Raw genomic sequence first — 56,352 nt, forward strand, 5'->3', positions numbered from 1 at the left:
CCCCGGGGGCAGACACGGGAGTTCGACATGGCCCAGGCCGACCCGCCGCTAAGGCGCACGATCAAGAAGCCCCAGTTGCGCCAGATGGTGCCGCTGGCCGACAGCACCATCTGGGAGATGGAGCAGCGCGGCCAATTTCCCAGGCGGTTCCTGTTGACGCCGCGTTGCGTCGTCTGGGACCTCGCCGAGGTGGAGGCTTGGCTGGCCCTTCGCCGGGCCAAGCCCATCCGTCGGGCGCCGCCGCCCGATGTCCGCAAACGGATCAGCCGGCCGGTCAGAGCCGCGGATCGAAGCGAGGACCGGCCGTTTCCGGGATGACCAGTACGGGCGTGAAAGCTCGTCCGGCCTCCCAGGCGTCCACGGCGTTCGACCACTCTTGGGCCATGTGCCGGCGCTGGGCCTCGAACTCGGCCTTGTTATAGACGCCGCGGGACGACCGCTCTTCGTGGGCGAGACATTTCTCGATCCAGTCCGAGTTGAAGCCCATCTCGTGCAACAGCGTCGAGGCCGTCCGCCGCAGGTCGTGGACCGTGAACGGCTCCAGCGGCAGGTCCCGCTCCCGCGCCCGCTCGGCGATCGCCGTGGTCACCCGGTTGAAGGTCGCCCGCGACATCGGCGCGTCGGCGTCATAGCGGGAGGGCAGGATGTAGCGGGAGTTTCCGGCGCAGGTCTTCAGCGCAATCAGGATGTCGAGCATCTGGGTCGAGAGGTAGACGTTGTGCGGCCGCGACCGCTTCATCCGCTCCTTGGGGATGGACCAGACCGCGTTGGCGAAATCAACCTCGTCCCAGACCCCGTCCTGGAGCTCGCTCTTCCGGACCATGCTCAGCAGGATGAACTTCAGGCCGAGGCGGATTGTCGGAAGGGTCGCCACCTCCCCCAACAGGTTCAGCGCGATCCGGATCTCCGTCGGCGAAAGCGACCGGTCACGCGGCCGGAAGGTGGCGATGGAGGCCGGCCCCACCCCGTCTGCGGGATTGTCGATCTTCTCGCCGTGCAGGATGGCGTAGGCGTAGATTTGTTTGACGATGTCCCGAACGTGGACGGCCGTCGCCGGCGCGCCCCGCTCGACAATGGTCTTGCAGTGGGCGCGAAGGTCATTGGGCGTGATCTCGTTCAGCAACCGGTTGCGCCATTGCGGCAGGATTTCCCGGTTGAAGATGGACCGCCGCATGTTGCGAGTGCTGTCCGCCATGGGCGCATGATCCATCCAGCGCTGGGCCACATGCTCGAAACTGCGGGCCTGCTGCAGGCGCCGTTTGGCCCGCTGCTTCTCCAGAGCAGGCGAGACGCCTTCGGCGATCATCCGCTTGGCGTCGATGACCTTCTCGCGGGCCTTGGCGAGCGACAGGCCCGCCGGGCCGTAGGCGCCCAGCGTCACGGATTCCCGCCGCCCGTTGAAGCGATAATCGTACTTGAAGGCGATGCCGCCCTTGGGCGAGATCAGGAGGTAAAGACCGTCCCTGTCGGTCATTTTGTAAGACTTTGATTTCGGGCGAATATTTCGCAATGCGGCGTCGGTAAGCATGCCGTTTTGACTCCAAAAGACCGTCAGGCGCTTTCGAGGCCTTTCGGGATCATTTTCTTGATACGAGTCATCAGCTTGCTTCAAAAAAAGACCGTCAGGACGCTCTCGGCCCTCTGACGGTATGGAGCGGAGTCCGGACGGGCAATGGCTGCGGGACCGTCAGAGGGACCGACGCAGACGAAAGCAGCCCCTCGAATGGTACCGAGAGGCTGCGAAAGCATTTATCTTATAAGTCAGTGATTTAGAGCGGTAATCCAAAGCGCTCTGGAAAGATTCAGAAGGCTGTGAATCATTCCCACTCGATCGTGCCCGGGGGCTTCGACGTCACGTCGTACACCACCCGGTTCACCCCCCGGACTTCGTTGACGATCCGGGTGGCGCACTTGCCCAGCACATCCCAGGGGAACTCGAAGAAGTCGGCGGTCATGCCGTCGGTGGAGGACACGGCGCGCAGGGCCAGCACCTTTTCATAGGTCCGCGCGTCGCCCATGACGCCGACGGTCTTGACCGGCAGCAGGACCGCGAAGGCCTGCCAGATCTTGTCGTAGAGGCCGGCCTTGCGGATCTCGTCGAGATAGATGGCGTCGGCCTGTTGCAGGGTCTCGACGGCCTCGGGCGTGATTTCGCCGGGGATGCGGATGGCCAGGCCCGGTCCGGGGAAAGGATGGCGGCCCACGAAGGCGTCGGTCAGGCCCAGTTCGCGGCCGAGGGCCCGGACCTCGTCCTTGAACAGCTCGCGCAGGGGCTCGACCAGTTTCAGCTTCATGTAGTCGGGCAGGCCGCCGACGTTATGGTGGCTCTTGATGACGTGGGCCTTGCCTGACGACGAGGACACGCTCTCGATCACGTCGGGATAGAGTGTGCCCTGGGCCAGGAATTCGGCGCCTTCGATCTTGTTGGCCTCGCGGTCGAAGATCTCGATGAAGACGCGGCCGATGGTCTTGCGCTTGGTCTCCGGGTCCGACTGACCGGCCAGCGCGCCGAGGAAATCGCCTGACGCATCCACGTGGATCAGGGGGATGTTGTAGTGCTCGCGGAACAGGGTGGTGACCTGTGTCGCCTCGTCCTTGCGCAGCAGTCCGGTGTCGACGAAGACGCAGGTCAACTGGTCACCGATGGCCTCGTGGATCAGCACGGCCGCGACCGAGGAATCGACGCCGCCGGACAGGCCGCAGATGACCTTGGCCGAGCCGACCTGTTCGCGGATCTGGGCGATCTTCTCGTCGCGATAGGCGGCCATGGTCCAGTCGCCCTTCAGCCCGGCAATGCCGTGGGTGAAGTTCTTCAGCATGGTCGCGCCGCGCGGTGTGTGCATCACCTCGGGGTGGAACTGCACCCCATAGAAGCGGCGGGTCTCGTCGGCGATGACGGCATAGGGCGAACCGGCCGAGGTCGCGACGACGTCGAAGCCGTCGGGAATGGCGACGATCTTGTCGCCGTGGCTCATCCAGACGGTCTCGTCCTCGCCGACGCGCGCCAGGTCGGCCAGCAGGGGCGAGGTCTTGGCGACGGTGATCTCGGCGCGGCCGAACTCGCGGGTGTGGCCGCCCTCGACCTTGCCGCCCAGCTGTTCGCACATGGTCATCTCGCCGTAGCAGATGCCCAGCACCGGCACCCCGGCCTCGAATACGGCCTGGGGCGCGCGGGGGCTGCCCTCTTCGTGGACGCTCTCAGGCCCGCCCGACAGGATGATCGCCGCCGGGCTCATCGCGGCCAGCGCCGCCTCGGCCTTCTGGAACGGATGGATCTCGCAATAGACGCTGGCCTCGCGGAGGCGGCGCGCGATCAGCTGGGTCACCTGACTGCCGAAATCGACGATCAGAACCTTCTGGTGATCGGTCGAGGTCATTGGCGGTTCTCCTGATTTTCGAGCCAGATGCGTCGCTCGACGGTCTCGGTCAGATAGCAGTCGGCAAAGGCCAGAGAGGCGCGGATGCCGCCCCCGGCCGTGCGGCGCGCGGTGGCGCAGTAGTCGTCGCGCACCCGGATCCACGACCGCTGGGTGTCGCGCATATTGGTCCAGCGATCGGCCGGCGTCTGCGTCCGCATCCGTTGATAGGTGGCGTTGAGCTGGTCATCCTGACGCCAGGTCTCGTCCATCAGACAGGCCAGCCGACGTTCCTGATTGGCGGCCGTCGCCATGCACTGGATATGGGTCCGCGACATCCGAGCCTGGATCTCTGGATCCGCCTGGAGGGGCGTCAGGGCGGCGAGCAACAGGGCGATCATGCGGTCTCCGGGACCACTTCGGCGGTCAGGCGTTCGAACTCGGCCTTCAGCAGGTCCAGCGCCTCGGCCAACCCTTCGTCGATCACCGCGAGCGTGTCGGTCCAGTCGGACAGGCCGGTCAGATCGGCCTTCCCGTCACTGATGCCGCGCAGGCCCATGACGGGAACGCCGAACTTCGCGGCGGCGCGGACGACGGCATAGGTCTCCATGTCGACCATGTCGGCGTCGATGTCGTCATAGGCCTCGCCCGAGACGACGCTGGCGCCGGTGGCCAGACGCCCATAGGGCTGACCCGCCGGACCGCTGGCGAGGGTCAGAACGGCCTCTTCGTCCAGGAAGGGGGTCACCCCCTTGGCGAAGCCGATCGCCGAGGCGTCCATGTCGCGATAGCTGACTTCGTCGACCCAGTAGACGCGGCCGTGATCCAGTGTCTGTGATCCCGCCGAACCGAGCGACAGGATCAGGTCGGGCAAGCCCCCTTCCCGCTCGAGCATCGCCAAGGCCTCGGTCGTCCCGACCGCCGCCTCGACCGGGCCGACGCCCGTGATCAGGGGTTTGATCCGCGCCTTCAGGGCCGGGCCATATTCCGCCTCGGCGGCCATGACGCACAGGGCCGTCAGAGGCCCGAACTGAGAGAGTTCGAACGTCCGGGTCACGCCCGCCGCTCATACACGGCGGCGAAGAAGCCGTCGGTGCCGGACGTGGCCGGGGACAGGCGCAGGCGGTGACCGCCCTCGGCCAGTTCGACCAGTTTGTTGCGACCCGCGTCGGCGAAGGCCGACGACGACAGGGCGTCCTGGATGGCGACAGGCTGGAACTCGCCGTGATCTTCTTCGAAGGCGTCCAGGGTGGCCTCGTTTTCCACCCGCAGCATCGAGCAGGTGACATACACAAGACGCCCGCCCGGCTTCACTAGCTTGGCGGCGCGGGCCATGATCGCCTTCTGCAGCGTATGCATCCGGTCCACGTCCTCGACGCTCAGGCGCCAGGCGTCTTCGGGCTTCCTCCGCCAGGTGCCGGAGCCGGTGCACGGGGCGTCGACGAAGACGACATCGGCCGTGCCGACGATGTCCTCGATACCCCCGCCGTTCGGACCGAGGTGGATCAGCTCCGCCTCGACGCCCGCGCGCGCCAACCGGGGCCGGATGTTGTCGAGCCGCTTCTGGACCACGTCGCAGGCGATCAGCCGGCCCTCGGCCTTGGCGACCGACCTGGGTTTGGCCTTGGCCTTCGGTGCCTCGACCCAGCCGGTCGGGGTCCAGACTTTTTCGGGCTCGACGGGCGCGGCCTCGACGCGCGAGGCCCCGGCAGCCAGCCCCTGCATCGCTAGGCCAAGAGTCTTGCCCCCGCCCCCGGCGCAATAGTCGACGACGGTCATGCCGGGCTTCACGCCCGCCAGCCAGCAGGTGATCTGGCTGCCCTCGTCCTGGATTTCGAAATGACCGTCCTTGAAGGCTTCGAGCGCCTGGACGTTCGGCGGAGGCTCTGATTGCAGGCGAAGGCCGGTGGCGGACCACGGCGTGCGTTTAGGCGACAAACCGGCCTCGCGCAGCTCGGCCTCGACTTCGGCGACGGTGGCCTTGGCCAGGTTGACGCGCAGGTCGATCGGGGCGCGCGGCAGCATCAGGCCGGCGGCTTCCTCGGCCCAGCGGTCGCCGAAGGTCGCCTTGAAATCATCCATCACGAACTCGGGCAGGCCGGCGGCCACCCAGCCCGGCACCTCCTCGTCGGTCAGGCTGATGCGCGCGCGCTCCTGTTTCGACAGGGGCTTGGGACCATATCCGTCGCCCGTGTGCAGCGCCTCGATCTCTTCGATCGACAGGCCGTCGATCAGGCTCAGCGAGCCGATCACCAGCGCCCGCCCATCCTCACGCCCGCCCATGGCCCAGACCAGACGGCCGCGCGCGCGCAGGATCTTGTAGACCTGATCGGCGATGGCGCGGCGGTCCTTGGACCCGGCGTAGCGGTTGGCGGTTCCCCAGGCCTTGAGGACGGTCTCGGCCGGCTGGCGTCCCTGGGCGATCGAGTCGAGGACGGAGGCGGCGGCGGCGAGGCGTGCGGAAGGGGTCACTTAAGCTTTCAGATGAAAAGCGCCGCGACGATCATCAACAGACCGGCGAGCGATGCGAGGAAGGCCAGGCTGCGAACGCCCGTCACGCCGAATGCGTAAAGCGGGACATAGACGACCCTAGCCCAGAAATAGAGCGTAGCGCCCCAGTAGGTCAGAAATCCGCCCTCGCCCGCGACATGGGCGATCAACACGGCGCCGAGGAACAGCGGCAGGGTCTCGTAGAGATTGGCCTGCGCTCGCTCCAGACGGCCGGTGACGGCGCCCGGCGGGTCCATCGGCGTGTCGCGGGGCCCGGCGTTCCACTTGGTGCCGTACTGAAGCGTCCGGCCGGTGGCGGGCAGAAAGATCTGCACCACCGCCAGCAGGATGGTCAGGGCCGCATAGGTCAGCTCGGGCGTCATGTTGAACATCCCCTACCCCTGCCGATAGTTCGGCGCCTCGCGCGTGATCATCACGTCGTGGACATGGCTTTCGCGCAGGCCAGCGCCCGTGATCCGGACGAAACGGGCGCGTTCCTGAAGCTCGGCGATCGTGCCCGCGCCCACATAGCCCATGGCGGCGCGCAGCCCCCCGACCATCTGGTGCAGAACCGGAGCGATCGGACCCTTGTACGGCGTCTGGCCCTCGATGCCCTCGGGCACCAGCTTCTGGGTCTCGACTTCCTTCTGGAAGTATCGGTCGGCCGAACCGGCCCCCATCGCCCCGACCGAGCCCATGCCGCGGTACGACTTGTAGCTGCGGCCCTGGTACAGGAAGACCTCGCCGGGGCTCTCGTCCGTGCCTGCGAACATCGAGCCCATCATGGCGACCGAGGCGCCGGCGGCGATGGCCTTGGCCAGATCGCCCGAATATTTGATGCCGCCGTCGGCGATGACCGGGGCGCCGCTGTCGCGGGCCGCGCGGCCCGCTTCCATGACGGCGGTCAGCTGAGGCACGCCCACGCCCGCGACGATGCGGGTGGTGCAGATCGAACCCGGGCCGATGCCGACCTTCACCGCATCGGCGCCCGCGTCGATCAGGGCGCGTGCGGCGTCATAGGTGGCGATGTTGCCGGCGATGATCTGAAGCCGGTTGTTCTCGCGCTTGATGCGCTCGACGACCCGGGCGACCTGGGCCGAGTGACCGTGGGCGGTGTCGATGACGACCACGTCGCAGCCTGCATCGGCCAGGGCCATCGCACGCTCGTAACCGGAATCGCCGACGGTCGAGGCAGCCCCGACCAGCAGGCGACCCTGTTCGTCCTTGGCGGCGTGGGGATGGGCCTGGGCCTTCTCGATGTCCTTCATCGTGATCAGGCCGGTGGCGCGGTAGTCCTCGTCGACGACGATGACGCGCTCGATCTTGCGGGTGCGCAGAAGTTCGCGCGCCTCCTCCTTGCCAGCGCCTTCACGGACGGTGACCAGGTCGGCTGCCGTCATCAGATCGGCGGCCTTGCGGTTCGGATCGGTGTCGAACCGCATGTCGCGGTTTGTCAGGATGCCGAGCAGCTTGCCGCTCGCGTCCACCACGGGGAAGCCGCTGATCTTGCGGGCCGCCACGATCGCACGGACCTCACCGAGCGTCGTCTCGGGGCGGATCGTCACCGGATTGATGACCATGCCGCTCTCGAACCGCTTCACCTCGCGGACCTGATCGGCCTGTTCCTGCACCGTCATGTTGCGGTGAAGCACGCCCAGACCGCCGGCCTGGGCCATGGCGATGGCCAGGCGGCTTTCCGTCACCGTGTCCATGGCGGACGACAGCAGCGGGATGTTCAGCTTGATTTCGCGCGTCAGGCGGGTCGAGACGTCCGCGTCGGCGGGCATGATCTCGGACGGGCCGGGTTCGAGCAAAACATCGTCGAAGGTAAGGCCTTCGCGAATCTCCATGGGAGTCTCCGTTTTGCGGGCCGCCTATCCGCTTTCGCGGATGCGAAGTCAACCGCTGTGCCGCGCATCCGACCGCCGGCCCCATTCGTAACTTTTTTCAGCAGAGCTTGAAACTTTCAGCCCGAGCTAACATTTAAGGACCTGATATGGTCGTCGAACTCGCCCGATCCGTGCGGAGCCTCGCGCTCAAGATCGCCTCCTACGGCGTGATGCACCTGATCGTCGCCATGCTGGTGGCCTTCGCCATCACCCGAGACTGGCGCATGGCCCTAGCCATCGGGGCGGTCGAACCCTTCTTCCAGACCATCGCCTATTCGTTCCATGACCGGATCTGGCACCGGATCGAGCGTCGCCGCCGCGGCACCGGCATCGAGGAGACGGCCGAGGCCGTCACGGCCCGTCTGAACGTCATGGACGCCGAGGAACAGGCCCGCACCCGCGCCCATCACGGCCACAGCCACAGTCTTCCGTCGCTCAAGAAGATCGCGCTGAAGACCCTGACCTACGGTCTCATGCACTTCACGGTGGCGGTCACGGTCGCCTTCGCCATCACCCAGGACATCCGCACGGCCTTGGCCGTCGGCGTGATCGAACCCCTGGTCCAGATGGTGTTCTTCGCCCTGCACGACCGCATCTGGACCGCCCGCGAGGCAAAGCGGGCCGCACAGCCGGCCTGAGCCGGTCCCTACCGCTTGTTCAACGCCACCAGATAGACCTCCGACGAGCCCTTCCGGCTGGCGGCCGGCTTGACGTATTTCACGTCCTGGAAGTTGGCCCGCAGGTCGGCCAGCACATGGCCGGCATCCCCGCCCTGGAAGTTCTTCGTCACGAAATGCCCGCCGGGCCGCAGGGTCTTGATCGCGAAGTCCGCCGCGATCTCGATCAGGGCGATGATCTTCAGGTGGTCCGTCTGGCGATGGCCGACCGTGTTGTGGGCCATGTCCGACAGCACCAGGTCCGGGGCCCCGCCCAGGGCCTCGAGCAACTGCTGGTCCACGCCGGCCTCGGTGAAATCGGCCTGGATCAGGATCGATCCCGGAATCGGTTCGATCGGCAGCAGGTCCACGCCCACCACCGCCGCCGCGCCGCGATTGACGCAGACCTGAACCCACCCGCCCGGCGCCGCGCCCAGGTCGATGACCCGCGAGCCCTTCTTCACCAGGTGAAAGCGGTCGTCGATCTCGGAGAATTTGAACGCCGCACGGCTGCGCCATCCTTCGGCGCGCGCTTTTTCCGACCAGGGATCGGCCAGCTGGCGCTTGATCCACTGGATGGACGACATCGACTTCTTGTCGGCCGTCTTGATCTGGGTCCCCATGCCCCGGCCTGCGGCGGTGCCGCCGGTCGGGGGGCGGACCATCTTGCGGCGCGCCGGTTCGGAAGGGGCGGGTTCGGGCTTGTCGTCGTCACTCATCGCTCTCACATAGCGCCGACGGCCCTCAGCGGCTATGACCCCCGCCAATCATCCGAAAATGGAGCGCCAAATGGCCGACCAGACCCTGACCCTGACCCTCGACACCGGTGACGTCGTCATCAAGCTGCGCCCCGATCTGGCGCCCGGCCACGTTGCGCGCATCACCGAACTGGCATCGGAAGGCTTCTACGACGGCGTCGTCTTCCACCGCGTGATCCCCGGCTTCATGGCCCAGGGCGGCGACCCGACCGGCACCGGCACCTCGGGCTCCAAGAAGCCCAACCTGAAGGCCGAGTTCTCGAAGGAGCCGCATGTCCGCGGCGTCTGCTCGATGGCTCGCACCAACCAGCCCGACACCGCCAACTCGCAGTTCTTCATCGTCTTCGACGACGCCACCTTCCTGGACGGCCAGTACACCGTCTGGGGTCAGGTGACCGAAGGCATGGAACATGTCGACGCCCTGCCCAAGGGCGAGCCGCCGCGCGCGCCGGGCAAGATCGTCAAGGCGACGGTCAACTAGAACGGAACAGGGCGGCCTTCGCGGGCCGCCCTTTTTCTTGGGCGATCAGTCGCCGCCGTACCAGTTCAGCTTCACGCCGGACCAGGTCTGGTCCCCGACCCGCAGCGTGGCCGTGATCGCCGGCTCCTCGACCCCGCCCAGATTGCGCCGCGCGGTGGCCAGGGTCCCGGCGTTCAACTGACCGTCGAAGGTCACGCGGTCGCCGTTCGCGCTGACGCCCGTCATCCGCACCCGCCCGTCGCTGACGGAATAGCTGTCGGGCAGCACCCGCTCGGTGGTCTCGCCTGGAACCAGGAACTCAAGCATCACGGGCGCGAAGGTCGTCATGCGCTTGCCCGCCTCCCAGTCGGCGAACTCCTGCGCCTGCCCGACGAACAGATACGTCAGCGAGAAATCGCTCGGCCCGATCTGGGCCTCGCCCGCCTGATAGTAGCCGGACAGGTCCTCGCTCTGGCTGTGAGCGAAGGCCCCGCCACCGTCAGGAGCGGTCGCAGACGGACCACCGCCCGGCTCAGCCGGCTTCGACGGGGCGCTGACGAGGTCGCAACCGGCCAGCGCCAGCGCCGCCGCGGTCAGCAATAGGATCGTGCGCATCGACATCTCGTGATTCAGGGCAGACGCAGAAGAACAGGCAGCCAGCCCACAGCCTGAGCCATGTCGACGCTTTCGAAGATCGGGATGGCCAGCAGGAAGACCAGCCCGTCCCGGATCGTGGTCAGGAAGAAACGCGGCCGGATGTTGAGGGTCTCTTCGTCGCGCCATTTCGAAAAATCGGGACCGCAACGCGGCGTGCGCGCCATGTACTCACGGTAGGCCGCTCCGAACTCCGCCGACAGCCAGGCCTCTTCCTTGGCGATCGTGAAATGGAAGACCACCACGGCGATCAGAACGAACAGGCAGGCGATCGCCATGCTTCCGGTCTGGGCGCCGATGCCGAACGCCCCGGCATAGCTGAACAGATAAAGCGGGTTGCGGCTGATCGAATAGGGGCCGGTCGAGACCACCTCGGCCTTCTTGCGACCGCCGATGTAGAGCGAGCACCAGGCGCGACCGACGATGCTCAGGACGATGGCGCCCAGGCCGAAGGACTCGACGGCTTCATGTGTCGGGCCCTGCCCCCACCAGGTCGCGCTGAACATCGCCAGGATGACGACCGCCAGCAGCGACACCCCGATGGCCCATTTGCGAATCTTCTGGATGCGTTGAAGGTCGAACGCGTCCGTCCCTGCCGTCGTCATCGTTGTTCCAAGCCCCCTCGGTGATCCGCGACGAAGCGCCGATATCCCGGTCAGTGCAAGGACTATCTTTGCGACTGAAAGTCGGCTGCTATCAACGGTCCAGGCCTCGATCCAACGCCTGGAACGACGACCAGGACAGCTCGACCGCGCTCTGGAATACCGACGGTGTGATCCGCTCGAAGTCGTCCGTCGCCCGGTGATAGTCGGGGTGGTAGTTCACCCCCAGATACAGGAACGGAACGTTCGCGCGGAAGAACGGCCCCTGGTCCGAGGCCTCGACCCAGTTGTCCGCGCCCGTGTCCTGGGGCGTATCCTTGCCGAAGGCCAGGGACACCGCGCCGTTGGCCGGAATGGGCTCCAGCAGCGGACGGAAGGTCGGGTTCTGATAGGTGCCGGTGACCCACAGCTTCCCGTCCGTCTCGGCCCGCGCGATCATGTCGAAGTTCAGGTTCATGGCGATGGACGCCAGCGGCACGGGCGGCGCCTGCACGAAATGCTTGGCGCCCAGCAGTCCCCTCTCCTCGCCGTCGAAGGCGACGAAGATCACACTGTGCTCGGGCTTGGCGGCCATCAGGCGGGCCGCGATCTCCAGCATGGTCGCCACGCCCGAGGCGTTGTCGTCGGCCCCGTTGAAGACCTGTCCGCCGTTGACGCCGACGTGGTCGTAGTGGGCGGTCACGACAATGTAGCGGTCAGGCACGCGCGTGCCCTCGATCAGACCCAGCACATTGACGCCGTTGAAAGTCTTGGCGCCCTCGCGCGTGCGGCCCTGGGCCTCGAACGGCTGCAGCCGCCCGACCGGCGGCGCGCCGACGCCGATGGCCTCCAGCCGCGACACGATATAGGCCCGTGCCCGCTCGCCGCCCGGCGCGCCGGTGTCGCGCCCTTCCATGTCGTCCGCCGACAAGATGCGGACATCGGCCATCAGTTGGTCGTAGCTGACCGCGGCGGCGACCTCAGCGGGTGCCTCGGCTGTCGGCGGTGTCTCATTCATGCCCGCGCAGCCGGCGAGGACCAGAAGGGCGACTGAAGCCAGGGACGCGGCGCGAAGGGTGCGGGACATGAAGACTCTCGAATTGGGTTAGTTCGGCATAACTGTCCGCGCCCCGCGCGTCCGCTTAAATTCGTGTCATGCAAACCTCCGTGCACCCCGGCGAAGGCCGGGGTCCAGATCACGGACTCGATCGCTGGGACCCCGCCTCGGATCCGAACGTTCTCGACGGTGATTCCCATCTGGACCCCGGCCTGCGCCGGGGTGCACGGTGAGGGTTGAAGTCTCCACGCGGATCGTCACACAGACCCCATGGCCGAACCCTCCGTCGAATCCCTGAGCGAAACCGAAGCCGAGGCCGAACTGTCCCGACTGGCCGCCCAAATGGCCCGCCACGACGCCCTCTACGCCGAGGCCGCGCCCGAGATCAGCGACGCCGACTACGACGCCCTGCATGTCCGCAACCTCGCCATCGAGACCCGCTTCCCCGCCCTGGTCCGCGCGGATTCGCCGTCGCGGAAGGTCGGTGCCCCGATCTCCAGTCAGTTCGCCGAGGTGCGCCACGGCGTGCCCATGCTGTCGCTCGACAACGCCTTCGACGACGGCGACGTCACAGACTTCGTCGCCCGCATCCGCCGCTTCCTGAACCTGCCCGCCGACGAGGTCATCGCCTTCGTCGCCGAGCCCAAGATCGACGGCCTCAGCGCCAATCTCCGCTACGAGAACGGCGTCCTGGTCCAGGGGGCGACACGCGGCGACGGCCGCGCGGGCGAAGACATCACCGCCAATCTGAAGACCCTGGCCGACATCCCGCAAAGACTGAAAGGCTCGGGCTGGCCCGCCCGGATCGAGGTGCGCGGCGAGGTCTATGCCCCCAACGACGCCTTCGCCGCCTTCAATGCCGAGGCCGAGGCCGCCGGTCGCCGCACCTACGCCAACCCCCGCAACTTCGCCGCCGGCTCACTGCGCCAGATCGACCCGACGGTGACCGCCCAGCGGCCGCTGCGCTTCTTCGCCTACGCCTGGGGCGAGACCTCGGAGCCGTTCGCGGAGACGCAGGCCGAAGCGCTTGAAAAGTTCGAAAGCTGGGGCTTCCCGGTCAATCCGCGCTCCACACGCGTCGAGGGCGCCGAGGGGCTGATCGGCATCTACCACGGCCTCGAAACCGATCGCGCCGGCCTCGGCTACGACATCGACGGCGTGGTCTACAAGGTCGATCGCCTGGACTGGCAGAACCGCCTCGGCTTCGTCTCACGCAGCCCTCGCTGGGCCATCGCCCACAAATTCCCGGCGCAACAGGCGACGACGGTGCTCGAAGGCATCGACATCCAGGTCGGCCGCACCGGCTCCCTGACCCCCGTCGCCCGTCTCGCCCCCGTCACCGTCGGCGGCGTCGTGGTGCGAAACGCCACCCTGCACAACGAGGACGAGATCGCGAGGAAGGACGTCCGCATCGGCGACACCGTCGTCCTGCAACGCGCCGGCGACGTCATCCCCCAGATCGTCTCGGTGGTCCCCGAAAAGCGTCCCGCCGACGCCGTCCCCTACGTCTTCCCGACCCACTGCCCCGTCTGCGGCTCCGAGGCCGTGAGGCCCGAGGGCGAGGTCCGACGGCGCTGCACCGGCGGCCTGATCTGCGCCGCCCAGCTGGTCGAACGGCTCAAGCATTTCGTCAGTCGCCGCGCCTTCGACATCGAGGGTCTGGGCGAGAAACAGCTGATCGCCTTCCACGAACGCGGCTGGATCCACGAGCCCGCCGACATCTTCCGCCTCGCCCGCGACGCCGGGAAGCTCGATGCCCTGCGCGCCGAGGACGGCTACGGCGAGACCAGCGTCAAGAACTTGGTCGCCGGCATCGACGCGCGGCGCACCATCACCCTGGAGCGACTGCTGTTCGGTCTCGGCATCCGCGACATCGGCGACCAGACCTCCCTGCTGCTGGCCCGCCATTTCGGCGACTGGAAGAGCTTCCACGCCGCCGCTCTCGAGGCCGCCTCCGGCATTCCCTCGCCCGAATGGACCCAGTTGGCCGAGGGTCATGGCGTCTCCGCCCGCACTCTGTCGGTCATGGCTTCAGCCCAGCTGTCGCCCGTCGATCCCTGGCCCGAGGCCCCGCTGGACCAGAAGCTGGCCCTTGCCTTCCCCGGCGTCGCCACGCCCGCGCGCCGCGCCCTCGCCGAACTGACCACGGACTGGTCCAGCATCGTCGCGCTGGCCCGCATCGCGCGCGAGGACGGCCCGTCGATGACGCTGGGCGAAATCGCTGGCATCGCCGGCGTCGGCCCCGTGGCCGCCCGCGCGGTCGCAGAGTTCTTCCACGAACCGCACAATCGCGAGGTCGTCGACGCCCTGGTCGCCGAACTCACCACCATCGAGGATGCCGAACGTCCCAAGGCCGACACCCCCGTCGCCGGCAAGACCGTCGTCTTCACCGGCTCGCTGGAACGCTTCACCCGCGACGAGGCCAAGGCGCGGGCCGAAAGCCTCGGCGCCAAGGTCTCCGGCTCGGTGTCGAAGAAGACCGACTACCTCGTCGCCGGCCCCGGCGCCGGTTCCAAGCTGGCCGACGCCCAGAAGCACGGCGTCGCCGTCCTGACCGAAGACGAATGGCTGGCCCTCATCGGCGGCTGACCGGCGCCACGAAAAGCGCCTGATCCGCGTTCACCAAGCCAGACCCTCACGGAGTAAGCATCCCATGATCCGCACCCTCGCCCTCGCCGTCCTCGCTGTCACGGCGCTGGCCGCCCCCGCCTCGGCCCAGACCGCCGACCCGACCGGCCTGTGGCAGACCCCGACCAATGGCGGACAGGTCCGCATCGCCCGCTGTGGTCAGGCCCTGTGCGGGACCCTGGTGTCCTCCAGCCACATCCGGTCCAATCCGAACGCCCTGGACGAGAACAACTCCAACCGGGCCCTGCGCACCCGCACCCTGCGCAACCTGCCCATGCTGACCGGCTTCACCGGCGGCCCGAGCGAGTGGCGCGGCGGGTCGGTCTACAATCCCGCAGACGGCCGCACCTATCGCGGCACGATCACGATGACGAACGCCAACACCCTGAACCTGCGCGGCTGCGTCGTCGCGCCCCTGTGCCGCAACCAGACCTGGACCCGCGTGCGCTGAGGCAGGCTCGGCGCACGGGACCTGGGTCCGGCGTCATCAGCGGTTGAGCGCGCTCCGGGCCGCCTCGGCATAGCGGTGGCCCGAGGCGGCGTTCTTCGGGAACACGGCCTCGATGTCTTCCAGGTCCTCGGGGGTCAGGACGATCTGGGCCGCCGCCGCATTGTCCTCCAGCGTCGCGATCCGGCGCGTGCCCGGGATCGGGACCATGTGGTCGCCCTGCGCCAGCACCCAGGCCAGAGCCAGCTGCGCCGCCGTCACGCCCCGGTCGTGGGCGATGGCCTTCACCGCCTCGACCAGGTTCAGATTCTTCTGAAAATTCTCGCCCATGAAGCGCGGATTGCTCCGGCGGAAGTCGCCCTCGTCCAGATCCTCGATCGTCTTGATGTCACCCGACAGGAAGCCGCGTCCGAGGGGGCTATAGGGCACGAACCCGATCCCCAGCTCGCGCACGGTCGCCAGGATCTCGTCCTCCGGCTCGCGCGACCACAGCGAATATTCGGTCTGCAGGGCCGTGATCGGATGGGTCGCATGGGCCTTGCGGATCGTCTCCGGGGCCGCCTCTGACAGGCCCAGGAACCGGACCTTGCCCTCGGTCACCAGCTCGGCCATCGCACCCACCGTCTCCTCGATCGGCGTGTCCGGATCGACCCGGTGCAGGTAGTAGAGATCGACATGGTCCATGCCGAGCCGCGTCAGGCTGCCCTCGATGGCGCGGCGCACATTGGCCGGTGACCCATCGACCTTCAGGGCCGTGCGGTCCGCATTGTAGCCGATGCCGAACTTGGTCGCGACGAAGGCCCTGTCGCGCCGATCCGCCAGCGCCTTGCCGACCTGGATCTCGTTGGTGTGCGGGCCATACATCTCGGCCGTGTCGAAGAAGGTGACGCCCAGTTCCAGCGCACGGTGGATTACCGCCGTCGCCTGGCCTTCGTCCGACGGCGTGCCGTAGAAGGCCGCCATTCCCATGCACCCCAGGCCGATGGCCGAAACTTCAGGACCGTTCGGTCCGAGACGACGGGTCTTCATGGGGCAATCTCCTGCGGGTGTCTGAGATCGGAACGTCGGCGCCGCCCGACCGATCCGCAAGGTCAGACTGCCGAAACGATATCCGTTTGGGAGAAGTCATCGCCCTTGAACAGGAGCGGCTCGCCGGTCTGCTTGGCCAGGGCGTAGGCGAAGCAGTCGCCGAAGTTCAGTCGGGCGGGGTGGAAACGCCTGCCAAAGCTGCGGTTGGCCGCCCGGGCCCGCGCCGCCAGGTCGGCGTCCACCGCGACAACGACCAGATTGAGGGCCGAGAGAAGGGCGTCGACAGCGGCAGACAACTGGTCGTCCTTCCGACCGTCGATGACGAGCATGAGCTCAAACAGATTGGCCGCGGTGATGGACGCCCTCTCCCCCACCCGGCTCGCATGACGAAACCGCTCGAGATACGCGCCCGCCTCGGGCTCATCCACCAGGATGGCGACCAAGGCCGAAGTGTCGACGATCAAATCGGCTCCCCGGTTTCCTCGTCATACAGATCGGCCGTCGGGTCCGGGTCACTGAGAAACGAGTCCGGCAGCCGGGCTCTGATGTCAGCCAGCAGGGCTTGAATACGGTCCATGTCGAGTTCCTTCGGACGCGGCTTCAGCCGATCGCGCCGTTCCTCCAGCGAATGGATCACCGCATCGGTCAGCGTCTCGCCGGCGGCCTCGGCCACTTCGACGGCGAGTTGATGCGCGCGAGGGTTCTTGATGTTCAGCATGGTAGAAAGCCTTCTACTACACGCCGTCACCCCCTCAAAGCGGCGCGCACTGGGCTTCGAGCCAGATCTTGGCCTCGCCATCCAGCAACGGCCCGATCTTGGCCAGCGTCTCGGCATGGTACGCATCGACATAGCCCCGCTCATCGGCTGTCAGCAGGGCGACGTCGATCAGTTTCCGATCCAGCGGGGCGAAGGTCAGTTGCTCGAACCCGTGCATCGGCCGCTCGCCGCCGGGGATTGGCTCGGGCGCTGTCACGACCTGAAGCGTCTCGATACGGATGCCCCAGTGACCCTCGCGGTAATAGCCCGGCTCGTTCGACAGGATCATGCCGGTCAGAAGCGGCTGTGTGTTCACCGCCTTGGCGATCCGCTGCGGCCCTTCGTGGACGCCGAGATAAGACCCCACGCCGTGGCCGGTGCCGTGATCATAGTCATGGCCCGCCATCCACATCGGCGCACGGGCCAGGGCGTCCAGCTGATGCCCGCTGGTCCCGACCGGGAAGCGGATCACGGCCATGGCGATATGGGCCTTCAGGACCAGGGTGAACATGCGGCGCTGGTCGCCCGAAGGCTCGCCGATGGCCATCGTCCGAGTCACGTCGGTCGTGCCGTCCAGATACTGGCCTCCGCCATCGACCAACAGCAGCGAGCCCGGCTCCATCCTGCGGATCGTGCGGGTCACCGGCTTGTAGTGGGGAAGCGCGGCGTTTGGCCCGACCCCGGCGATGGTGTCGAAGCTCAGGTCCTTGAGCGCGCCGGTCTCCTCGCGGAACCGCTCCAGCGCCTCGACCACGCCGCGCTCGTCGGGCAGTTCGACCTGGGCCACCGTATCGACCCAGTGCAGGAACCGCGACAGCGCCGCGCCGTCGCGGATATGCGCCTGACGCGAGCCTTCGATCTCGACCGGGTTCTTGGCCGCGCGCGGCAGGGCGCACGGGTCCATGCCGCGAACCACCGTCGCGCCGACCAGGTCCAGCCGATCGAAGTACCAGGCCGAGGACTGGGCCGGATCGATCAGGACCCTGAAGCCCTTCATCCCCTCCAGCGCCTGACCCAGCTCACCGGGGGCCATCAGGGTCACGTCGTCGCCGAGCCAACCCGGTAGTTCGTTCGTCACCTTGGCCGGGTCCAGGAACAGCATCGCCGTCCCGTTCGCCGCCAGGATGGCCTGGGCCAGCGGCAGGGGCGTGCGGATCACGTCGCCGCCGCGGATGTTGAACAGCCAGGCGATCGACGAAGGCGCGGTGAGGACGACGGCATCGGCTCCGGCGGCGGACACGGCCTCGCCGATCCGCTTGCGTTTGGCGGCGCTGCTCTCGCCCGCATAGCGATCCTCGTGCGGCACGACCGGGGCGCTCGGCTGGGCCGGGCGTTCGGCCCAGGCGGCGTCCACGGGGTTGGCCTCTACGGCCCTCAGACTGGCCCCCGCCTTGCCGGCTGCGCGCTTCAGTGTCGCCAGCGCATCGGGGCTGTGCAGGCGCGGATCGTAGCCGATCACCGCGCCGCTCGGGGCCTTCTCCAGATAGGCCGGGACCCCGCCTTCAACCAGGTCGAGGATCTCGAACTGTTCCGCATCGACCTGGGCCCGCACCTGCACCGTATATCGGCCGTCTGCGAAGACGGCGGCCTTGTCGTTCATCACCACGCCCGCGCCCGCCGAACCGGTGAAGCCGGTCAGCCAGGCCAGCCGGTCGTTGGCGGCGGGCAGATATTCGTTCTGATGCTCGTCCTCGTGCGGGACGAGAAAGCCATCCAGACCCTGCTTGGCCATGGCGGCGCGCACGAGCGGAAGGTGTTTGGCCCCGAAGGCCGGCGAGGTGGTTTCGTCGAAGGACTGGCGCATGCCGCACGCATAGCGCCCCCTCCCGCTTTTGGGGAAGGGGCGAACGCGCGGATCAGGCGGTTCAGTTCTGGGGCGTGGTGCTCGTGATCGTCGCCGAACCGGTCGATGGCGCCGGCTCAGGCGCTGCGGGCACGGTGATCACCACCGGCGGGGGAGTGTTGGCCGCCGCACGGGCGACCTCCGCACGGGCCTCGCTGGTGGCCCGGGCCGCATCGGCCTGGGCGCGAGCCGCATCCATCCGAGCCATGTCGACGCTCTGCTGGGCGCCGGCGATCTGACCTTGCAGCACAGCCTGATCGGCTTGAGCCTGAGCCGCGATGACGTCCGCCTGAGCCTGAGCAAGCTGCGCCTCGGTCTCGTCGTCGTGTCCGCCGGAGGCCAGTATCCACAGCACGGCCACCAGGACCGCAGCGGCCAGCCCGCCCGCGATCCACCAGCCGGTGCTGGATTCACGTCGCACGATCACGGTCTCGGTATAGACGGGCTCGGTCACGACCACCCGTTCGACGGTGGCGTTGGGGTCGTTCGGATCGTAGCTCACTGGAAATGCCTCCACTTGAGCTTGAGCAACGGCCCCGCTTGCCCCCGGTTCCGCTTACGCCATCCGCCGCAGGACCAGCGCACTCCAGGCATCACGGTGGATGCGCCGCTCCAGACGGAAGCCACGCGACAGATAGGCCGCCGACACCCGCCGCTCCTGCGTCCGCAACAGGCCCGACAGGATCGCCACCCCGCCGATCCTCAAGGACATCTTGATGTCCTGCGACAGGGCGACCAGCGGCGGGGCCAGGATGTTGGCGAACACCAGATCATAGGGAGCCCCTGCCCGCACCTTCATGTCGTTCAGGCCCGACGCATGCACGAACCGCGCATTGGCCTGGTTCAGCTTGGCGTTCTCGTTGGCGATCCGCACCGAGGGCGCATCGATGTCGGTGCCGACGGCCAGCGCCGCCCCGGTCCGCGCCGCCGCAATGGCCAGCACCCCCGTGCCGCAACCGACGTCCAGCACCTTCTCGAACCGCTCGCGCTTCAGCAGCTCGTCATAGGCCACCAGGCAGCCGACGGTCGTGCCGTGGTGGCCGGTGCCGAAGGCGGCGCCCGCGTCGATCTTCAGGTTGACCGCGTTTGGCGGCACCCGTCCCTGATCGTGGGCACCGTAGACGAAGAACCGCCCCGCGCGCACCGGCGGCAGGCCCGACAGTGACATGGCCAGCCAGTCCGCGTCCGCCAGCGGTTCGACCTTCACCGTCACGCCGGGATGCTCGGCCAGCCGCGCGGTCAGGGCCTCGACCTCCTCCTCCGACGTCGGGAAGGCGTCGATGCGCCAGATGTCGCGATCCTCGTCTTCTTCCAGAATGGAGTAGGTCGCGCCCTCGAGCAGGACATCGGAATCGATGGCCTCTGCGGCCGCTTCGGCGGCGGCGCGAGAGCCTCGAGCGATTATCTGGACGGGATTATGGGACATTTATTCAAACACCGGTATCATTGCGAATCGATACTATTGAGTTTGCGCCCGTGCTCTCCCGCATCGGTCGCGATCGTTCCAACCGAGGGGTCGGGGAATACATGGCCAAGTCACCGTCTACTGCGTCGCCTAAAGCGCCTAAATCGCCTGCGCCCGCTTCCAAGCCTAAAGCAGCCGTGAAGTCGACTGCGAAAACGGCGAAGCCCGCCGAGGCCAAGCCGGCCGTCGCTGCCAAGCCCGCTGCCGTAAAGGCTGCTCCGGCCGCCAAGGCGCCGGTCAAGGCCGCTGCGAAGCCCGCTGCGAAACCCGCCGCAAAGGCTGCACCGAAGGCTCCGGCCGCGAAGGCTCCCGCCGCCAAGGCCGCTGCGCCCAAGACCACGGTGAAGGCCCCCACGCCGAAGACCGAGGCGAAAGCTCCGGCCAAACCCGCCGCCAAGCCCGCTGCCGTCAAGGCTCCGGTCAAGGCCGCTGCCAAGCCCGCCGCCAAGGTTGCACCGAAGGCTCCGGCCGCCAAGCCCGCCGTGGCTCCGACCCCGGCTCCCAAGCCCGTCGCCGCCGCTCCGGCCCCGGCTCCCAAGCCCGCCGTGGCTCCCGCCGCCGCTGCTCCGGCCCCGAAGCCTGCCGCGCCTGCGGCCAAGAAGGGCTTCTTCGACAAGCTGGCCGACGCGATCTTCGGCAAGCGCTAGGCTGAGACCTGAAACGACAAACGCCGGGCGGTTCGCACCGCCCGGCGTTTTCATGTCTGGTGTTCGTCGCCGAAGTCAGTCGGCCGGCAGGTCTTCCGCCAGGATCGCCATTTCGAACATGAAGCTGCCGTCCTCGTCCTCGTCATCGAAGACGACGCCGATGAACTCGTCGCCGACATAAACCTCGGCCGAGTCCGTGACCTTGGGACGCGGTTTGACCACGATGCCGCCGGTGTTGAAGGTGCGCTTCAGGTGCGCTTCGATGCGCTTCATATCTGCGGTGTTCACGGCGGGGCCTCGGTGGTCTGGATTGAAGGCGCGGACCCTAGAGAAGCCGGATCGGCATGGAAACCCTCAGATCACGAAGTCATAGACGATGTCGGCCAGCGTATGGTCCATCGTCCGAGCCGGCGTGGCGTCCGTCGGACAGTTGACCACGCGCGCCGGAACCCCCGCCACGGTGCAGCCGGCCGGCACCGGCTTCAGCACCACGGAGCCCGACGCCACCTTGGCGTAGTCGCCGACCACGATATTCCCCAGCACCTTGGCGCCCGCACCCAGCAGCACGCCCTTGCCGATCTTCGGATGACGATCGCCGCGCTCGGCGCCCGTCCCGCCCAGGGTCACGCCGTGCAACATCGACACCTCGTCGCCGACCACCGCCGTCTCGCCGATGACGATGCCCGTGCCGTGGTCGAGAAACAGACCCGAGCCCAGCTTCGCGCCCGGATGGATGTCGATCTGGAACAGCTCCGAGATGCGGCTCTGGAAGTGGAAGGCCAGGGTCTCGCGCCCCTGCGTCCACAGCCAGTGGGCCACCCGCGACGCCTGCAGCGCCTGGAAGCCCTTGAAGTAGAGGAACGGCTGCAACAGCGTCTTGATCGCCGGATCGCGCTCGGCCACGGCCTGCAGGTCCGCTTCCGCCGCCGCCACGATGGTCGGGTCCGACCAGTAGGCGAAGGCGCAGACCTCCCGCACGCTCATCGGGGCCAGTTCGGCGTCGCCGATCTTCCTCGCGATCTGGAAGCTCAGCGCATTGGCCAGGTCGAGGTGGGACAGGATGGTCGCGTTCATCAGCGACCCCAGATGCGGCTCGCTCCGCGCCGCGTCCTCGGCGGACGCTCTCAGCTGGCTCCACACACCGTCTTTCGACGCGACGACTTCAAGCTTGGGCATGACCGGCTCCATGACGCATCATACCCGCGTCAGCATGGCATGCGCCAGCCAGCCCGGGATCAGCGACTCCCTGGCCATATGATAGGCGCGCAGGGCCGTCGCCACCGTCATGGCGTCGCGGATCGCGCCCCTGTCGATCTCGCGGATCAGGGTCATGAAGGGCACGCGGGCCAGGGCGATGACCTCGGTCGGATCCGGGTCCTTGTCGACCTCCGATAACTCCCACGCCAGCCAGCAGATCGCCCGCTCGTCGGTGACCGAGTTGGACAGCTCCATCCGCAGCACCTCGCGCCAGGTCTTGGCCGCCAGCCCGGCCTCCTCGGCCAGCTCGCGCTTGGCGCCCTCCAGCGGGTCCTCGTCAAAGGGCGCTCCGCCCTCCGGCATCTCCCAGGAATAGTTGTCGAGCGCGAACCGCGCCTGTCCGACCAGGGTCACCGTCCCGTCGGCGTGGATCGGCAGCACGCCCGCCGCCAGGTTCTTCGGCCGCATGACCACATAGTTCGCCGCCGCTCCCGTCGGCGCGGTGGCCGGATGCGAGCTGATCCGCATCCAGGGGTTCTCGAACACCGTCTCGTCCCCGTCGCTCTTCCACGCCGGTCTCGCGGGCGGATCCTGATCCCAGAGTGGGACCGGGCGGTTGGTGTCGAAGGCGTCGCGTGAATCAGTCATCGGCGGCATATGGCGCCGCACGGGTCGAACGCCTAGCTAGCGCGTATGACCCTGCCCTCGCCCGTCCCCCTCGGCGCCCCCCTGCCCGCGCCCACGCCGTCCCAGGAACTGCTGACGCGGCTGGCCGTCCGCCGCTCCGCCCCGGCCCAGGCCTTGTCCGCACCAGGCCCCGACGCGGACCAGATCACCGACATCCTGACGCTCGCCGCCCGCAGCCCGGACCACGGAAAACTGACTCCCTGGCGCTTCATCGTCCTCGGCCCCGTCAGCCGTGCCGGGATCGCCGAAAGGCTCGCCGTCATGGCCGTGGCGAAAGGCCTGCCGTCCAAGGCCACCGCCGTCCTCGCCAAGCTGACGGCCGCCCCGACCACCGTCCTTGTGATCTCCACGGCGGCCCCCGCCTCCAAGCCGGTCTGGGAACAGGAGCTTTCCGCCGGCGCCGTCTGCATGAACCTGGAGCACGCCGCCTCCGCCTTCGGCTTCGCCTCCAGCTGGATCACCGACTGGTACAGCTACGACGCCGAGGCGGTGGCCCTGTTCGGCGTGCGCGACGGCGAAAAGGTCGCCGGCTTCATCCACCTCGGCACGGCGACCGAGCCGCTGCTGGAACGCGATCGTCCCGATGTCGCGGCGATCACGACGACCCTTCCCTAGGCTCATCCTCCGGTCGGTGGACCAGCGACACCATCACCACCGAGATGATCATCAGCAGATACCAGCTGCCCAGCTTGGCCAGCGACACCATCACCCACCCCGCCTCCTGCCCCGGATAGGCCCAGGCCCGGCCGAGGGTGCCGAGGTTCTCCGCGAACCAGATGAACAGGGCGACCAGGAAGTATCCGAGCAACAACGGCATCTTCAATCGCATCCGGTCCGCCGTGAACCAGAACCACCCGCGCCAGAACAGCAGCGCCGTCGCCGCGAACAGGGCCAGCCGCACATCAGGCAGCCAGTGATGGGCGAAGAAGTTGACGTAGATCGCCGCCGCCAGCACCCAGGTCGTCCACACCGGCGGATAGCCCCGCACCCGGATGTGGAAGATCCGCTGCACCCGCGCGATGTAGGACCCCACCGCCGCGTACATGAAGCCTGAGAACAGCGGCACGGCACCGATCCTCAGCACCGAGTCCTCCGGATAGACCCACGATCCGTGCGCCGTCTTGAACAGCTCCATGATCGTCCCGGCGATATGGAACAGCAGGATCACCCGCGCCTCGGCCCAGGTCTCCAGCTTCAGCCCCAGCATGGCCGCCTGGATCAGCACCGCCCCGACCACCAGGAAGTCGTACCGCGACAACGGACTGTCCTCGGGCCAGAACAGGAAGGTCACCAGGATCAGCCCCAGCATTGCCCCGCCGAACAGGCAGGCGTAGGCCTGCTTCAGCCCGAACCACAGAAACTCGAGCAAGCCCCGCCGCCAGGCCGACGGCGCGGCCCAGGCCTCCGCCGCCGCCAGCGCGCGACGCCCCCAAGCTTCGAGTGGAAGACGTGACGACCGGACCATGATCCCAGCCTAGGACGTGCCGCCGCGCCGCGCATGCGTGAAATCCGAGGGTTCTGCGAAATCGCCGCGCGTGCGTCCATTCGCCTGCCCAGTCCCGCATGGACCGTGCCGCAAACCATGGTAGTGCGCAGCGATGCTTCGCTTCCTGCGCAAGATGATGGGCCGCATGGGTCTGGCCGGTGCCGTGGTGCTGTCCCTGGCCTTCGCCGCTCCGGCGTTCGCGTCGCATTCCTGCACCGACCCGAGCTGCGCCCCCGCGAGCGAGACGGCCTTCGCGACGGCGTCGGACGCGGGCGACGGCTGCCCCGACTGCGGCCCGGCCTGCGCGAACGGTTGCTGTCATGCCCCGCATCCGGCCGCGGCGTCGGAGCTCGGCCAGCCGTCCGCCCCCATCGGCATCGCCGCCCCCGCCGTCTGGACGCAGGCGGCTCAGCCGCCGCGCGTTCGACCCGCCGGACCCGAGCGCCCCCCGCGCAACTGATCCTCGCCGGGCCTGTCGCCCGGTTCCCGCCGCACAGCCCGCCGGACTTCACGCCGGCGGGTCCCGACGTTTGGACCGGCCGCGCGCCGGACGAGGATCACCATGCAAACCGCCCTACGCCGCCTGCTGGCCGGCGCCGCCTTCTCCCTTCTCACTCCGTGCGTCGTCATGGCGCAGGAGGTTCCCGACGACCACCCCGAAGAGATCGGCCATGAGGAAACCGATCAGGTCGAGGACATCATCGTCCAGGCCACACGCAGTCGCCGCCGCGTCCAGGACGAACCCGTCCGCGTCGAGATCATCGGCCAGGAGGAGATCGAGGAGAAACTCCTCATGCGCCCCGGCAATATCTCGATGATCCTGGCCGAGACCGGCGGGATGCGGGTCCAGGTCACCTCCCCCAGCCTCGGCGCCGCCAACATCCGGGTCCAGGGCATGCGGGGACGCTACACACAGTTGCTGGCCGACGGCCTGCCGCTTTACGGCGGCCAGTCCTCCTCGCTCGGCCTGCTGCAGATTCCGCCCAGCGACCTCGGCCGCGTCGAGGTCATCAAGGGGGCCGCGTCCGCCCTCTATGGCGGCCAGGCGCTCGGCGGGGTGATCAATCTCGTCTCGCGCCGTCCCGGCGATGCGCCGACCGGCGAACTGATCCTGAACGCGACGACGCGCAACGGTCAGGACCTCTCGGCCTATGGCGCGACGCCCCTGTCCGGCGGCTGGAGCGCCTCGCTCCTGACCACCGCGAACCGCCAGAGCACCCACGACCTCGACGACGACGGTTGGATCGACATGCCCGGCTATGAGCGATGGTCGGCGCGCCCGCGCCTGTTCTGGGCCGGACAGGACGGCTCGACCGCCTTCGTCACCATCGGCGGCATGATCGAGGATCGGCGCGGCGGCACGCTGGACGGTCGCCTCGCCCCCGAGGGCCGCCCTTTCCCGGTCAATCAGGACACGCGTCGCCTGGACGGCGGCCTGGTCTACGACAAGCCGCTCGGCGACTGGGGCTTCGCCCAGTTCCGAGCCTCGGGCGTGGACCTCGACCACCGCCATGTCTTCGGCACCCTGGTCGAGAAGGACAGCCACCACACCTGGTCGGCGGAGGCCTCGATCTCGGCCGACGCCTGGGGCGCGTCCTGGCTCGGCGGCGTCGCCATCCAGACGGACGAATACGACTCCGACGCCTTCGCGGCCTTCGACTACCGCTACGAGGCTCCGGCGATCTTCGCCCAGGTCGAACGCGATTTCGGCCCGGATATCACCCTGGCCGCCAGCGCGCGCTACGACGATCACAGCCGCTACGGCGGACAATTCAGCCCGCGCGTTTCCCTGCTCTACAAACCCGGTCCCTGGACCGTCCGCGCCTCGGTGGGTCAGGGCTTCTACGCCCCCACCCCCTTCGTGGAAGAGACCGAGGCCGCCGGCCTGTCGCGGCTTGAGCCGCTGGGCGACCTCGAAGCCGAGACCGCCTCGACCGCCTCGCTCGATTTCGGCTACGCCTCGGGTCCGTGGGAGACCAACCTGACCCTGTTCGGCTCGGACATTCAGGATGCGGTCGGCCTGATCACCGTGGCCCCCGAGCGCGTGCGGCTGGACAATATCCCCGGCGTCACGCGCACTCGCGGCCTCGAAGCGCTCGCACGCTGGCGGATGGCGCCCTTCGTCGTCACGGGCAGCTATCTCTACGTCGACGCCAGCGAGCCAGAGGCGACCGGCGCGGGCCGCCGTGACGTGCCGCTGACGCCCCGGCACTCGGCCGGCGTCGTCGCCATGTGGGAGGAACACGATCGGGGCCGCATCGGCTTCGAGGCCTACTACACGGGGTCCCAGCCGCTTGAGGACGACCCGTATCGCACCACGGGCGGTCCCTATTGGGAACTGGGCCTGCTCGGCGAGGTCGTGATCGCGGAACGCTACCGCGTCTTCCTCAACCTGGAGAACCTGCTGGACGTGCGCCAGACGCGCGAAAGCCCGCTTGTCCGCCCGTCACGCGCGCCCGACGGCCGCTGGACCGTCGACGCCTGGCGACCGCTGGAAGGGTTCGTCGCCAACGCCGGCATCCGTATCCGCTTCGGCGGATGAGGCCTCAGCCCCGCCCGCGATAGGTCGGCACGCCCTGGTCGGGCAGCCACAGGCCCTCGGGCGGGGTTCCGGTCTGCCAGAAGACATCGATCGGGATGCCGCCGCGCGGATACCAGTAGCCGCCGATCCTCAGCCATTTCGGGGCCAGCAGGTCGGCGATCCGCTTGCCGATGGCCACGGTGCAGTCCTCGTGGAAGGCGCCGTGGTTGCGGAAGGCGGTCAGATACATCTTCAGCGACTTCGACTCGACCAGCCAGTCGCCCGGCGCATAGTCGATGACGATGTGGGCGAAGTCCGGCTGGCCCGTCACGGGGCACAGCGACGTGAACTCCGGCGCGGTGAACCGGGCCAGGTACAGGGTGTCGGAATGCGGATTGGGCACACGCTCCAGCACCGCCTCTTCGGGCGACGTGGGCTGGACGATATGCTGGCCGAGCTGGCTCAGGCCGGAGGTGTCGGTGGTCATGCGGCGGGATTTAACGCGGCGCCGCCCTCCTGTCTCCTCCCCGCGATCCGCATGGGCAGGGTGACGCGGCTGGAACATCCGGCGGCGGCGACATCCGATTCTTCCTCCCCGCGCCTTCAGTCCCGCGCCTGACCGGACTCTAGGCATCGCGCTGCACTCGGAGTGCAAAACTTAATCTCAAACATAACGTTTTTTATTCCGTCACTTATGTGAACTTCCTCCCCGATTTGGACTCTTGCACCCGATACTCTCCGAGTCCAAATTCCCGACGGATCGCCCCGGTCGCCGCCGGGATTTGCCTTCCCCCGCGACAGCCCGCTAAGCGTAGCGAAACAGGACGCACAGGAAACGCCATGGCCATCCCCGCCTCCCTCCAGAAGGGTCTGAAACTGCCGGTCATCGAGGCGCCGATGTTCCTCGTCTCCGGCCCCGACCTGGTCGTCGAGTGCTGCAACAACGGGGTGATCGGCACCTTCCCCTCGCTGAACGCCCGCACCACCGAGGGCTATCGGAACTGGCTGGTCGAGATCAAATCCCGCCTCAACCCCGACGCGGCGGCCTTCGGCGTCAACCACATCGTCCATCCGACCAACCCGCGCCTGATGGCCGACATGATGGTCTCGGTCGAGCATCAGGTGCCCCTGATCATCACCTCGCTGGGCGCCGTGCGCGACGTCGTCGACGCGGTCCACGGCTATGGCGGTCAGGTCTTCCACGACATCGCCAACGTCCGCCACGCCCGCAAGGCGGCCGAGAGCGGCGTCGACGGCCTGATCCTGGTCGCCAACGGCGCCGGCGGCCACGCGGGCATCATCAACCCCTTCGCCCTGGTCAATGAGGTGCGCGAGTTCTTCGACGGCACCATCATCCTGTCGGGCTGTCTCTCGACCGGCCAGGACGTCGCCGCCGCCCTGATGATGGGGGCCGATTTCGCCTATATGGGCACCCGATTCATCAACACGACCGAGGCCATGGCCCCCGACGCCTACAAGGCGATGATCATCGATTCGGGCGCGACCGACATCGTGCATACGCCCGCCGTCTCGGGCATCCCGGCCAACTTCATGACCAAGTCGCTGCAGGACAACGGCATCGACCCCAAGACCCTGCCCGAGCACAAGCTGGACATGGGCGACGAGGCCAAGGCCTGGAAGACCGTCTGGTCCGCCGGCCAGGGGGCGGGGGCGGTCCATGACGTCATCCCGGCCGCCGAGCTAGTCCAGCGTCTCCGCGACGAATATGCGCAGGCCACGGATCAGTTCGCCAAGAAGATCGGCGTCGCCTAATAGACTGCGGATGATCCGCGAAATCTTTCTGAAGGGCGCCCTGCCCGCCCTCGCCCTCCTTGTTCTGCCGACCGTCGCCTCCGCCCAGGACCGCGACAACGCCCGCTACAGCGGCGACACCCCGGGCCATTTCTCGTTCGAGCTGGGGGGCGGGACCGACAACCGTTCCAAGGGCGCGTCCAAGAGTGGAAACGACGCCTACGTCTTCGGCGAGGTTCAGTGGAACGCCTCCAACGGCTTCTACGCCGACCTCGAGTTCGAGACGATCGACTCTTCCGGCTCCACGGTGGAGACCGAGGCGGAGGCGGGCTGGCAGTATTCGGCCTTCGGTTTAGACTTCGACACCTCCGCCTCGCACAAGTGGCGGCTGGACGCCAACCCGGGCCAGGACGACGCGGCCTGGGAATACCAGTTCGACGTCATCAAGGATTTCGGCGACGTCGACACCCGATTCCGTGTCGAACACTCCCCCGACGGCCTCGGATCGACCGAGGCCTGGACCTGGGTCGAGGGCCGCGTCCGTTTCCCCCTGACCGACAGCCTGAAGGCCAGCGCCACCCTGGGCCGCCGTGAACAGGACAACTCGCCGGACTACACGGGCTGGAACGCGGGCGTCGCCTGGGCCGTCACCGACACGACCAGCCTCGACCTGCGCTGGCACGGCACCGACATCGAGGAAGAGGGCGAGCAGTACGAAGACGCCCTGGTCGCGAGCGTCCTGATCGCCTTCTAGACACACAGTGAGCGCCCGATCCGGTGCCTGTGGCGCCTTGCCGCGCGACCGTTCGTCAAGCATCCGGCGCGCACGGTAGGCCGTTCCTGATTGCGTCGCCTCGATGCGATGCTCTCAGGAAGACAACCGATGAAGCTCACCCTCCTCGCCGGCGCCGTATCGGCCGCCGCCCTTCTCGCCGCTCCTGCCGCCTTCGCCGATCACCACGGCGGCGGTCACGCCAAGCCCGCCCAGACCCAGCAGACCGTCGTCCAGGCCGCCGTCGCATCGCCGGCCCACACCACCCTGGTCGCCGCCGTCACAGCCGCCGGTCTGGTCGAGACCCTCTCGGGCCCAGGCCCCTTCACCGTCTTCGCCCCGACGGATGAAGCCTTCGCCGCCTTACCCGCCGGCACGGTGGACACCTTGGTCCTGCCCGAGAACAAGGCCACCCTGACCAAGATCCTCACCTACCACGTCGTCGCCGGTCGCGTGGCCGCGGCCGACGTCATCGCCCTGATCGAAGCCGGCGGCGGCTCGGCAGCCATCACCACCGTCTCCGGCGATACCCTGACCGCCTCGTTGCGAGACGGCTCCGTCATTCTGACGGACGAAAAGGGTGGCGTCGCCACTGTGACCCAGGCGGACCTGATGCAATCGAACGGCATCATCCACGTCACGGACGCAGTCTCCATGCCGCAGTAAATGGAATCGGCGGAGGGTTCTCCCCTCCGCCGTTTTCGTCTCAGCCCAGGGCCTGTTCCAGATCGGCGATCAGGTCGTCCAGGTCCTCGACCCCGACCGACAGGCGGATCAGGTTCTCGGTCACACCGCCCGCCTCGCGCACCTCTTTCGGCACCGAGGCGTGGGTCATGATCGCCGGGTGGTTGACCAGGCTTTCGACGCCGCCGAGCGACTCCGCCAGGGTGAAGACCTGCACCCGCTCCAGCACCTGTTTCGTGCGTGCCAGATCGCCGTCAATGATCACCGTGACCATGCCGCCGTAGCGACCGTTCATCTGATGCGTCGCCAGCTCGTGCTGCGGATGGCTGATCAGGCCCGGATAGATGACCTTGGCCACCCCGCCGCCCGGCTTGCCGATCCGGTCTTCCAGCCAGCGCGCGATCGCCAGCGCATTCTCGTTGTGCGCCTTCATGCGCAGGCCCAGCGTCTTCAGACCCCGGTTGGCCAGGAAGGCGTCGAACGGCCCCATCACCCCGCCGATGGAATTCTGAAGGAACTTCAGCTCCTTCGCGATCTCTTCCGACCCCGCCACCAGGACCCCGCCGATGATGTCGGAGTGGCCGTTCAGATACTTCGTCGCCGAATGCATGACCACATCGGCGCCGAGCGACAGGGGCCGCTGGCTCCACGGCGTGGCGAAGGTGTTGTCCACCACCAGCAGCAGGCCATGCTTCTTGGCGATGGCTGACAACGCCGCGATGTCCGCCAGCTTCATCAGCGGATTCGTCGGCGTCTCGACCCAGAGCATTCGAGTCTTTGGCGTGATCGACGCCTCGACCTTGGCGAGATTGGTCAGGTCCACATAGCTGAAATCCAGCCCCATCGACCGCCTGCGCACCCGCTCGAACAGCCGCCACGATCCGCCGTACAGATCGTCGCCGGTGACGATGTGCGACCCCGCATCCAGCAGCTCCAGCGCTGTCGACGTCGCCGCCATGCCCGATCCGAAGCCGAAGGCCTGAACCCCGCCTTCCAGATCGTTGATGCAGGCCTCGAACGCCTCGCGCGTCGGGTTCTTGCCCCGCGCATACTCATAGCCCTTGTTCACCCCCGGGCTTTCCTGGGCATAGGTCGAGGTCGCATAGATCGGCGTCATGACCGCACCCGTGGTCGGATCGGGTCGCTGGCCGGCATGGATGGCGCGGGTCGAAAAACCCTGGCTGTTCTTCAGATCGGCCATGGTCCTACCGGTTCAGGCTGAGGTGGTTGATCAGATCGACGCGGGCGATCAGGCCGACGAACTTTTCGCCGTCCAGCACGATGGCCACCCGGTCGCGGTCGAACAGGGGGATCAGGGCGTCCAGCGGCTCCGACACCTGCACCGTGTCCAGATCGCGCGTCATGGCCGAGGACACCGGCTTGGCGAACCGCTCCTTGCGGGTGATCTCGTCGGTGTTCATCACCTGGACCAGGTCGCTCTCGTCCAGAATGCCGACTAGACGGCCGTCCTGAATGATCGGCAGCTGAGACACATCGGCGCCGCGCATCCGCTTGAAGGCGGTGTCCAGAGTGTCGTCGGGCCCCGCCGTGACGACGTCGCCCTTCTCGTATTTGCGCGTGATCAGGTCCGAAAGGTCGCCGTGCAGCGTGCGCTCCCCCAGCCCCTGATCGGCCAGCCAGGCGTCGTTGTAGACCTTGGAAAGATACTTGGCCCCGGTGTCGCAGACGAAGGTCACGACCCGCTTCGGCTCGGTCTGCTCCCGGCACCAGCGCAGGGCGGCCGCGATCAACGTGCCCGACGACGACCCCGCCAGAATACCTTCCTTCAGCAACAGCTCGCGCACCGTGCCGATCGCCTCGGCATCCGGGATCGAATAGGCCTTGTCGATCAGGCTCATGTCGGCCGTCTCCGGCACGAAGCTCTGACCGATCCCCTCGACCGTGTAGCTGCCGTCCGGGCCCGGCACGCCCTCGTTGACGATGCCCGCCAGCACCGATCCGACCGGATCGGCCAGGATGATCTTGGCCGCCGACCCCTGGCTCTTCAGGAACTGGGCGATCCCCGTGATGGTCCCGCCCGAGCCGATCCCGGCCACGAAGGCGTCGATGTCGTGGCCCATCTGTTCCCAAATTTCCGGCCCGGTCGTCTTCACATGGGCTTCGGAGTTCGCCCGGTTGTTGAACTGGTTGACGAAGAACCCGCCCGGGATCTGCTGGGCCAGCCGCTCGGCCATGTCGGTATAGTATTCGGGATGGCCGTGGCCGACGTCCGATCGCGTCAGACGCACATCGGCCCCCATGGCCCGCAGATGCTGGATTTTTTCCTTGGACATCTTGTCCGGGATGACCAGCAACACCTTATATCCCTTGGCCTGACCGACCAGCGTCAGCGCCAGGCCCGTGTTGCCTGCCGTCGCCTCGACGATGGTGCCGCCGGGCTTCAACCACCCTTCCGCCTCCGCCGCTGCGATCATCGACAGCGCGATCCGGTCCTTGATCGACCCGCCCGGGTTCTGCGCCTCGAGCTTCAGGAACAGCCGGCAAAGCCCGGTGTCGATCTTCGTCACCTCCACCATCGGCGTCTTGCCGATCAGGTCCAGCAGCGAGCCGGTCGGCGCACTCAGGGTCGGGTGTTCGGATAGGGACATTGGCAAAGCTCCGGATTCGAGGCCGGAAGCTAGGCGTGCCCAGGCACAGGGACAACCCGTCCAGGCCGTTGCCGTTCAAGCCATTTATGGCTATATTTATGGCCATAATCCTGGAGACCGACCATGGCCACCTACGGCGTCGCCGAAGCCAAGAACAACTTCACCCACCTTCTGGACCGCGTTCAGGAAGGCGAAAGCATCACAATCACGAAACATGGCAAGCCCATCGCCGAGCTGTCGCCAACGCCGAAGCTGACGATTGAACAGCGCTGGGCCCTGATGGATGAGTTGAACGAGCGGCGCAAAAATCTCCCGCCGCTGGGCATGTCGGCCGCCGATCTCGTACGAAGCATGCGTGACGGCGATCCTGAGTGAGCCTGTATATGGACGCCAGCGCGCTAGTGGCGATCATTGCCGACGAGCCGCTAAGCCAGAGGGTTTTCGACGCGATACGGTCGCAGGACCGCCCCCCTATCATCAGTGATTTTTGCAGGGCCGAAGCGTCGTCAGCGCTCGCTAAACGGATGCGAATGCGCGTGCTTCCGGCTGATCGCATCGACGTTTATTACGCCCACCTCGACCAGTGGGCCCTGGCAGCCGGCGACCGGACGACGATCCTGTCCGAAGATATCGAACGCTCAGCCAGCGATGTCCGTCGTCATGACCTGGCCCTTCGCGCGCCGGACGCCATCCACATCGCCGCTGCCCATCGGCTCGGTGCCACCCTTCTCACGCTCGATCACGGCATGGCGAGCGCCGCCGCCGCATTGGGCGTACCCTATCTCAATCCCGCCGAGGCCGAAGCGCCCGGCGAACCGAAAGACTGAATGACAAAGACACCCAAACCCGCCGCCGGACTGCCGGACGAGGCCACTCTGCTGGCCTTCCTGCGCGAGGCCGGCAGCGCCGAAAAGGGCGACATTGCCCGCCACTTCGGCCTCAAGGGCGAAGACCGCCGCCGCCTGCGCGAAATGATCCGCGGGCTCGAGGCCTCGGGCAAGCGCGGCAAGAAGGGCTTCACCGAAGCCGGCGCCCTGCCCCCCGTCGGCGTCGCCGACGTGGTCGAGAAGGACAATGACGGCGAACTCTACGTCCGCATGGTCGAAGCCTCGGCCGACGCCCCGCGCGCCCTCCTGGTCCCCGACAAGTCGAAGGCCGCCCCCGGCCTCGGCGACCGGGTGCTGGCCAAGTTCGAGCACGGCCCGAACGGCTGGGAAGCCCGGCTGATCAAGAAGCTCGACACCGACCACAACCGTGTCCTCGGCGTTATCCGCAAATCGAACAAGGAGACCCGCGTCGAGCCCGTCGACCGGCGCTCCAAGGACGTGCTGGTCATCCCCCAGATTCTCGCCGGCGACCTGCGTGACGGCGACCTTGTGCTGGCCGCCATGGAGAAGGGCGACCACCGCTACGGCCAAAAGCGCGGCAAGATCCTGGAGACCATCGGCAAGGAGGACGATCCTCGCGCCGCCTCCCTGATCGCTATCCACACTCACAACGTGCCGATGGGCTTCTCGGAGGCCGTCGAGCAGGAGGCCGAGAACCAGGACCTGCCGACGCTGAAGGGCCGCGATGACCTGCGCGACATCCCCTTCATCACCATCGACCCGGCCGACGCCCGCGATCACGACGATGCCGTCTATGCCCAGCGCGACGACGATCCGAAGAACGAGGGCGGCTGGATCGTCTGGGTCGCCATCGCCGACGTCGCCGCCTACGTCCGCCCCAACACCAGCCTCGACCGCGAGGCCCGGGCCAAGGGCAACTCCACCTACTTCCCCGACCGCGTCGAACCGATGCTGCCCGAGCGGCTGTCGAACGGCCTGTGCAGTCTGAAGGAAGGCGAGAACCGCGCCACCCTCGCGGTCCGCATGGTCTTCGACAAGGACGGCCGCAAACTCGGCCACAGGTTCCATCGCGGCCTGATGCGCAGCCACGCCAAGCTCTCTTATGAACAGGCGCAATCAGCCATTGACGGGGTGGAGAAGGGCGGCGGCACGGACGACGCGACCGGTCCGATCATGGACACGATCCTGTATCCGCTGTGGAACGCCTACCACACCATGCTGAAGGGCCGGCTCAAGCGCGCGCCCCTGCAGATCGACAGCGCCGAACGCCGCATCCGCATGTCGCCCGACGGCGGCATCGCCTCGATCGAGAAACGCGTCTCCCTCGAAGCCCACCGCCTCATCGAGGAGATGATGGTCCAGGCCAACGTCTGCGCCGCCGAGACCCTGGAGCAGAAGAAGACCCCGCTCATCTTCCGCGTCCACGATACGCCGAGCCAGGAGAAGGTCTTCAACCTCGCCGACTTCCTGTCGACGATCGGCAAGCCCTGGAACAAGGGCGAGGCCCCGACCACCAAGCGGTTCAACAAACTGCTCGACGAAACCCGCGACGGTCCCCACGCCGAGGTGGTCAACGAAGTCGTCCTGCGCTCCCAGATGCAGGCCATCTACTCGCCTGAAAACGTCGGTCACTTCGGCCTGAACCTGGACCGCTACGCCCACTTCACCTCGCCGATCCGGCGCTACTCCGACCTGATCGTGCACCGGGGCCTGATCCGCGCGCTGGGCCTCGGCAAGGACGGCCTGACCGATCGCGAGATCGCCGAACTGCCCGCCATCGCCGACCAGGTGACACAGACCGAGCGTCGCTCCATGGCCGCCGAGCGTGACGCCATGGACCGCTACATCGCCGCCTTCCTGTCGGATCGCGTCGGCGCGACATTCACCGGCCGCATCACCGGCGTCACCCGCTTCGGCCTGTTTGTCCGCCTGGACGAAACCGGCGCCGACGGCCTCGTCCCCGTCGGCTCTCTGGGCAACGAGTATTTCACCCACGACGACCGCGCCCACGCCCTCGTCGGCGAACGCAGCGGCCAGCGCTACACCCTGGGCCGGACCGTCGAGGTCAAGCTCAAGGAAGCCACCCCCATCACCGGCGGCCTCCTGTTTGAGATGCTGTCCGACGCCGAGCCCCGCGACCCCAACGCCCCCGCCCCCCGCCTCGGCATGCGCGGACGCGGTCCGGGCGGCGGCGGCAACGGCCCGCCCAAACGCGGCGCCGGCCGCCCCGGCGGTCCCAAGCCCCCGCGAGGCGGCACGCCCAAGGGCGTCCGCAAGGGCAAGCGGCGGTAGTCAGGTCTCGCTCTTGGGCTCTGGACCGCAGAACCGCTCCCGGCCGGGCCAGACATAGTCCGAGTTCGAGATCGAACAGTCGGGCCTCAGCGCGGACGGTGGCGCCGGGGCGCGCCCGCGTGGTGCCACCCGCCAGCGGGAATCGAAGCCGCGTCCGTCCTCGCCTCGCTCGCCGGTCGAGGCGACGGCGCTGGCAGGCCCCGCTGCTTCAGGCTGGCCGGGGACAGCGTCGGTCGGTCGTATACTGACGAGCGTCGGGCTTGCGTGAATGGTCGGCGCGACTGCGGACGCCGAGGCGCTTTCCGCCTTCTTGGGCACGCCGATGCGACCCGCCCTCGGCTCGATCTGCACGTTCAAGACCGGAGGCTGCGCTGCAACCACCACCAGGTCGAGCGCATCCGACAGGAACAATGCCAAGGCAAAGACGTGCGCTGCGGCGGAAGCCAGAGCGGCCAGCCCTACCGCTCTCGACGCCCGCATTCGCCCCTCCGCATTTCGGAACGATAGTTGGAAGGGCCATCACGACAACTTTGAGGCGAGGCGCGGACTTGCTCCGGCTTTTCGATCCCGCCAGCATGGGCGCGATGACCGACCCCGCAACGAATTCCGCGCTCGACCGCCTCAACGCCCCCGAGCGAGAACTCCTCCTGCTGCTGGGGCAAGGCCACACCGCCAAGTCCATCGCCGTCCTCAAGGACCTCTCTGAACTCGCCGTCAATGAGCGCTTCCGCTCCGCCCGTCGCAAGACCGGCATCGGCTCCAGTCGCGAGGTCGCCCGCCTTCTGGTCGCCCAAGAAAATCGTGACGACATTATCGCAGTGGCCGAACCGGCCGCTAGGGTTGCACCCCTTCCTCGTCCAGACGCGCTCCGCCGTGCGTCGCCCCTCAGACGATGGAGCCTTCCCATGTCCGCCACAGCCGTCCTGATCGCTAGCGTCATTCTCGCCCAGCAAACCGCTACGCCGCCAGAACGCCAGCTCCCCCCGGCAGCGGCAGCGATGTTCGTCCCTCCGGAGCCTTCGCCGGACCTGGTCGCCCTTCGCGCGGAGATCGTCGGCGGCCACGTCGATCCGGAATGGTCCCGCGCCACCCAAGCCTCCCTTTCGCGCATCTACCAACAGGCGACCGAGCCGACCCGTGCCCTTGCCTCGCTGGATGTCGCCTGCAACGCCACGCTTTGCGAAGTCATCGGCGTCAGCCGCGACCACCTCGCCGGCGCCGAGATCGCGGCCCTCACCGACGCGGTCCAGAGCCGCGAGACGAATGAAGCCGCCCTGGCCCTCAAACTGGATAACGTCGTCAACAGCTTCCACTCGACAGCAAAGGGCGACACGGGGAACGAGGCCGCGGCCATGGTCGTATTCGCCGCCTATTGGCGTCGCGCGGACTGACCTTCCCCGATTATTCGTCCTCCCTCCGGCACGGCGCGGTGTTAGTCTCGCGCCGTGCCGACACCCCCTCATCAGCCCTTCGACGCCGCCCAGGATCTCCGTGACGCCCCCCGCGCCTCCGGGCCTCGCCAGCGCCCCAAGGACGCCGCCACCCTGATCCTCGTCCGGCGTGGCAAGGCGCTCGAAGTCCTCATGGGCCGCCGCGCGCCCGGCCATGTCTTCATGGCGTCCAAATGGGTCTTCCCGGGCGGCAAGATCGACCGCGCCGACTTCTCCGCTGCCGCCGGCACCGATCCGGACCCAGCCACCCGCGCCCGGCTTGAGGCCGAACTCCCGCCCCACCGCGCCCGCGCCCTCTGCTTGACCGCCGTGCGCGAGACCTTCGAGGAGACCGGCCTGATCCTCGGCCGCACCGCCCCGCCTGCCTCGGTCGCCGGACCGTGGCGGGAGTTCCGTCAGGCCGGCGCCCTGCCCGACCTCGCCGCCCTGACCTATGTCGCCCGCGCCATCACCCCGCCCGGCCGCACCCGCCGTTTCGACGCCCGCTTCTTCATGGCCGACGCCGCCGCCCTGCTGTCGCCCGAGCCCACCGCCGGCTCCGGCGAATTGGACGAGATCGCCTGGCTCCCACTGGATGACGCCCGCGCCCTCGACCTGCCCTCCATCACCCGCTTCGTCCTCGGCGAGGTCGCGGAACGACTTGTCATCCCGGACGGCGCGCAGCGACGAGCCGGGACCCACCGCCCCCTTCCCTTCGTCCGCATGGTGCGCGGCAAGCATCTGGTCAGCCATGACTGAGACCGTCACCCTGCGACTGACGATCGCCGATCCGGTGCCCGGCCTGCATTACTGGCGGCAGGACGCGAAGAACGCGCCCCACGACATCCGCCTGTCGACTGAGGCGCCCCTGACCTTCGACATGCCGGTCGATCTGCGTCCGGACGGCAAGCTGGGCGGGACCTGGGTCCGCCGCGAAGGTAAGGAGCGGCGTTTCGTCTACATCGCCATCGGCGGCGCGATGGAGGGCCTGCCCGTCATAAGCCGCCGCGCCAAGATCGACGTCCACGACATCCCCGCCGACCTGCTGAAGCCCGGCGCCGTCATTGCGACCACCCTGCCCGGTCGCGGCAGGGACGGCACGCCCGCCTGCGCCACAGTCCGCCCCCTGACGCCTTGGACCGCCGTCGCCTGAACCTGTTATCCCGGAAGGTCCGACGCGCCTGTCCTGGACGCCCTGTTCCCGCCATGGTCGCCCTTCAGCCTCACCGGGCTGGCGGGGAGGTTGTGTGTCGAACGGGTCGAGTTTCGCGTCATGGCGCTGGCCTGCCGCCCGACGATCGTCCTCGCGCCGCGCCGCGCTTCTGGCCGGCTCCCTCCTGCTTCATGCCGCCGTCCTGACGCCGCTCGCGATCGGCCTGTTCACCGGCCAGCGGCCGATCTTCACCGACGCCCCCGACCTGCCGGTCTTCGTCGAGATGGAGCCCCGCCCCCTGCTCGACGGCGAGACCGCCCGCGAACCCACGCTCGCCGCCACCGCCGCCCGGGAAGCCACCACGGCCCTTCGCGAAACCGTCCCCTCCGCCACCCGCGATCGCACCCGGCCCGAAGATGAGGAAGACCGCCCCACCCAGCCGAACCCGCGCATGGGCCATCCCTTGGTCGACGCGCCGCCCGCACCCTCCGATCCCTGGCAGGTCCGCCCGGAAGGTCTGGCCGCCGCCGTCGGCCGCTCCATGCGTCTCGGCGCCGGGGGGTGTCGCACTATGGACGGCCGCCTGTCCGCCTCCGAACAACAGCTCTGCGACGAGCGGTTCAACCAACGCGCCGGGCGGGCCGGTCCGCTCGGTCCCCGCACCCTGACGCCGTCCGAACAGCGTCGCGACGCCCAGTTCGCCCGCGACGGCGCCGCCGCCCTGGCGGCGCACGACTCCCTTCGCGGAGGACGCCCCGGCGTGGGCATCGTCATGTCCAGCCCCGAGTGCGTCGGCGGCAATCTGCGGGGCACCTGCGCCGGCGCCCATCTTGGGCCCCAGTACCAGCACGCCGAAGAAGCCCCATTCGGCGGCGGCTCGGGCCCGAAATAGATTTGCGCCCGCCCTGTTTCGGCCGTGGTCGGCCCCCAGCTTGACCTTGCCGACGGGGGTTCTGTGTCGAAGGTTTCGAGTATCGCGTCCTGGCGCTCGCCCGCCGCCCGTCGCCGCGCCGCCTTGGTGGCGGGCTCGGTGGTCCTGCATGCCGCCGTCCTGACGCCCTTGGCCATCGGCCTGTTCACGGGACCTCGGCCCATCTTCACCGACGCCCCCGACCTGCCGGTCTTCGTCGAGATGGAGCCCCGCCCCCTGCTCGATGGCGAGACCGCCCACGAACCGACCCTGGCTGCGTCCGCCGCTCGCGAGACCGCCCCGGCCCTCAGCGAAACAGTCCCCTCGATCGCCCGCGACAGGCGTCTGGATGACGAGGAGGATGACCGCCCTGACGTCCCCGTCCCGCGTGTCGGTCACCCGCTGGTCGGTCCTCCGCCCACCTCGACCGATCCCTGGCAGGTCCAGCCCGAAAGCCTGCCCGCCGCCGTCGGCCGATCCATGCGCCTCGGCGCCGCGGGGTGTCGCATGATGGACGGCCTCCTTTCCGCCTCCGAACAGCGCCTCTGCGACGACCGGTTCAACGAGGCCGCCGGCCGCGCCGGCCCGCTCGGCCCCCGCACCCTGACGCCGTCCGAACAGCGTCGCGAGGCCCAGTTCGCCCGCGACGGCGCTGCCGCCCTGGCCCAATACGAGGCGCGTCGTCGAGGTCTCGCCGGCGGCGTGGGCGTCATCGGGCCCGGCGACTGCCCGGGCTCGAACCTGGGCGCAGGCTGCGCGGGCGCGCACCTGGATCCCGCCATCCGCCAGGGCGCCACGACCGTCGGCAACCCCGGCCTGCGCGAGCAACGTCAGGACGCGATGCGCCCCATCCGGGGGCAGGAATAGACGCGATCAGGCTCGGGCGACGGCCCAGCCATGATCCGGGCAGAAGGCGTCATGCGCGGACCACCGGGCGTCAATCGCACACGTCGCTGTCCGCGCGCCTGCGGCGCAGGGAGGAGACAAACAAAAAGGGCCCGGATTGCTCCGGGCCCTTTTCAGTCTTCAGCCTTGTCATCCCGGCCTTGAGCCGGGACGGCGATCACTCGCTCTCGGCCAGCTCCAGCTGCAGATCGGCCGGCAGGGGCTCGACCGCCGCTTCGCGGTTGTTGGTCAGGACAGCGTCACGCTCGTTGGCGATCTTCTGCAGGGACCGCAGGTAGGCGCCCGTACCGGCCGGGATCAGGCGGCCGACGATGACGTTTTCCTTCAGGCCTTCCAGCGTATCCTTCTTGCCGTTGACCGAAGCGTCGGTGAGGACGCGGGTGGTCTCCTGGAAGGACGCCGCCGAGATGAAGCTGCGGGTCTGCAGCGACGCCTTGGTGATGCCGAGCAGGACGGGCTGGGTGGTGGCGATCCGGCCCCCACGCTTCTCGACCTTCTCGTTCTCGAGCACGGCTTCCGCGACCTCGACTGTGTCGCCACGGATCAGGGTCGTCTCACCCGAGTCGAGGATCTCGACCTTCTGCAGCATCTGGCGAACGATCACCTCGATGTGCTTGTCGTTGATCGGCACGCCCTGCAGTCGATAGACCTCCTGCACTTCGTTCACCAAGTACTCGGCCAGCGCCTCGACGCCCTGGATGCGCAGCAGGTCGTGCGGATCCGGGTTGCCGTCGATGATGTAGTCGCCCTTCTGGATCAGATCGCCGTCGTGGACGGAGATATGCTTGCCTTTCGGGATCAGGAACTCGACGGGTTCGCCCTGTTCGCCGTCGGCGTTGGGCTCCGGCGTGATCTTGATGCGGCGCTTGTTCTTGTAGTCGCGACCGAATTCGACGCGACCGTCCATCTCGGCGATGACCGCGCAGTCCTTGGGACGACGGGCTTCGAACAGCTCGGCAACACGCGGCAGACCGCCGGTGATGTCGCGCGTCTTGGCGCCTTCGGTCGGGATACGGGCCAGGATCTCGCCGGGCTTCACCTCGTCGCCGTTGGCGACCGACAGGATGGCGCCGACGGGCAGCAGGTAACGGGCGTCGGAGCCCGAGGCCAGCTTGGCGTATTCATCGCCCTTGGTGACGCCCATGGCCGGACGCAGGTCCGAGCCACGCGGCGACGCGCGCCAGTCGATGACGACGCGCTGGGCGATGCCCGTCGCTTCGTCGGTTTCCTCGCGGAACGACAGGCCCTCGGTCAGGTCCTCGAAGCGGACGGTGCCGCCCACTTCGGTGATGATCGGGGTGGTGTAGGGGTCCCACTCGGCCAGACGCTGGTTCTTGGTGACCGTATCGCCTTCCTTGACGCGCAGACGGCCGCCGTACGGGATCTTGTACGACTCGCGATCCTTGCCATCGACCATGACGGTCAGGACGACGTTGCGGCTCATGGAGACCAGGTCGCCGTGCGCGGCCGTGACGGTCGGACCGACGATCTTGACCGTACCGGCGTTGGTCGCCTCGTAGAACGAGGTTTCCGCTACCTGGGCCGTACCGCCGATGTGGAAGGTCCGCATCGTCAGCTGGGTGCCCGGCTCGCCGATCGACTGGGCGGCGATGACGCCGACCGCTTCGCCGATGTTGACGTTGGTGCCGCGCGCCAGGTCACGGCCATAGCACATGCCGCAGATGCCGGCTTCGGCTTCACAGGTCAGGGCCGAACGGACCTTGACCGACTGGACGCCCTCGCGGTCGATGACCTCGACCACGTCCTCCACTAGATAGGTGTCGGCCGGGAACAGCACAGTGTCGGTGCCCGGAGCCTTGATGTCCTCGGCGTTGTAGCGGCCAAGGACCCGCTGACCCAGCGAGACCAGCACGTCGCCGCCCTCGACCACGGCGCGCAGGGTGATGCCCCGCGTGGAACCGCAGTCGTCCTCGGTGACGATCGAGTCCTGCGCCACGTCCACCAGACGACGGGTCAGGTAACCCGAGTTGGCGGTCTTCAGCGCGGTGTCGGCCAGACCCTTACGGGCGCCGTGGGTGGAGTTGAAGTATTCGAGGACGGTCAGGCCTTCCTTGAAGTTCGAGACGATCGGGGTCTCGATGATCTCGCCGGACGGCTTGGCCATCAGGCCGCGCATCCCGCCGAGCTGCTTCATCTGGGCCTGCGAACCACGGGCGCCGGAGTTGGCCATCATGTAGACCGAGTTGATCTCGGCTGTACGACCCGAAGCCAGCACGCGCGGTTGCGCGATCTCGCCCATCATCTCGTCGGCGACCCGGTCCGTGGCCTTGGCCCAGGCGTCGACGACCTTGTTGTACTTCTCGCCCTTGGTGATCAGGCCGTCGGCGTACTGCTGCTCGTACTCTTCGACCAGGGTACGGGTGGCGGCGACGATCTCGACCTTCTTGGCCGGGATCACGATGTCGTCCTTGCCGAAGGAGATGCCGGCCTTGGCCGCTTCCTTGAAGCCCAGACCCATCATCTGGTCGGCGAAGATCACCGTCGCCTTCTGACCGCAGTGGCGATAGACCACGTCGATCAGGTTGCCGATTTCCTTCTTGGTCAGGTTCTTCTCGAGCAGGCGGTAACCCACGTTCGGGTTCTTCGGCAGCAGGGCGCCCAGCTTCATCCGGCCAGGCGTCGTATCGATGACCTTAGTCACCTCGTTGCCTTCGGCGTCCTGTTCGGTCCAGCGCGCCTTGATGCGGGTGTGCAAGGTGACGACGGCGGCGTCGAGCGCTGCGTCGATCTCGCCGATGTTGGCGAACAGCTTGCCTTCGCCCGGCTCACCGTCCTTGACCAGCGACAGGTAGTACAGGCCCAGGACGATGTCCTGCGACGGCACGATGATCGGCTTGCCGTTGGCGGGCGACAGGATGTTGTTGGTCGACATCATCAGGACGCGCGCTTCCAGTTGCGCCTCCAGCGACAGCGGCACGTGGACAGCCATCTGGTCGCCGTCGAAGTCGGCGTTGAAGGCGGCGCAGACCAGCGGGTGCAGCTGGATGGCCTTGCCCTCGATCAGCTTGGGCTCGAACGCCTGGATGCCCAGACGGTGAAGCGTCGGCGCGCGGTTCAGCATGACCGGGTGCTCGCGGATCACCTCTTCGAGGATGTCCCACACCTGAGGTTGCTCGCGCTCGACCATGCGCTTGGATTGCTTGACGGTGCCCGACAGGCCCTTGGCGTCCAGGCGCGCATAGATGAACGGCTTGAACAGCTCGAGCGCCATCTTCTTGGGCAGGCCGCACTCGTGCAGCTTAAGGTCGGGACCCACGACGATGACCGAACGACCCGAATAGTCGACGCGCTTGCCCAGAAGGTTCTGGCGGAAGCGGCCCTGCTTGCCCTTCAGCATGTCGGCCAGCGACTTCAGCGGACGCTTGTTGGCGCCCGTGATCACGCGACCACGACGGCCGTTGTCGAACAGGGCGTCGACGGATTCCTGCAGCATCCGCTTTTCGTTGCGGATGATGATGTCCGGCGCGCGCAGCTCGATCAGGCGCTTCAGGCGGTTGTTCCGGTTGATGACCCGGCGATACAGGTCGTTCAGGTCGGAGGTCGCGAAACGACCGCCGTCCAGCGGCACCAGCGGACGCAATTCCGGCGGGATGACCGGCACGACCGTCAGGATCATCCACTCGGGCTTGTTGCCGCTCTCGAGGAACGCCTCGATCAGCTTCAGGCGCTTGGAGGCCTTCTTGGCCTTCATTTCCGAAGGGCTGTCGGCCAGCTCGCCACGGTGGCGCTCGGCCTCCGAGTGCAGGTCGATGCCCATCAGCAGGTTGCGCACGGCCTCGGCGCCGATTTCGGCGGTGAAGCCGTCATCGCCGAACTCGTCCTGATAGCGATAGAACTCGTCTTCCGTCAGCAGCTGGTTCTGCTTCAGCGGGGTCAGGCCCGGCTCGGTGACGATGTAGTTCTCGAAGTAGAGCACGCGCTCCACGTCCTTCAGCGCCATGTCCAGCATCAGCGAGATGCGCGACGGCAGCGACTTCAGGAACCAGATGTGGGCGACCGGGCTGGCCAGTTCGATGTGGCCCATCCGCTCGCGCCGAACGCGGGCCAGGGTGACCTCCACGCCGCACTTCTCGCAGATGATGCCCTTGTACTTCATGCGCTTGTACTTGCCGCACAGGCATTCGTAGTCCTTGGTCGGGCCAAAGATACGGGCGCAGAACAGGCCGTCACGCTCGGGCTTGAACGTCCGGTAGTTGATGGTCTCGGGCTTCTTGATCTCGCCGAACGACCACGAGCGGATCTTTTCGGGAGACGCGAGAGCGATCTTGATCTGGTCGAAGGTCGGAGTGACCGGGACCGCGTTGAAGATGTTCAGGACTTCCTGGTTCATCTTGTTTTCCTTCTGCGGGATAACCGCGAAATTTATACAGATGGAGAGAGCGAGGACCGTCCCTCCCCGCTTGCGCGGGGAGGGTTCATTCGGTCGGTCAGCTGTTCTCCAGCTCCACGTTCAGACCCAGCGAACGCATTTCCTTGATGAGAACGTTGAAGCTCTCGGGAATGCCGGCCTCGAAGCTGTCGTCGCCGCGGACGATAGCCTCGTAGACCTTGGTCCGGCCGGCCACGTCGTCGGACTTCACCGTCAGCATCTCCTGCAGGGTGTAGGCGGCGCCGTAGGCTTCCAGAGCCCACACCTCCATCTCCCCGAAGCGCTGACCGCCGAACTGCGCCTTGCCGCCCAGCGGTTGCTGGGTGACCAGCGAGTACGGACCGATGGAGCGGGCGTGGATCTTGTCGTCGACCAGGTGGTGCAGCTTCAGCATGTAGATGTAGCCGACCGTGACCGGACGCTTGAACTGCTCGCCGGTCTGACCGTCATAGACGATCGACTGACCGGAGCGCTCCAGGCCTGCCTTCTCCAGCAGGTCCTCGATGTCCGAGATGTGCGCGCCGTCGAACACCGGGGTGGCGAACGGAACGCCCTTGGACAGGTTCTGCGCCAGCTCGACCAGCTCATGCTCGTCCTGCGGCAGAGGGGTGTCCTCGCCGTAGATGCCGGTCAGGTGATCGATCAGCGCCTGCTTCTGGCCGCCGCCCTGCCAGGCTTCCAGCAGACCCTGGATCTGACGACCCAGGCCCGCGGAGGCCCAACCCAGGTGGGTTTCGAAGATCTGGCCGATGTTCATGCGCGAGGGCACGCCCAGCGGGTTCAGAACGACGTCGACCGAGGTCCCGTCTTCCAGGTGCGGCATGTCCTCGATCGGCAGGATCTTGGAGATGACGCCCTTGTTGCCGTGACGGCCGGCCATCTTGTCGCCGGGCTGAAGCTTGCGCTTCACGGCCACGAAGACCTTGACCATCTTCATCACGCCGGGCGGCAGTTCGTCGCCGCGTTGCAGCTTCTCGACCTTGTCTTCGAAGCGACGGTCCAGAGCCTTCCGCGAATCCTCGAAGGCCTTCTTCATGGCCTCGAGCTCACCCATGGCCTTCTCGTCGTCGAGAGCGATCTGCCACCACAGGCCGCGCGACAGCTCGCCCAGCTTGGCTTCGGTGACTTCACCGCGACCCAGACCCTTCGGACCCGAGACGGCGTTCTTGCCGGTCAGCAGCGGACGCAGGCGGCCGTAGACGTTGCGTTCCAGGATCGCGAGTTCGTCGTCGCGGTCCTTGCCCAGGCGTTCGATCTCGTCGCGCTCGATCGACATGGCGCGCTCGTCCTTGTCGACGCCGTGGCGGTTGAACACGCGCACGTCGACGATGGTGCCGGCGACGCCGGGCGGCAGGCGCAGGGAGGTGTCGCGAACATCGGAAGCCTTCTCGCCGAAGATGGCGCGCAGCAGCTTCTCTTCCGGGGTCATCGGGCTCTCGCCCTTCGGCGTCACCTTGCCGACCAGGATGTCGCCCGGTTGCACTTCGGCGCCGATGGCCACGATGCCGGCCTCGTCGAGGTTGCGCAGGGCTTCCTCGCCGACGTTCGGGATGTCGCGGGTGATTTCTTCCGGCCCGAGCTTGGTGTCACGCGCCATCACTTCGAACTCTTCGAGGTGGATGGAGGTGAAGACGTCGTCGCGCACGATGCGCTCCGAGATCAGGATGGAGTCCTCGAAGTTGTAGCCGTTCCAAGGCATGAAGGCGACGAGCGCGTTCCGGCCCAGGGCCAGTTCGCCCAGGTCCGTCGACGGGCCGTCGGCGATCACGTCGCCGACCTTCACTTCATCGCCCACGCGCACGATCGGGCGCTGGTTGATGCAGGTCGACTGGTTGGAACGCTGGAACTTCGACAGGCGATAGATGTCGACGCCCGAACGGCCGGCGTCCTGCTCGTTCGTGGCGCGAACCACGATGCGGGTGCCGTCGATCTGCTCGACCACGCCGTCGCGGCGAGCCACGACCACGGCGCCCGAGTCACGGGCGACCACGGCTTCCATGCCCGTGCCGACCAGCGGCGCGTCGGACTGGACCAGGGGCACGGCCTGACGCTGCATGTTCGCGCCCATCAGTGCGCGGTTGGCATCGTCGTTTTCCAGGAACGGGATCAGGGCCGCAGCGACCGAAACCACCTGTTTCGGCGACACGTCCATCATGTCGACGTCGGCCTTGATCAGCAGCTGGGATTCACCGTTGATCCGGCCGGGGACCAAGTCATCGACGATCTCGCCGTTGTTCAGCTGAATGTTCGCCTGGGCGATCGTGTATTTCGATTCCTCCATGGCCGAGATGTAGACCACCTCGTCCTGGGCCTTGCCGTCCTTCACGCGACGGTAGGGGCTCTCGATGAAGCCGTACTTGTTGACCCGCGCGTGGGTGGCCAGCGAGTTGATCAGGCCGATGTTCGGGCCTTCCGGCGTTTCGATCGGGCAGATGCGGCCGTAGTGGGTCGGGTGAACGTCGCGGACTTCGAAGCCCGCGCGCTCGCGCGTCAGACCGCCCGGGCCAAGCGCCGAAAGGCGACGCTTGTGGGTGATCTCGGACAGCGGGTTCGTCTGGTCCATGAACTGCGACAGCTGCGACGAGCCGAAGAACTCACGAACCGACGCGGCGGCCGGCTTGGCGTTGATCAGGTCGTGCGGCATCACCGTGTCGATATCGACCGACGACATGCGCTCCTTGATCGCGCGCTCCATGCGCAGCAGGCCCACGCGGTACTGGTTTTCCAGCAGCTCGCCGACCGAACGGACCCGGCGGTTGCCCAGGTTGTCGATGTCGTCGATCTCGCCACGGCCGTCCTTCAGACCCACCAGGATCTGCAGAACCTTCAGCACGTCTTCCTTGCGCAGGACGCGGATCTCGTCGGAAACCTCGGGGGTCTCCAGACGCATGTTCATCTTGACCCTGCCCACGGCCGACAGGTCGTAGCGCTCGCTGTCGAAGAACAGCGAGTTGAACATCGCTTCGGCGGCTTCCGGGGTCGGCGGCTCGCCCGGACGCATGACGCGATAGACGTCGAACAGCGCGTCTTCACGGCTGGCCGACTTGTCGACGCGCAGGGTGTTGCGCATGTAGGCGCCGACCGTGACGTGGTCGATGTCCAGCACGTCGATGGTTGTGAAGCCCTTTTCTTCGAGCAGGGCGATCGAGGCGGCGTCCAGCTCGTCGCCGGCCTCCACATAGATCTCGCCGGTCTCGTAGTTGACGGCGTCGGCGGCCAGGTAGCGGGTCACCAGGGCGTCGGCGGCCAGCGACAGCGACTTGGTCGTGTCGCCCAGCTTCTTGGCGGCGCGTGCCGAGATCTTCTGGCCGGCCGAGGCGACGACTTCACCGGTGTCGGCGTCGACCAGGTCGAACTCCGGCTTCACCCCGCGCCAGCGTTCCGGCTTGTAGGGCGTGACCCAGCCTTCGCCGCGCTTCTCGTAGGGGACGGTCTCGTAGAAGGTGCGCAGGATCTCCTCGCCGTCCATGCCCAGGGCATAGAGGAAGGTCGAGGCCGGCAGCTTGCGGCGACGGTCGATGCGGACGAACACGATGTCCTTGGCGTCGAACTCGAAGTCGAGCCACGAGCCGCGGTACGGGATCACGCGAGCGGCGAACAGCAGCTTGCCCGACGAGTGGGTCTTGCCCTTATCGTGGTCGAAGAAGACCCCCGGCGAACGGTGCATCTGCGAAACGATCACCCGCTCGGTGCCGTTGACGATGAAGGTCCCCTTGTCCGTCATCAGGGGGATGTCCCCCATGTAGACGTCCTGTTCCTTGATGTCCTTGACCGAGCGCGCGCCGGTTTCCTCGTCAGCCTCGAAGACGATCAGGCGCAGCTTGACCTTCAGTGGCGCGGCATAGGTCATGTCGCGCTGGATGCATTCCTCGACGTCGTACTTGGGGTCCTCAAACTCGTAGGACACGTATTCCAGCACGGCGCGTTCGTTGAAGTCCTTGATCGGGAAGACCGACTTGAAGACCGCCTCGATGCCCTGGTCCCGGCGGACGCCCGGACGGACCTCGCGCTGCAGGAACTGCTCGTAGGACGCGCGCTGAACCTCGATCAGGTTCGGCATCGCCACCGCTTCGGGGATACGCCCGAATGATTTGCGGATGCGCTTCTTGCCGGTGAAGGTCGTGGCCGATGCGATCTGACCGTTGATGGTGAGACCGTTCAGGACGTCAGTCATTCAATGTTTCCCATGACGCACCTGGGGGAAGGCGCGCGTGAATGCAGCAGCACGGCGACGCGCCAATCCTTGCCGGAAAGGGCCCGTGCCGTGACAATCGGTTTCGGCCTCCACCCTCGACGCCGGGGCGTCAGGAGGCCTGAAATCTGAAGAGCTCCCTGGGTAAGGAGCCACGCCTTCGCTCGGTCGGAGGGCGACGGACCGGGCCTCGGCGCTTTCGCGCAGACTCATGTGAGCTGTTGCGGAGAGCGGACATATACGCGCTTCTCAGGCGAAATAAAGGCCCGCATACGATTTCCGCCGACTTCGCAAGCGGTTTTTCTTCGGCTAGCGTCCGGGCATGAAAATCATCCCCATCTTCGTCGCCTGCACCCTTGGAGCGGCCGCCCTCTCCGCCTGCGCCACCGCGCCAGACGAGGTCATCGTCACCAGCAACGACCCGCGCGTCCACTCCACCCCTGAGGAATACAACGCCGGCCAGGCCGCCTATCTCGCCTGGAACGGCGCCCGCCGCGGCTGGACCACCACGCCCTCGGGCCTCCAGTATCGCCGCGAAGGCCGGGCCCATCCCGAGGGCGCTCAACCCACCGCGACCTCGACCGTCAGCGTCCACTACGAGGGGACCTTCATCGACGGCCGCAAGTTCGATTCGTCCTATGACCGAGGCGAGCCGGCCGAGTTCCCGCTGAACCGCGTCATCAAGGGCTGGACCGAGGGCGTCGCCCTTATGCGCGTCGGCGAGACCTTCCACTTCGCCATCCCCGCCGACCTCGCCTACGGCGCCCGCTGGGTCGGCGGCGACGAAATCCCGCCCAACTCGACCCTCCTGTTCAAGGTCGAGTTGCTGGAGGTGAAGTAGGAATCCCTCTCCCGGCGGGAGAGGGATTGAGGCCCGCAGAGCGTAGCGATGCGTCTTGGCCGAAAGGGTGAGGGGCAGCCTTCACCGGCGAAGCCAATCCCTCACCATTTCACGCTTCCAATCGCTGCGCTGTTGGACGCTCAAGCCCTCTCCCAACCGGAGAAGGATCAACACTCACGCTTGACAACATGTCGCACCTGGGAGCGATCTGCCCGCCTGTTCAGCGCCGGATCCCCACCCATGAAGCGTCTCGCCGTCTCCGCCTGTCTCGCGACCCTCCTCCTCGCCGCCGCCCCGGCCTTCGCCCAGACCGCGCTCCAGACCCCGCCGACGCCCCAGCCCATTCCCGCCGTCGTCGACCAGGCCTGGCCCGGAGTCGTCCGGCTTGAGGTCGACGCCACCGACCTGAACCGCCGCATCTATCAGGTGCGCGAGACCATCCCGGTCGAGCGCGCCGGTCCGATGACCCTGTTCTTCCCCCAATGGCTGCCCGGCAACCACGGCCCCGTCGGACCGGTCACCCAGCTGGCGGGCCTGATGTTCACGGCGAACGGCCAGCGGGTGGAGTGGGTGCGCGACGCCCTCAGCCCCTATGCCTACCACATCGTCGTGCCGGCCGGCGCGACCGAGCTGGTGGCCGAGTTCCAGCACCTGTCGCCCACGACGGGCGCCCAGGGCCGGATCACGATGACGGCCGAGATGCTGAACATCCAGTGGGAGAAGATGCTGCTCTACCCCGCCGGCCGCTCGCACCGGAACATCACCATGCAGGCCAGCGTCACCCTGCCCGAGGGTTGGGACTACGGCACGGCGCTGCGTCCCGACACCACCACCGGCGCCACCACCACCTTCCAGGCGGTCCCGCTCGACGTCTTGGTCGACAGCCCGATGTTCGCCGGCGAACACTATCGCCAGATCGATCTCGACCCGGGCGGCCGGTCCCCGGTCCTGCTGAACATCGTCGCCGACACCGAGGCCAACATCGCCCCGACGGACGAACAGATCGGCATCCTGCGCTCCCTGGTCGTCCAGGCGGACCGCCTGTTCGGCACGCGTCAGTATGACCACTACGACTTCCTGGTCGCCATGACCGACCGCCTGGGCGGCATCGGCCTGGAGCATCACCGCAGTTCCGAGAACAGCGTCGACCCCGGCTTCTTCACCGACTGGGCGTCCAAGCTGGGCGACCGCGACCTGCTCAGCCACGAATACACCCACTCCTGGGACGGCAAATACCGTCGTCCGGCCGGACAGGACGTCGCCAACTTCAACCTTCCCATGCAGAACGAGCTTCTCTGGGTCTACGAGGGCCAGACCCAGTTCTGGGGCAAGGTGCTCGCCGCACGGTCGGGCCTGCACAGCCGACAACAGGCGCTCGACGCCCTGGCGATGGACGCCGCGACCTATGACACGACCGTCGGTCGCGAATGGCGGGCGCTGCAGGATACGGTCAACGACCCGATCATCTCCCAGCGCCGTCCCATCGGCTGGCGCTCGTGGCAGCGCAGCGAGGACTACTATGTCGAGGGCCAGCTGATCTGGCTCGACGCCGACACCCTGATCCGCGAGCAGACCAATGGCAGGAAGTCGCTCGACGACTTCGCCCGCGCCTTCTTCGGTGTGCAGGAAGGCGATTACAGCGCGAACCCCTACACCTTCGAGACGGTCGTCGAGACGCTCAACGGCGTCATGGAGCACGACTGGGCGACCTTCCTGCGCACCCGCCTGGACGGCCACGGCCCGGGAGCGCCGCTGGACGGCCTGACGCGCGGCGGCTACCGCCTCGTCTACACCGACACCATGAGCGACTATCAGAAGACGCTTTGGGCCGAGTACGGCCGCAACGACTTCATCTACTCGCTCGGTTTCATGACCGGCGGCGACAACACCATCTCCAGCGTCCAGTGGAATAGCCCGGCCTTCGAACAGGAACTGGCCATCGGCATGCAGATCATCGCCGTCAACGGCGACGCCGCATCGGCCGCCAACCTCCGCGCCGCCGTCACCGCCGCCAAGGGCACGGCCGAAAAGATCGAACTCATCGTCCGCGACGGAGCCCGCTACCGCACGGTCGTCTTCGACTACCACGACGGCCTGAAATACCCGCACCTCGAACGGATCGAAGGCACGCCGGACCGCCTGGGCGACCTGTTCACGGCGAGAAGGCGCTGATCCTTCCCTCTCCCGGCGGGAGAGGGCTTGAGCGCACAACGGCTTGCCGTCCTCCCCGCTCTCTCTCACCGTGCACCCCGGCGAAGGCCGGGGTCCAGATGGAGGTCACCAAAGGTTCAGGCAGCACGCCGACACCTCATCCCGGCTGCCTGGGCGCTTGATCTGGACCCCGGCCTTCGCCGGGGTGCGGATAAGGGCGTCCAAGTTTGGCCAAACACGCCCCGAATCCCCCAACGATTCCAACGCCCCGAACTTTTAAGAGCCCTCCGAACCGGCGCCCCCTCGAACATGCCTTATGATGGGAGCCATCCCGTCGTTGGGGAAGGCGTCCTGGGCCCAGGACCCGGACGTGCGGCGGGACCGATCGTAGCGGGATTGTTCGAGGGGCGTGAAACCTCGGAGCCCGGCGGGCCTGAGCCTGCCGCCCGTCGCGGGCCTATCGCCTAAGGGTCCAAAGGACCCGGGATTCGTGGCCGGTCTTCGCCGAGGCGGGGATGCAGGCCCCCCCGGGGTGTCCGTAAACCCGCTGGGCGACGCTCGCGGACCCGGTCGGGGACGGAGCCTCGGCGCGAGCCGAAAACACAATCAATCGGTCCCCGTAACGCGAAAGCAGGGGGCCACCTCGGTTCCGGGCGACCGCCCAGGCTCCGTCGACTTCCCCACACCTTCCCGCCCCCGGGCGAGGAAGCGATGAATCACGCCTTCCCTCGCCCCGGCGAGACCGTTAATCCAGTCCCATCGACCGGCTTGGTCCGGCCGCAGATCCCGGCGACACATCCCGCATGAGCCACACCCGCCACGACAATCTCGAAGCGGCTCTGGCGCGGGTCTTCGAGGATCGGAACACCAAGGCCAGCTGGTTCGCCCTGACCGGCGGCGAGTTGCTGTTCTCGGCGGGCGACGAGCCAGACAGCCTCTATCTGGTCCGCTCGGGCCGCCTCGGCGTCTTCCGCCAGGACGAGGACCAGCCGCCCCAGTTCCTCGGCGTCATCAAGCCCGGCGAACCCGTCGGCGAGATGGCCCTGATCGCCGGCACGCCCCATTCCGCCAGCGTCGTGGCGCTGCGCGATTCCGAGATCCTCGCCCTGCCGCGCGAAGTCTTCTTCGACGCCGTCCGCACCCAGCCCGACGTCATGATCGAGCTGTCGCGCCTGATGCTGCACCGGGCCAGGGAGCGCTCGCCCGGCGTCACCGAGCCAAGCGTCTTCGGTTTCATCTCGGTTCGCGGCCGCCCCATCCGCCCCTTCGTCGACCGCGTCGCCGCCGCCGTGGAGGCGCAAGGCCGCACCTGCCAGGTCATCGACCATTCGGCCCTGTCCTCGGTCTCCGAATGGTTCTCACGCATGGAGGACACCCACGACTTCGTCCTCTATGTCGCCGAGCTGGACGAGCCTTCCTGGGCCAATCTCTGCGCCCGTCAGGTCGATCGTCTGTTCCTGGTCGGAGACGCCCTGACGGTCCCGCCGTCGAACATCCCCATTCGCACCGCCCACGGCCTGCAGCAGTTCACCGACCTGATCCTGCTGCGGGATCCGCGCATGCGCCGGCCGGCCAATACCTCGGTCTGGCTCGACGCCATCAACCCCGGCCGCTGGTTCCACGCGGTGGAGGGCGACGCCGCCGACGCGGCTCGCATCGCCCGCATCGTCACCGGCACGGCCATCGGCCTGGTTCTGTCCGGCGGCGGTGCCCGCGCCTATGCCCACATCGGTGCCATCCGCGCCCTGCACGAAGCCGGGGTGCGGTTCGACTTCCTCGGCGGCTCCTCCATGGGCGCCGTCGTCGCGGCCGGTCCGGCCCTGGGCTGGACCGACGACGAACTGGACGCCCGCATCCGCACCGCCTTCGTCCGCTCGGATCCCTTGTCGGACCTCGCCTTCCCCATCATCGCCATGACCCGCGCCGGCAAGGTCGCGGGCCTGTTGCAGGACGCCTATGGCGAGATCGACATCGCCGACATGCCCCTGCCCTTCTTCGCCTGTTCGTCGAACCTGACGAGCGGCCGGATCGAGGTACACCGTCGTGGCCTTCTGCGCCGGGCCATGCGGGCCTCCATCTCCATTCCCGGAGTCATGCCGCCGGTCGTCATCGACGGCCAGGTCCTGGTCGACGGTGCGGTCATCAAGAACTTCCCGACCGACGTGATGCGATCGATGAACGCCGGTCCGATCGTCGGCATCGACATGTCCCAGACGCGCGGCGTAGATCCGGCGACCCTCGCCAATCCGCCGTCCTGGTGGCGCTGGATCGTCTCCGGGGCCTGGAAGAAGGGGCCGCCGATCGTCTCGGTCCTCATGCGCTCCGCCACCATCACCACGGACGCCGACATGGAAGCCTCACGCGCCGAGGCGGACCTGCTGATCCTGCCCGAGCCAGAGGGATCCGACATCCGCGACTGGAAGGTCTATGAGCCCGTCGTCGAGGCCGGCCACGCGGCGGCGATCGCGGCCCTGTCGGGGCTGGACGGCCCCATCGAGACCCTGCGCCAGCGCCCCGACGTCACCGCCTCCCCCCTGGACCAGGGCGAGGCAGACGCCGAGACCGACGCCGCCTGATTTTCCCGAAAGGATCGCGCCCATCCCATCCGTGCACCCCGGCGAAGGCCGGGGTCCAGATAACGAATACAGGCCGGGGGGCTCGGATCCTGCCAACCGATTGCGCCATCCAGCCCCCGGGCAGTGGCCAAGGCACACAGACTGCAGGCAACATTCGATCCCAGCACGCCTCAGCCCCACAGCCAACGCGCCGATCACGATCTCTACTGTGGGGAAGGAATGGTACCACCTCTCAGGCTTGAACTGAGGACCTCCGGTTCCACAAACCGGCGCTCTAACCAACTGAGCTAAGGTGGCGCAACGTTCCTAAAATGCCGACAGGTCCAGGACCGAACCGGCGAAGGGCGACGCGAGCCGCGTTCTCTAGCGGCGCCGCGTGCGACGATCAAGACCAGTGTGGCCCCTCTCGCGTTTCAGGAAAAGAAAAACACCGTCATTCGCGAGCGGGCTCTCAGGCCGCTGACGCTCCATCTGGATCGCTGAACGAAAAACGCCCCGAGGTTTCCCTCGGGGCGCATTCCTTGGTCTGTTTCCGGGCCGATGCTTAGTCCGGCAGGTTGAACCTGACGGTGAAGCGAACCGTACCCCCGGTAGCCACGCCGTCGACCGAACGGGGCGACAGGCGAGCACTGCGGGCAGCCGACAGAGCGGCACGACCGAAGCCGGCGCCCGACGGGGTTTCCGAGACGACCGAGCATCCGGAGACGCTGCCGTTCGCGTTGACGGTGCAGCTCAGATCCGCGCTGCCCGAGAGGCCACGCTCGAGTGCGCGATCCGGGTAGGTCGGCGAAGGCTGACGCGCCCAGCTCGGGTTCGTGATCACAGGCGGGCGAACCGGAGCAGGCGGGGCCGGAGGCGGCGGAGGTCCGGGGACGATCACGGGCGGACCCGTATATTCGACCCGGTCTTCCTTCTTCGTCGGCTCGATCGGAAGCGTGATCGGCGGCGGAGGCGCCTGGGTGTTGATGACCGGCGGACGGACCTGCAGCTTGGGCGGCGGCGGGGTGTCCGGCGGAGGCGGAGGCGGCGGGGGCGGCGGGGGCGGCGGGATCGGTTCTACGATCTCGACGTCCACGGCGTCGTCCGAATACTCCTGAAGGCGCAGCTCGAACCTAGTCTTCTGGAGGTAGAAGATCATGATCGCGAACAGCACGGTGACGGTGCCGAGGGCGATCAGCCAGATGCCGGGCGAGACCCCCATGAAGCCCTTCTTGCGAGGGGCGTCATAGCGACTGCGGTGATACTCAACGGGTGTGTCTGTCATCTGTGACTTCCCCTACTGCGGCGCGTTGTCTTCGCCGACCAGGGCGACGGAGTAGAAGCCGTTGTCCTGCAAAGCGTTCATGACCTGCATGAAGTCACCGTAGCGGGTCTGCTGGTCGCCACGGATGAAGATACGCTCCTCTTCCGGATTACGTGTCCGGATCGTGGTGCGCAGATCTTCGCCCAAGGCCTCCGGGCTGGTCCGGAAGTCGCCGAGGAAGACGTCGCCATCGTTCTGGATGGAGATGAACACCGGCTTTGGCGGATTCTCCTGGGGCGGGGCCACGGCCGTCGGCAGCTTCACCTCGATCGACACGGTGGCGAGCGGTGCCGCCACCATGAAGATGATGAGGAGAACCAGCATGATATCAACGAAAGGCGTGACGTTGATGTCGCTGTTCTGCTCGACGTTATACTTACCGCCGCCGCCGCCTGAAAGTTTGGCGGCCATCCGTCTTACGCTCCCTTGTCGAGTTGACGCGAGATGGCGTTGATCAGCTCAGCGTTGAAGCCGTCCGAACGGGTGCCGTAAGCCGAGATGCGCGTGTTGAAGTAGTTGTAGAAGATAACGGCCGGGATAGCGGCGAACAGGCCGATACCGGTGGCGAGCAGGGCTTCAGCGATACCCGGAGCAACGACGGCCAGGTTGGTCGTGTTCGACTGGGCGATACCGATGAAGGAGTTCATGATGCCGTAAACAGTACCGAACAGACCCACGAACGGGCCGGTCGAACCGGTCGAAGCCAGGAACTGTTGGCCACCCGAAAGGCGGGCGGCGAGACCGGCTTGCACGGCCGAGACGGCTTGCTGAGCGCGCAGCAGGGCCGAGTCGGCGTGATCGCCATGAACGTTCAGGCCGGCTTGGCGCGACAGTTCGATTTCGTCGGTGGCGGCGGCGGCCATGTCAGCCAGCGGGTTGCCGTCGAACTCGTCCGACGTGGCCACGCGGCGCATGTCAGCGATCGTACGGGTGC

The 56,352-nt window shown here is 67.4% G+C and carries 53 protein-coding genes and 1 tRNA gene (1 of these 54 cut by a window edge); 23 read left to right on the forward strand and 31 right to left on the reverse strand.

What is annotated here, in order from left to right; all coding sequences use genetic code 11:
* The first annotated feature begins 27 nt into the window (after positions 1-27).
* On the forward strand, positions 28-318 hold the full coding sequence (locus ACW171_RS06185) for a helix-turn-helix transcriptional regulator (protein ID WP_492096208.1): 291 nt from the start codon (positions 28-30) through the stop codon (positions 316-318).
* Here ACW171_RS06185 and ACW171_RS06190 read toward each other — a convergent pair.
* The 7 genes from ACW171_RS06190 to guaB all read right to left on the reverse strand — a co-directional run bounded on the left by ACW171_RS06190 (position 275) and on the right by guaB (position 7,696).
* Positions 275-1,528, reverse strand: a complete 1,254-nt coding sequence (locus ACW171_RS06190) for a tyrosine-type recombinase/integrase (RefSeq protein ID WP_492096209.1) — start codon at positions 1,526-1,528, stop codon at positions 275-277. The genes ACW171_RS06185 and ACW171_RS06190 overlap by 44 nt on opposite strands.
* A 289-nt stretch (positions 1,529-1,817) precedes the next feature.
* On the reverse strand, positions 1,818-3,377 hold the full coding sequence (gene guaA / locus ACW171_RS06195) for a glutamine-hydrolyzing GMP synthase (protein WP_492096210.1): 1,560 nt from the start codon (positions 3,375-3,377) through the stop codon (positions 1,818-1,820).
* Positions 3,374-3,757 carry a lysozyme inhibitor LprI family protein gene (locus ACW171_RS06200; RefSeq protein WP_492096211.1) on the reverse strand — a complete coding sequence of 128 codons (384 nt, stop codon included), beginning with the start codon at positions 3,755-3,757 and terminating at the stop codon, positions 3,374-3,376. Before ACW171_RS06200 ends, guaA begins: the two co-directional genes overlap by 4 nt.
* On the reverse strand, positions 3,754-4,413 hold the full coding sequence (locus tag ACW171_RS06205) for a 5'-methylthioadenosine/S-adenosylhomocysteine nucleosidase (protein WP_492096212.1): 660 nt from the start codon (positions 4,411-4,413) through the stop codon (positions 3,754-3,756). Before ACW171_RS06205 ends, ACW171_RS06200 begins: the two co-directional genes overlap by 4 nt.
* Positions 4,410-5,828 (reverse strand): RsmB/NOP family class I SAM-dependent RNA methyltransferase, encoded by a 1,419-nt coding sequence (locus ACW171_RS06210; protein WP_492096213.1) that lies wholly within the window; start codon positions 5,826-5,828, stop codon positions 4,410-4,412. Before ACW171_RS06210 ends, ACW171_RS06205 begins: the two co-directional genes overlap by 4 nt.
* 8 nt (positions 5,829-5,836) lie before the next feature.
* Positions 5,837-6,238: an MAPEG family protein gene (locus ACW171_RS06215; protein WP_492096214.1), complete on the reverse strand. Its 402-nt coding sequence runs from the start codon at positions 6,236-6,238 to the stop codon at positions 5,837-5,839.
* A gap of 3 nt (positions 6,239-6,241) precedes the next feature.
* Complete coding sequence (gene guaB, locus ACW171_RS06220) at positions 6,242-7,696, reverse strand: IMP dehydrogenase (protein WP_492096215.1); 1,455 nt, start codon at positions 7,694-7,696, stop codon at positions 6,242-6,244.
* A 146-nt stretch (positions 7,697-7,842) separates the two neighbouring features.
* On the opposite strand from guaB, the gene ACW171_RS06225 reads away from it, so the two are divergent.
* Positions 7,843-8,373, forward strand: coding sequence for a DUF2061 domain-containing protein (locus ACW171_RS06225; RefSeq protein ID WP_492096216.1), 531 nt, complete (start codon positions 7,843-7,845; stop codon positions 8,371-8,373).
* 8 nt (positions 8,374-8,381) lie between these two features.
* Here the strand turns inward: ACW171_RS06225 and ACW171_RS06230 are convergent, their stop codons facing one another.
* On the reverse strand, positions 8,382-9,110 hold the full coding sequence (locus tag ACW171_RS06230) for an RlmE family RNA methyltransferase (protein WP_492096217.1): 729 nt from the start codon (positions 9,108-9,110) through the stop codon (positions 8,382-8,384).
* Between the two features lie 70 nt (positions 9,111-9,180).
* Between ACW171_RS06230 and ACW171_RS06235 the strand changes: the two genes are divergently transcribed.
* Entirely contained in the window at positions 9,181-9,630 is a 450-nt protein-coding gene (locus tag ACW171_RS06235; RefSeq protein ID WP_492096218.1) for a peptidylprolyl isomerase, read from the forward strand.
* Between the two features lie 45 nt (positions 9,631-9,675).
* On the opposite strand, the gene ACW171_RS06240 is transcribed toward ACW171_RS06235, so the two are convergent.
* The 3 genes from ACW171_RS06240 to ACW171_RS06250 all read right to left on the reverse strand — a co-directional run bounded on the left by ACW171_RS06240 (position 9,676) and on the right by ACW171_RS06250 (position 11,931).
* Complete coding sequence (locus tag ACW171_RS06240; RefSeq protein ID WP_492096219.1) at positions 9,676-10,224, reverse strand: hypothetical protein; 549 nt, start codon at positions 10,222-10,224, stop codon at positions 9,676-9,678.
* A 14-nt stretch (positions 10,225-10,238) separates the two neighbouring features.
* Positions 10,239-10,868 carry a methyltransferase family protein gene (locus tag ACW171_RS06245; protein WP_492096220.1) on the reverse strand — a complete coding sequence of 210 codons (630 nt, stop codon included), beginning with the start codon at positions 10,866-10,868 and terminating at the stop codon, positions 10,239-10,241.
* Positions 10,869-10,959: 91 nt separating this feature from the next.
* On the reverse strand, positions 10,960-11,931 hold the full coding sequence (locus ACW171_RS06250) for a M28 family peptidase (RefSeq protein WP_492096221.1): 972 nt from the start codon (positions 11,929-11,931) through the stop codon (positions 10,960-10,962).
* Positions 11,932-12,171: 240 nt separating this feature from the next.
* Between ACW171_RS06250 and ligA the strand changes: the two genes are divergently transcribed.
* Positions 12,172-14,490, forward strand: a complete 2,319-nt coding sequence (gene ligA / locus ACW171_RS06255) for an NAD-dependent DNA ligase LigA (RefSeq protein WP_492096222.1) — start codon at positions 12,172-12,174, stop codon at positions 14,488-14,490.
* 64 nt (positions 14,491-14,554) lie between these two features.
* Complete coding sequence (locus ACW171_RS06260; protein WP_492096223.1) at positions 14,555-14,980, forward strand: DUF2147 domain-containing protein; 426 nt, start codon at positions 14,555-14,557, stop codon at positions 14,978-14,980.
* 36 nt (positions 14,981-15,016) lie between these two features.
* Here the strand turns inward: ACW171_RS06260 and ACW171_RS06265 are convergent, their stop codons facing one another.
* From ACW171_RS06265 to ACW171_RS06290, 6 genes are all read right to left on the reverse strand, one after another.
* On the reverse strand, positions 15,017-16,006 hold the full coding sequence (locus tag ACW171_RS06265) for an aldo/keto reductase (RefSeq protein ID WP_492096224.1): 990 nt from the start codon (positions 16,004-16,006) through the stop codon (positions 15,017-15,019).
* A 62-nt stretch (positions 16,007-16,068) separates the two neighbouring features.
* Positions 16,069-16,470 (reverse strand): type II toxin-antitoxin system VapC family toxin, encoded by a 402-nt coding sequence (locus tag ACW171_RS06270; RefSeq protein ID WP_492096225.1) that lies wholly within the window; start codon positions 16,468-16,470, stop codon positions 16,069-16,071.
* A complete protein-coding gene (locus ACW171_RS06275) occupies positions 16,467-16,724 on the reverse strand; it encodes a type II toxin-antitoxin system VapB family antitoxin (protein WP_492096226.1) in 258 nt (85 codons plus the stop codon). The genes ACW171_RS06270 and ACW171_RS06275 overlap by 4 nt, the downstream gene beginning before the upstream one ends.
* A 34-nt stretch (positions 16,725-16,758) precedes the next feature.
* Positions 16,759-18,567: an aminopeptidase P family protein gene (locus tag ACW171_RS06280; RefSeq protein WP_492096227.1), complete on the reverse strand. Its 1,809-nt coding sequence runs from the start codon at positions 18,565-18,567 to the stop codon at positions 16,759-16,761.
* Between the two features lie 61 nt (positions 18,568-18,628).
* Positions 18,629-19,108 carry a hypothetical protein gene (locus ACW171_RS06285; protein ID WP_492096228.1) on the reverse strand — a complete coding sequence of 160 codons (480 nt, stop codon included), beginning with the start codon at positions 19,106-19,108 and terminating at the stop codon, positions 18,629-18,631.
* Positions 19,109-19,162: 54 nt separating this feature from the next.
* The gene (locus ACW171_RS06290; RefSeq protein WP_492096229.1) at positions 19,163-20,032 is read right to left on the reverse strand and encodes a 50S ribosomal protein L11 methyltransferase; all 870 of its coding nucleotides are present in this window, start codon (positions 20,030-20,032) and stop codon (positions 19,163-19,165) included.
* 176 nt (positions 20,033-20,208) lie between these two features.
* Between ACW171_RS06290 and ACW171_RS06295 the strand changes: the two genes are divergently transcribed.
* Positions 20,209-20,718 (forward strand): hypothetical protein, encoded by a 510-nt coding sequence (locus ACW171_RS06295; protein WP_492096230.1) that lies wholly within the window; start codon positions 20,209-20,211, stop codon positions 20,716-20,718.
* Between the two features lie 75 nt (positions 20,719-20,793).
* Here the strand turns inward: ACW171_RS06295 and ACW171_RS06300 are convergent, their stop codons facing one another.
* The 3 genes from ACW171_RS06300 to ACW171_RS06310 all read right to left on the reverse strand — a co-directional run bounded on the left by ACW171_RS06300 (position 20,794) and on the right by ACW171_RS06310 (position 22,563).
* The gene (locus ACW171_RS06300; RefSeq protein ID WP_492096231.1) at positions 20,794-20,991 is read right to left on the reverse strand and encodes a DUF3126 family protein; all 198 of its coding nucleotides are present in this window, start codon (positions 20,989-20,991) and stop codon (positions 20,794-20,796) included.
* 81 nt (positions 20,992-21,072) lie between these two features.
* The gene (cysE, locus tag ACW171_RS06305; protein WP_492096232.1) at positions 21,073-21,894 is read right to left on the reverse strand and encodes a serine O-acetyltransferase; all 822 of its coding nucleotides are present in this window, start codon (positions 21,892-21,894) and stop codon (positions 21,073-21,075) included.
* A gap of 18 nt (positions 21,895-21,912) precedes the next feature.
* Positions 21,913-22,563 carry an NUDIX domain-containing protein gene (locus tag ACW171_RS06310; protein ID WP_492096233.1) on the reverse strand — a complete coding sequence of 217 codons (651 nt, stop codon included), beginning with the start codon at positions 22,561-22,563 and terminating at the stop codon, positions 21,913-21,915.
* Positions 22,564-22,608: 45 nt separating this feature from the next.
* Here ACW171_RS06310 and ACW171_RS06315 point away from each other — a divergent pair, with 45 nt between their 5' ends.
* Entirely contained in the window at positions 22,609-23,217 is a 609-nt protein-coding gene (locus ACW171_RS06315) for a nitroreductase family protein (protein ID WP_492096234.1), read from the forward strand.
* Here ACW171_RS06315 and ACW171_RS06320 read toward each other — a convergent pair.
* Positions 23,198-24,067, reverse strand: a complete 870-nt coding sequence (locus tag ACW171_RS06320; RefSeq protein ID WP_492096235.1) for a DUF817 domain-containing protein — start codon at positions 24,065-24,067, stop codon at positions 23,198-23,200. The genes ACW171_RS06315 and ACW171_RS06320 overlap by 20 nt on opposite strands.
* A gap of 133 nt (positions 24,068-24,200) precedes the next feature.
* On the opposite strand from ACW171_RS06320, the gene ACW171_RS06325 reads away from it, so the two are divergent.
* Together ACW171_RS06325 and ACW171_RS06330 are read left to right on the forward strand one after the other, a co-directional pair.
* Positions 24,201-24,548 (forward strand): hypothetical protein, encoded by a 348-nt coding sequence (locus ACW171_RS06325; RefSeq protein WP_492096236.1) that lies wholly within the window; start codon positions 24,201-24,203, stop codon positions 24,546-24,548.
* A gap of 102 nt (positions 24,549-24,650) precedes the next feature.
* Positions 24,651-26,630, forward strand: coding sequence for a TonB-dependent receptor plug domain-containing protein (locus ACW171_RS06330; RefSeq protein WP_492096237.1), 1,980 nt, complete (start codon positions 24,651-24,653; stop codon positions 26,628-26,630).
* Positions 26,631-26,634: 4 nt separating this feature from the next.
* Here ACW171_RS06330 and queF read toward each other — a convergent pair whose 3' ends face one another.
* Positions 26,635-27,096 (reverse strand): preQ(1) synthase, encoded by a 462-nt coding sequence (queF, locus tag ACW171_RS06335; protein ID WP_492096238.1) that lies wholly within the window; start codon positions 27,094-27,096, stop codon positions 26,635-26,637.
* A gap of 353 nt (positions 27,097-27,449) precedes the next feature.
* Between queF and ACW171_RS06340 the strand changes: the two genes are divergently transcribed.
* The 3 genes from ACW171_RS06340 (at position 27,450) to ACW171_RS06350 (ending at position 29,799) form a co-directional block, all read left to right on the forward strand.
* The gene (locus ACW171_RS06340) at positions 27,450-28,382 is read left to right on the forward strand and encodes an NAD(P)H-dependent flavin oxidoreductase (RefSeq protein WP_492096239.1); all 933 of its coding nucleotides are present in this window, start codon (positions 27,450-27,452) and stop codon (positions 28,380-28,382) included.
* 10 nt (positions 28,383-28,392) lie between these two features.
* A complete protein-coding gene (locus tag ACW171_RS06345) occupies positions 28,393-29,115 on the forward strand; it encodes a TorF family putative porin (RefSeq protein WP_492096240.1) in 723 nt (240 codons plus the stop codon).
* A gap of 129 nt (positions 29,116-29,244) precedes the next feature.
* A complete protein-coding gene (locus ACW171_RS06350; RefSeq protein WP_492096241.1) occupies positions 29,245-29,799 on the forward strand; it encodes a fasciclin domain-containing protein in 555 nt (184 codons plus the stop codon).
* A 40-nt stretch (positions 29,800-29,839) separates the two neighbouring features.
* Here ACW171_RS06350 and ACW171_RS06355 read toward each other — a convergent pair whose 3' ends face one another.
* Together ACW171_RS06355 and ACW171_RS06360 are read right to left on the reverse strand one after the other, a co-directional pair.
* On the reverse strand, positions 29,840-31,018 hold the full coding sequence (locus ACW171_RS06355) for a trans-sulfuration enzyme family protein (RefSeq protein ID WP_492096242.1): 1,179 nt from the start codon (positions 31,016-31,018) through the stop codon (positions 29,840-29,842).
* 4 nt (positions 31,019-31,022) lie between these two features.
* Positions 31,023-32,426, reverse strand: a complete 1,404-nt coding sequence (locus ACW171_RS06360; protein WP_492096243.1) for a pyridoxal-phosphate dependent enzyme — start codon at positions 32,424-32,426, stop codon at positions 31,023-31,025.
* A gap of 123 nt (positions 32,427-32,549) precedes the next feature.
* Between ACW171_RS06360 and ACW171_RS06365 the strand changes: the two genes are divergently transcribed.
* From ACW171_RS06365 to rnr, 3 genes are read left to right on the forward strand one after another with little or no spacing between them, the layout of a single operon-like run.
* Positions 32,550-32,801 (forward strand): type II toxin-antitoxin system Phd/YefM family antitoxin, encoded by a 252-nt coding sequence (locus tag ACW171_RS06365; RefSeq protein WP_492096244.1) that lies wholly within the window; start codon positions 32,550-32,552, stop codon positions 32,799-32,801.
* Positions 32,798-33,253 (forward strand): type II toxin-antitoxin system VapC family toxin, encoded by a 456-nt coding sequence (locus ACW171_RS06370; protein ID WP_492096245.1) that lies wholly within the window; start codon positions 32,798-32,800, stop codon positions 33,251-33,253. The genes ACW171_RS06365 and ACW171_RS06370 overlap by 4 nt, the downstream gene beginning before the upstream one ends.
* Positions 33,254-35,566: a ribonuclease R gene (gene rnr, locus ACW171_RS06375; RefSeq protein WP_492096246.1), complete on the forward strand. Its 2,313-nt coding sequence runs from the start codon at positions 33,254-33,256 to the stop codon at positions 35,564-35,566. It abuts the gene before it with no gap.
* On the opposite strand, the gene ACW171_RS06380 is transcribed toward rnr, so the two are convergent.
* Positions 35,567-36,046, reverse strand: coding sequence for a hypothetical protein (locus tag ACW171_RS06380; RefSeq protein WP_492096247.1), 480 nt, complete (start codon positions 36,044-36,046; stop codon positions 35,567-35,569).
* 95 nt (positions 36,047-36,141) lie between these two features.
* Here ACW171_RS06380 and ACW171_RS06385 point away from each other — a divergent pair, with 95 nt between their 5' ends.
* The 5 genes from ACW171_RS06385 (at position 36,142) to ACW171_RS06405 (ending at position 39,926) form a co-directional block, all read left to right on the forward strand.
* On the forward strand, positions 36,142-36,957 hold the full coding sequence (locus tag ACW171_RS06385; protein ID WP_492096248.1) for a hypothetical protein: 816 nt from the start codon (positions 36,142-36,144) through the stop codon (positions 36,955-36,957).
* Positions 36,958-37,011: 54 nt separating this feature from the next.
* Positions 37,012-37,755 carry an NUDIX hydrolase gene (locus ACW171_RS06390; protein WP_492096249.1) on the forward strand — a complete coding sequence of 248 codons (744 nt, stop codon included), beginning with the start codon at positions 37,012-37,014 and terminating at the stop codon, positions 37,753-37,755.
* Complete coding sequence (locus ACW171_RS06395; protein WP_492096250.1) at positions 37,748-38,149, forward strand: DUF5990 family protein; 402 nt, start codon at positions 37,748-37,750, stop codon at positions 38,147-38,149. The genes ACW171_RS06390 and ACW171_RS06395 overlap by 8 nt, the downstream gene beginning before the upstream one ends.
* Positions 38,150-38,243: 94 nt before the next feature.
* Positions 38,244-39,041 carry a hypothetical protein gene (locus tag ACW171_RS06400; RefSeq protein WP_492096251.1) on the forward strand — a complete coding sequence of 266 codons (798 nt, stop codon included), beginning with the start codon at positions 38,244-38,246 and terminating at the stop codon, positions 39,039-39,041.
* A gap of 63 nt (positions 39,042-39,104) precedes the next feature.
* Positions 39,105-39,926 carry a hypothetical protein gene (locus tag ACW171_RS06405; RefSeq protein ID WP_492096252.1) on the forward strand — a complete coding sequence of 274 codons (822 nt, stop codon included), beginning with the start codon at positions 39,105-39,107 and terminating at the stop codon, positions 39,924-39,926.
* Between the two features lie 196 nt (positions 39,927-40,122).
* On the opposite strand, the gene rpoC is transcribed toward ACW171_RS06405, so the two are convergent.
* Positions 40,123-44,316 carry a DNA-directed RNA polymerase subunit beta' gene (gene rpoC / locus ACW171_RS06410; protein ID WP_492096253.1) on the reverse strand — a complete coding sequence of 1,398 codons (4,194 nt, stop codon included), beginning with the start codon at positions 44,314-44,316 and terminating at the stop codon, positions 40,123-40,125.
* Between the two features lie 97 nt (positions 44,317-44,413).
* Positions 44,414-48,529, reverse strand: a complete 4,116-nt coding sequence (gene rpoB, locus ACW171_RS06415) for a DNA-directed RNA polymerase subunit beta (protein WP_492096254.1) — start codon at positions 48,527-48,529, stop codon at positions 44,414-44,416.
* 340 nt (positions 48,530-48,869) lie between these two features.
* Between rpoB and ACW171_RS06420 the strand changes: the two genes are divergently transcribed.
* The 3 genes from ACW171_RS06420 to ACW171_RS06430 all read left to right on the forward strand — a co-directional run bounded on the left by ACW171_RS06420 (position 48,870) and on the right by ACW171_RS06430 (position 54,115).
* Positions 48,870-49,388, forward strand: a complete 519-nt coding sequence (locus tag ACW171_RS06420; protein ID WP_492096255.1) for an FKBP-type peptidyl-prolyl cis-trans isomerase — start codon at positions 48,870-48,872, stop codon at positions 49,386-49,388.
* Positions 49,389-49,628: 240 nt separating this feature from the next.
* Positions 49,629-51,560 (forward strand): M61 family metallopeptidase, encoded by a 1,932-nt coding sequence (locus tag ACW171_RS06425; RefSeq protein WP_492096256.1) that lies wholly within the window; start codon positions 49,629-49,631, stop codon positions 51,558-51,560.
* A gap of 782 nt (positions 51,561-52,342) precedes the next feature.
* Positions 52,343-54,115, forward strand: a complete 1,773-nt coding sequence (locus tag ACW171_RS06430) for a patatin-like phospholipase family protein (protein ID WP_492096257.1) — start codon at positions 52,343-52,345, stop codon at positions 54,113-54,115.
* A 220-nt stretch (positions 54,116-54,335) separates the two neighbouring features.
* On the opposite strand, the gene ACW171_RS06435 is transcribed toward ACW171_RS06430, so the two are convergent.
* From ACW171_RS06435 to exbB, 4 genes are all read right to left on the reverse strand, one after another.
* Positions 54,336-54,412 (reverse strand) — tRNA-His (locus ACW171_RS06435).
* A 247-nt stretch (positions 54,413-54,659) separates the two neighbouring features.
* Positions 54,660-55,379 carry a TonB family protein gene (locus ACW171_RS06440; protein ID WP_492096258.1) on the reverse strand — a complete coding sequence of 240 codons (720 nt, stop codon included), beginning with the start codon at positions 55,377-55,379 and terminating at the stop codon, positions 54,660-54,662.
* Between the two features lie 12 nt (positions 55,380-55,391).
* Entirely contained in the window at positions 55,392-55,829 is a 438-nt protein-coding gene (locus tag ACW171_RS06445) for a biopolymer transporter ExbD (RefSeq protein WP_492096259.1), read from the reverse strand.
* Positions 55,830-55,834: 5 nt separating this feature from the next.
* Positions 55,835-56,352 carry the 3' portion of a tonB-system energizer ExbB gene (gene exbB / locus ACW171_RS06450; protein ID WP_492096260.1) on the reverse strand. It continues 379 nt past the right edge of the window, so the window shows 518 of its 897 coding nt (coding positions 380-897); the start codon falls outside the window, past its right edge; its stop codon occupies positions 55,835-55,837.

The organism is Brevundimonas sp. FV1ye28 (assembly GCF_058681135.1).

Bases quoted from the DNA above. Each gene is read 5' to 3' on its own strand.
- ACW171_RS06185 (WP_492096208.1), top strand. From the start codon at position 28: ATGGCCCAGGCCGACCCGCCGCTAAGGCGCACGATCAAGAAGCCCCAG.
- ACW171_RS06190 (WP_492096209.1), bottom strand. From the start codon at position 1,528: ATGCTTACCGACGCCGCATTGCGAAATATTCGCCCGAAATCAAAGTCT.
- guaA (WP_492096210.1), bottom strand. From the start codon at position 3,377: ATGACCTCGACCGATCACCAGAAGGTTCTGATCGTCGATTTCGGCAGT.
- ACW171_RS06200 (WP_492096211.1), bottom strand. From the start codon at position 3,757: ATGATCGCCCTGTTGCTCGCCGCCCTGACGCCCCTCCAGGCGGATCCA.
- ACW171_RS06215 (WP_492096214.1), bottom strand. From the start codon at position 6,238: ATGTTCAACATGACGCCCGAGCTGACCTATGCGGCCCTGACCATCCTG.
- guaB (WP_492096215.1), bottom strand. From the start codon at position 7,696: ATGGAGATTCGCGAAGGCCTTACCTTCGACGATGTTTTGCTCGAACCC.
- ACW171_RS06225 (WP_492096216.1), top strand. From the start codon at position 7,843: ATGGTCGTCGAACTCGCCCGATCCGTGCGGAGCCTCGCGCTCAAGATC.
- ACW171_RS06230 (WP_492096217.1), bottom strand. From the start codon at position 9,110: ATGAGTGACGACGACAAGCCCGAACCCGCCCCTTCCGAACCGGCGCGC.
- ACW171_RS06235 (WP_492096218.1), top strand. From the start codon at position 9,181: ATGGCCGACCAGACCCTGACCCTGACCCTCGACACCGGTGACGTCGTC.
- ACW171_RS06240 (WP_492096219.1), bottom strand. From the start codon at position 10,224: ATGCGCACGATCCTATTGCTGACCGCGGCGGCGCTGGCGCTGGCCGGT.
- ACW171_RS06245 (WP_492096220.1), bottom strand. From the start codon at position 10,868: ATGACGACGGCAGGGACGGACGCGTTCGACCTTCAACGCATCCAGAAG.
- ACW171_RS06250 (WP_492096221.1), bottom strand. From the start codon at position 11,931: ATGTCCCGCACCCTTCGCGCCGCGTCCCTGGCTTCAGTCGCCCTTCTG.
- ligA (WP_492096222.1), top strand. From the start codon at position 12,172: ATGGCCGAACCCTCCGTCGAATCCCTGAGCGAAACCGAAGCCGAGGCC.
- ACW171_RS06260 (WP_492096223.1), top strand. From the start codon at position 14,555: ATGATCCGCACCCTCGCCCTCGCCGTCCTCGCTGTCACGGCGCTGGCC.
- ACW171_RS06265 (WP_492096224.1), bottom strand. From the start codon at position 16,006: ATGAAGACCCGTCGTCTCGGACCGAACGGTCCTGAAGTTTCGGCCATC.
- ACW171_RS06275 (WP_492096226.1), bottom strand. From the start codon at position 16,724: ATGCTGAACATCAAGAACCCTCGCGCGCATCAACTCGCCGTCGAAGTG.
- ACW171_RS06280 (WP_492096227.1), bottom strand. From the start codon at position 18,567: ATGCGCCAGTCCTTCGACGAAACCACCTCGCCGGCCTTCGGGGCCAAA.
- ACW171_RS06290 (WP_492096229.1), bottom strand. From the start codon at position 20,032: ATGTCCCATAATCCCGTCCAGATAATCGCTCGAGGCTCTCGCGCCGCC.
- ACW171_RS06300 (WP_492096231.1), bottom strand. From the start codon at position 20,991: ATGAAGCGCATCGAAGCGCACCTGAAGCGCACCTTCAACACCGGCGGC.
- cysE (WP_492096232.1), bottom strand. From the start codon at position 21,894: ATGCCCAAGCTTGAAGTCGTCGCGTCGAAAGACGGTGTGTGGAGCCAG.
- ACW171_RS06310 (WP_492096233.1), bottom strand. From the start codon at position 22,563: ATGACTGATTCACGCGACGCCTTCGACACCAACCGCCCGGTCCCACTC.
- ACW171_RS06315 (WP_492096234.1), top strand. From the start codon at position 22,609: ATGACCCTGCCCTCGCCCGTCCCCCTCGGCGCCCCCCTGCCCGCGCCC.
- ACW171_RS06320 (WP_492096235.1), bottom strand. From the start codon at position 24,067: ATGGTCCGGTCGTCACGTCTTCCACTCGAAGCTTGGGGGCGTCGCGCG.
- ACW171_RS06325 (WP_492096236.1), top strand. From the start codon at position 24,201: ATGCTTCGCTTCCTGCGCAAGATGATGGGCCGCATGGGTCTGGCCGGT.
- ACW171_RS06330 (WP_492096237.1), top strand. From the start codon at position 24,651: ATGCAAACCGCCCTACGCCGCCTGCTGGCCGGCGCCGCCTTCTCCCTT.
- queF (WP_492096238.1), bottom strand. From the start codon at position 27,096: ATGACCACCGACACCTCCGGCCTGAGCCAGCTCGGCCAGCATATCGTC.
- ACW171_RS06340 (WP_492096239.1), top strand. From the start codon at position 27,450: ATGGCCATCCCCGCCTCCCTCCAGAAGGGTCTGAAACTGCCGGTCATC.
- ACW171_RS06345 (WP_492096240.1), top strand. From the start codon at position 28,393: ATGATCCGCGAAATCTTTCTGAAGGGCGCCCTGCCCGCCCTCGCCCTC.
- ACW171_RS06350 (WP_492096241.1), top strand. From the start codon at position 29,245: ATGAAGCTCACCCTCCTCGCCGGCGCCGTATCGGCCGCCGCCCTTCTC.
- ACW171_RS06355 (WP_492096242.1), bottom strand. From the start codon at position 31,018: ATGGCCGATCTGAAGAACAGCCAGGGTTTTTCGACCCGCGCCATCCAT.
- ACW171_RS06360 (WP_492096243.1), bottom strand. From the start codon at position 32,426: ATGTCCCTATCCGAACACCCGACCCTGAGTGCGCCGACCGGCTCGCTG.
- ACW171_RS06365 (WP_492096244.1), top strand. From the start codon at position 32,550: ATGGCCACCTACGGCGTCGCCGAAGCCAAGAACAACTTCACCCACCTT.
- rnr (WP_492096246.1), top strand. From the start codon at position 33,254: ATGACAAAGACACCCAAACCCGCCGCCGGACTGCCGGACGAGGCCACT.
- ACW171_RS06380 (WP_492096247.1), bottom strand. From the start codon at position 36,046: ATGCGGGCGTCGAGAGCGGTAGGGCTGGCCGCTCTGGCTTCCGCCGCA.
- ACW171_RS06385 (WP_492096248.1), top strand. From the start codon at position 36,142: ATGGGCGCGATGACCGACCCCGCAACGAATTCCGCGCTCGACCGCCTC.
- ACW171_RS06395 (WP_492096250.1), top strand. From the start codon at position 37,748: ATGACTGAGACCGTCACCCTGCGACTGACGATCGCCGATCCGGTGCCC.
- rpoC (WP_492096253.1), bottom strand. From the start codon at position 44,316: ATGAACCAGGAAGTCCTGAACATCTTCAACGCGGTCCCGGTCACTCCG.
- rpoB (WP_492096254.1), bottom strand. From the start codon at position 48,529: ATGACTGACGTCCTGAACGGTCTCACCATCAACGGTCAGATCGCATCG.
- ACW171_RS06420 (WP_492096255.1), top strand. From the start codon at position 48,870: ATGAAAATCATCCCCATCTTCGTCGCCTGCACCCTTGGAGCGGCCGCC.
- ACW171_RS06425 (WP_492096256.1), top strand. From the start codon at position 49,629: ATGAAGCGTCTCGCCGTCTCCGCCTGTCTCGCGACCCTCCTCCTCGCC.
- ACW171_RS06430 (WP_492096257.1), top strand. From the start codon at position 52,343: ATGAGCCACACCCGCCACGACAATCTCGAAGCGGCTCTGGCGCGGGTC.
- ACW171_RS06440 (WP_492096258.1), bottom strand. From the start codon at position 55,379: ATGACAGACACACCCGTTGAGTATCACCGCAGTCGCTATGACGCCCCT.
- ACW171_RS06445 (WP_492096259.1), bottom strand. From the start codon at position 55,829: ATGGCCGCCAAACTTTCAGGCGGCGGCGGCGGTAAGTATAACGTCGAG.